53 protein-coding genes and 5 pseudogenes (2 of these 58 running past the window's edge) are annotated in these 56,118 nt (G+C 73.9%); 38 read left to right on the top strand and 20 right to left on the bottom strand.

Annotation, left to right across the window (positions count from 1 at the left end; translation table 11 throughout):
- The 9 genes and pseudogenes from ACIG0D_RS06900 to ACIG0D_RS06860 all read left to right on the top strand — a co-directional run.
- Positions 1-480 carry the 3' portion of an LD-carboxypeptidase gene (locus tag ACIG0D_RS06900; protein ID WP_399796776.1) on the top strand. 444 nt of this gene lie to the left of the window's left edge, so the window shows 480 of its 924 coding nt (coding positions 445-924); its start codon lies off the left edge, out of view; its stop codon occupies positions 478-480.
- 119 nt (positions 481-599) lie between these two features.
- Positions 600-776, top strand: a pseudogene (locus tag ACIG0D_RS06895) (peptidase S15); the annotation flags it as partial.
- An 82-nt stretch (positions 777-858) separates the two neighbouring features.
- Positions 859-1,422: a GNAT family protein gene (locus ACIG0D_RS06890; protein ID WP_365766697.1), complete on the top strand. Its 564-nt coding sequence runs from the start codon at positions 859-861 to the stop codon at positions 1,420-1,422.
- A gap of 96 nt (positions 1,423-1,518) precedes the next feature.
- A pseudogene (locus ACIG0D_RS06885) lies at positions 1,519-3,500 on the top strand (DUF5107 domain-containing protein).
- Between the two features lie 40 nt (positions 3,501-3,540).
- Positions 3,541-4,062, top strand: coding sequence for a phage holin family protein (locus tag ACIG0D_RS06880; protein WP_399796775.1), 522 nt, complete (start codon positions 3,541-3,543; stop codon positions 4,060-4,062).
- Positions 4,063-4,567: 505 nt separating this feature from the next.
- Positions 4,568-5,191, top strand: a complete 624-nt coding sequence (locus ACIG0D_RS06875; protein WP_399796773.1) for a hypothetical protein — start codon at positions 4,568-4,570, stop codon at positions 5,189-5,191.
- A 255-nt stretch (positions 5,192-5,446) separates the two neighbouring features.
- Positions 5,447-8,155 (top strand): CHAT domain-containing protein, encoded by a 2,709-nt coding sequence (locus ACIG0D_RS06870; protein ID WP_399796772.1) that lies wholly within the window; start codon positions 5,447-5,449, stop codon positions 8,153-8,155.
- A gap of 311 nt (positions 8,156-8,466) precedes the next feature.
- A complete protein-coding gene (locus ACIG0D_RS06865) occupies positions 8,467-9,120 on the top strand; it encodes a DUF6338 family protein (RefSeq protein WP_399796770.1) in 654 nt (217 codons plus the stop codon).
- A gap of 111 nt (positions 9,121-9,231) precedes the next feature.
- Positions 9,232-9,690, top strand: a complete 459-nt coding sequence (locus ACIG0D_RS06860; protein ID WP_399796767.1) for a hypothetical protein — start codon at positions 9,232-9,234, stop codon at positions 9,688-9,690.
- A 169-nt stretch (positions 9,691-9,859) separates the two neighbouring features.
- Here ACIG0D_RS06860 and ACIG0D_RS06855 read toward each other — a convergent pair whose 3' ends face one another.
- Both ACIG0D_RS06855 and ACIG0D_RS06850 read right to left on the bottom strand, forming a co-directional pair.
- Positions 9,860-10,951: an enolase C-terminal domain-like protein gene (locus ACIG0D_RS06855; RefSeq protein ID WP_399796766.1), complete on the bottom strand. Its 1,092-nt coding sequence runs from the start codon at positions 10,949-10,951 to the stop codon at positions 9,860-9,862.
- Positions 10,952-10,958: 7 nt separating this feature from the next.
- Positions 10,959-11,918: an LLM class F420-dependent oxidoreductase gene (locus ACIG0D_RS06850; protein WP_399796764.1), complete on the bottom strand. Its 960-nt coding sequence runs from the start codon at positions 11,916-11,918 to the stop codon at positions 10,959-10,961.
- 225 nt (positions 11,919-12,143) lie between these two features.
- Here ACIG0D_RS06850 and ACIG0D_RS06845 point away from each other — a divergent pair, with 225 nt between their 5' ends.
- The 13 genes from ACIG0D_RS06845 to ACIG0D_RS06785 all read left to right on the top strand — a co-directional run bounded on the left by ACIG0D_RS06845 (position 12,144) and on the right by ACIG0D_RS06785 (position 22,774).
- The gene (locus tag ACIG0D_RS06845; RefSeq protein ID WP_399797081.1) at positions 12,144-14,288 is read left to right on the top strand and encodes an FAD-dependent oxidoreductase; all 2,145 of its coding nucleotides are present in this window, start codon (positions 12,144-12,146) and stop codon (positions 14,286-14,288) included.
- Positions 14,285-16,138 carry a transketolase gene (locus tag ACIG0D_RS06840; protein ID WP_399796763.1) on the top strand — a complete coding sequence of 618 codons (1,854 nt, stop codon included), beginning with the start codon at positions 14,285-14,287 and terminating at the stop codon, positions 16,136-16,138. Before ACIG0D_RS06845 ends, ACIG0D_RS06840 begins: the two co-directional genes overlap by 4 nt.
- Before the next feature lie 20 nt (positions 16,139-16,158).
- Positions 16,159-17,133, top strand: a complete 975-nt coding sequence (ligD, locus tag ACIG0D_RS06835) for a non-homologous end-joining DNA ligase (RefSeq protein ID WP_399796761.1) — start codon at positions 16,159-16,161, stop codon at positions 17,131-17,133.
- A 78-nt stretch (positions 17,134-17,211) separates the two neighbouring features.
- Positions 17,212-17,589 carry a gas vesicle protein gene (locus tag ACIG0D_RS06830; RefSeq protein ID WP_399796759.1) on the top strand — a complete coding sequence of 126 codons (378 nt, stop codon included), beginning with the start codon at positions 17,212-17,214 and terminating at the stop codon, positions 17,587-17,589.
- 52 nt (positions 17,590-17,641) lie between these two features.
- On the top strand, positions 17,642-18,073 hold the full coding sequence (locus ACIG0D_RS06825) for a gas vesicle structural protein GvpA (protein WP_399796757.1): 432 nt from the start codon (positions 17,642-17,644) through the stop codon (positions 18,071-18,073).
- A complete protein-coding gene (locus ACIG0D_RS06820; RefSeq protein ID WP_399796756.1) occupies positions 18,070-18,858 on the top strand; it encodes a GvpL/GvpF family gas vesicle protein in 789 nt (262 codons plus the stop codon). Before ACIG0D_RS06825 ends, ACIG0D_RS06820 begins: the two co-directional genes overlap by 4 nt.
- Before the next feature lie 4 nt (positions 18,859-18,862).
- Positions 18,863-19,090, top strand: a complete 228-nt coding sequence (locus ACIG0D_RS06815) for a gas vesicle protein GvpG (RefSeq protein ID WP_365761210.1) — start codon at positions 18,863-18,865, stop codon at positions 19,088-19,090.
- Entirely contained in the window at positions 19,087-20,385 is a 1,299-nt protein-coding gene (locus ACIG0D_RS06810) for a hypothetical protein (RefSeq protein ID WP_399796753.1), read from the top strand. The genes ACIG0D_RS06815 and ACIG0D_RS06810 overlap by 4 nt, the downstream gene beginning before the upstream one ends.
- Positions 20,382-21,026, top strand: coding sequence for a hypothetical protein (locus ACIG0D_RS06805; protein WP_399796752.1), 645 nt, complete (start codon positions 20,382-20,384; stop codon positions 21,024-21,026). Before ACIG0D_RS06810 ends, ACIG0D_RS06805 begins: the two co-directional genes overlap by 4 nt.
- Positions 21,023-21,382, top strand: a complete 360-nt coding sequence (locus tag ACIG0D_RS06800) for a gas vesicle protein (protein WP_399796750.1) — start codon at positions 21,023-21,025, stop codon at positions 21,380-21,382. The genes ACIG0D_RS06805 and ACIG0D_RS06800 overlap by 4 nt, the downstream gene beginning before the upstream one ends.
- Positions 21,382-22,188, top strand: a complete 807-nt coding sequence (locus ACIG0D_RS06795) for a GvpL/GvpF family gas vesicle protein (protein ID WP_399796748.1) — start codon at positions 21,382-21,384, stop codon at positions 22,186-22,188. The genes ACIG0D_RS06800 and ACIG0D_RS06795 overlap by 1 nt, the downstream gene beginning before the upstream one ends.
- Entirely contained in the window at positions 22,185-22,367 is a 183-nt protein-coding gene (locus ACIG0D_RS06790; protein WP_399796746.1) for a gas vesicle protein, read from the top strand. The genes ACIG0D_RS06795 and ACIG0D_RS06790 overlap by 4 nt, the downstream gene beginning before the upstream one ends.
- 68 nt (positions 22,368-22,435) lie before the next feature.
- Complete coding sequence (locus ACIG0D_RS06785) at positions 22,436-22,774, top strand: gas vesicle protein K (protein ID WP_399797080.1); 339 nt, start codon at positions 22,436-22,438, stop codon at positions 22,772-22,774.
- Between the two features lie 20 nt (positions 22,775-22,794).
- Here ACIG0D_RS06785 and ACIG0D_RS06780 read toward each other — a convergent pair whose 3' ends face one another.
- The 3 genes from ACIG0D_RS06780 to ACIG0D_RS06770 all read right to left on the bottom strand — a co-directional run bounded on the left by ACIG0D_RS06780 (position 22,795) and on the right by ACIG0D_RS06770 (position 25,488).
- Positions 22,795-22,965 carry a hydrophobic protein gene (locus ACIG0D_RS06780; protein ID WP_365761198.1) on the bottom strand — a complete coding sequence of 57 codons (171 nt, stop codon included), beginning with the start codon at positions 22,963-22,965 and terminating at the stop codon, positions 22,795-22,797.
- Positions 22,966-23,007: 42 nt separating this feature from the next.
- On the bottom strand, positions 23,008-23,829 hold the full coding sequence (locus tag ACIG0D_RS06775; protein WP_399796745.1) for a methyltransferase domain-containing protein: 822 nt from the start codon (positions 23,827-23,829) through the stop codon (positions 23,008-23,010).
- 171 nt (positions 23,830-24,000) lie between these two features.
- Positions 24,001-25,488 (bottom strand): bifunctional phosphatase PAP2/diacylglycerol kinase family protein, encoded by a 1,488-nt coding sequence (locus ACIG0D_RS06770; protein WP_399796744.1) that lies wholly within the window; start codon positions 25,486-25,488, stop codon positions 24,001-24,003.
- A gap of 133 nt (positions 25,489-25,621) precedes the next feature.
- Here ACIG0D_RS06770 and ACIG0D_RS06765 point away from each other — a divergent pair.
- A pseudogene (locus tag ACIG0D_RS06765) lies at positions 25,622-25,861 on the top strand (histidine phosphatase family protein); the annotation flags it as partial.
- A gap of 179 nt (positions 25,862-26,040) precedes the next feature.
- Positions 26,041-27,660 carry an ABC-F family ATP-binding cassette domain-containing protein gene (locus ACIG0D_RS06760; RefSeq protein WP_399796743.1) on the top strand — a complete coding sequence of 540 codons (1,620 nt, stop codon included), beginning with the start codon at positions 26,041-26,043 and terminating at the stop codon, positions 27,658-27,660.
- 64 nt (positions 27,661-27,724) lie between these two features.
- Here ACIG0D_RS06760 and ACIG0D_RS06755 read toward each other — a convergent pair whose 3' ends face one another.
- The gene (locus ACIG0D_RS06755; RefSeq protein WP_399797079.1) at positions 27,725-28,843 is read right to left on the bottom strand and encodes a Vms1/Ankzf1 family peptidyl-tRNA hydrolase; all 1,119 of its coding nucleotides are present in this window, start codon (positions 28,841-28,843) and stop codon (positions 27,725-27,727) included.
- A gap of 59 nt (positions 28,844-28,902) precedes the next feature.
- Between ACIG0D_RS06755 and ACIG0D_RS06750 the strand changes: the two genes are divergently transcribed.
- Positions 28,903-29,241, top strand: coding sequence for a DUF6158 family protein (locus ACIG0D_RS06750; RefSeq protein WP_399796741.1), 339 nt, complete (start codon positions 28,903-28,905; stop codon positions 29,239-29,241).
- A 184-nt stretch (positions 29,242-29,425) separates the two neighbouring features.
- On the opposite strand, the gene ACIG0D_RS06745 is transcribed toward ACIG0D_RS06750, so the two are convergent.
- The 3 genes from ACIG0D_RS06745 to ACIG0D_RS06735 form a co-directional block, all read right to left on the bottom strand.
- Entirely contained in the window at positions 29,426-29,968 is a 543-nt protein-coding gene (locus ACIG0D_RS06745) for a type 1 glutamine amidotransferase domain-containing protein (protein WP_365761186.1), read from the bottom strand.
- A 76-nt stretch (positions 29,969-30,044) separates the two neighbouring features.
- Positions 30,045-30,503 (bottom strand): CBS domain-containing protein, encoded by a 459-nt coding sequence (locus ACIG0D_RS06740; protein ID WP_399796739.1) that lies wholly within the window; start codon positions 30,501-30,503, stop codon positions 30,045-30,047.
- Positions 30,503-30,874, bottom strand: a complete 372-nt coding sequence (locus ACIG0D_RS06735) for a DUF2795 domain-containing protein (RefSeq protein ID WP_399796737.1) — start codon at positions 30,872-30,874, stop codon at positions 30,503-30,505. Before ACIG0D_RS06735 ends, ACIG0D_RS06740 begins: the two co-directional genes overlap by 1 nt.
- 132 nt (positions 30,875-31,006) lie before the next feature.
- Between ACIG0D_RS06735 and ACIG0D_RS06730 the strand changes: the two genes are divergently transcribed.
- Complete coding sequence (locus ACIG0D_RS06730; protein WP_399796735.1) at positions 31,007-31,174, top strand: hypothetical protein; 168 nt, start codon at positions 31,007-31,009, stop codon at positions 31,172-31,174.
- A 21-nt stretch (positions 31,175-31,195) separates the two neighbouring features.
- Here the strand turns inward: ACIG0D_RS06730 and ACIG0D_RS06725 are convergent.
- Both ACIG0D_RS06725 and ACIG0D_RS06720 read right to left on the bottom strand, forming a co-directional pair.
- Positions 31,196-31,393, bottom strand: a pseudogene (locus ACIG0D_RS06725) (aldehyde dehydrogenase family protein); the annotation flags it as partial.
- A 59-nt stretch (positions 31,394-31,452) separates the two neighbouring features.
- Positions 31,453-31,635: pseudogene (locus tag ACIG0D_RS06720) on the bottom strand (aldehyde dehydrogenase family protein); the annotation flags it as partial.
- A 231-nt stretch (positions 31,636-31,866) separates the two neighbouring features.
- On the opposite strand from ACIG0D_RS06720, the gene ACIG0D_RS06715 reads away from it, so the two are divergent.
- A complete protein-coding gene (locus tag ACIG0D_RS06715) occupies positions 31,867-33,177 on the top strand; it encodes an MFS transporter (RefSeq protein ID WP_399796734.1) in 1,311 nt (436 codons plus the stop codon).
- 102 nt (positions 33,178-33,279) lie between these two features.
- Here ACIG0D_RS06715 and ACIG0D_RS06710 read toward each other — a convergent pair whose 3' ends face one another.
- Positions 33,280-34,962 (bottom strand): IclR family transcriptional regulator C-terminal domain-containing protein, encoded by a 1,683-nt coding sequence (locus ACIG0D_RS06710; protein ID WP_399796732.1) that lies wholly within the window; start codon positions 34,960-34,962, stop codon positions 33,280-33,282.
- Between the two features lie 188 nt (positions 34,963-35,150).
- On the opposite strand from ACIG0D_RS06710, the gene ACIG0D_RS06705 reads away from it, so the two are divergent.
- The gene (locus tag ACIG0D_RS06705; protein WP_399796730.1) at positions 35,151-36,338 is read left to right on the top strand and encodes a 4-hydroxybenzoate 3-monooxygenase; all 1,188 of its coding nucleotides are present in this window, start codon (positions 35,151-35,153) and stop codon (positions 36,336-36,338) included.
- 42 nt (positions 36,339-36,380) lie between these two features.
- On the opposite strand, the gene ACIG0D_RS06700 is transcribed toward ACIG0D_RS06705, so the two are convergent.
- On the bottom strand, positions 36,381-38,174 hold the full coding sequence (locus tag ACIG0D_RS06700) for a thiamine pyrophosphate-requiring protein (protein WP_399796729.1): 1,794 nt from the start codon (positions 38,172-38,174) through the stop codon (positions 36,381-36,383).
- A gap of 253 nt (positions 38,175-38,427) precedes the next feature.
- Between ACIG0D_RS06700 and ACIG0D_RS06695 the strand changes: the two genes are divergently transcribed.
- From ACIG0D_RS06695 to ACIG0D_RS06685, 3 genes are all read left to right on the top strand, one after another.
- Positions 38,428-39,417 (top strand): hypothetical protein, encoded by a 990-nt coding sequence (locus ACIG0D_RS06695; RefSeq protein WP_399796727.1) that lies wholly within the window; start codon positions 38,428-38,430, stop codon positions 39,415-39,417.
- Positions 39,418-39,665: 248 nt separating this feature from the next.
- Positions 39,666-40,913, top strand: a complete 1,248-nt coding sequence (locus tag ACIG0D_RS06690; RefSeq protein ID WP_399796726.1) for an aminotransferase class I/II-fold pyridoxal phosphate-dependent enzyme — start codon at positions 39,666-39,668, stop codon at positions 40,911-40,913.
- Positions 40,910-41,962 carry an MBL fold metallo-hydrolase gene (locus ACIG0D_RS06685; protein WP_399796724.1) on the top strand — a complete coding sequence of 351 codons (1,053 nt, stop codon included), beginning with the start codon at positions 40,910-40,912 and terminating at the stop codon, positions 41,960-41,962. The genes ACIG0D_RS06690 and ACIG0D_RS06685 overlap by 4 nt, the downstream gene beginning before the upstream one ends.
- A 46-nt stretch (positions 41,963-42,008) precedes the next feature.
- On the opposite strand, the gene ACIG0D_RS06680 is transcribed toward ACIG0D_RS06685, so the two are convergent.
- On the bottom strand, positions 42,009-42,635 hold the full coding sequence (locus ACIG0D_RS06680; protein ID WP_399796722.1) for a DedA family protein: 627 nt from the start codon (positions 42,633-42,635) through the stop codon (positions 42,009-42,011).
- Positions 42,632-43,405, bottom strand: coding sequence for an MBL fold metallo-hydrolase (locus tag ACIG0D_RS06675; protein ID WP_399796720.1), 774 nt, complete (start codon positions 43,403-43,405; stop codon positions 42,632-42,634). The genes ACIG0D_RS06680 and ACIG0D_RS06675 overlap by 4 nt, the downstream gene beginning before the upstream one ends.
- A gap of 83 nt (positions 43,406-43,488) precedes the next feature.
- Here ACIG0D_RS06675 and ACIG0D_RS06670 point away from each other — a divergent pair, with 83 nt between their 5' ends.
- The 6 genes from ACIG0D_RS06670 to ACIG0D_RS06645 all read left to right on the top strand — a co-directional run bounded on the left by ACIG0D_RS06670 (position 43,489) and on the right by ACIG0D_RS06645 (position 50,728).
- Complete coding sequence (locus tag ACIG0D_RS06670; RefSeq protein ID WP_365761162.1) at positions 43,489-43,905, top strand: hypothetical protein; 417 nt, start codon at positions 43,489-43,491, stop codon at positions 43,903-43,905.
- 215 nt (positions 43,906-44,120) lie between these two features.
- Positions 44,121-46,325 carry a phage holin family protein gene (locus ACIG0D_RS06665; RefSeq protein WP_399796719.1) on the top strand — a complete coding sequence of 735 codons (2,205 nt, stop codon included), beginning with the start codon at positions 44,121-44,123 and terminating at the stop codon, positions 46,323-46,325.
- Between the two features lie 136 nt (positions 46,326-46,461).
- Positions 46,462-47,844: an amino acid permease gene (locus tag ACIG0D_RS06660; protein ID WP_399796718.1), complete on the top strand. Its 1,383-nt coding sequence runs from the start codon at positions 46,462-46,464 to the stop codon at positions 47,842-47,844.
- A 108-nt stretch (positions 47,845-47,952) separates the two neighbouring features.
- Positions 47,953-48,381, top strand: coding sequence for an OsmC family protein (locus tag ACIG0D_RS06655; RefSeq protein WP_399796717.1), 429 nt, complete (start codon positions 47,953-47,955; stop codon positions 48,379-48,381).
- Between the two features lie 229 nt (positions 48,382-48,610).
- On the top strand, positions 48,611-49,948 hold the full coding sequence (locus ACIG0D_RS06650) for a hypothetical protein (RefSeq protein WP_399796716.1): 1,338 nt from the start codon (positions 48,611-48,613) through the stop codon (positions 49,946-49,948).
- Positions 49,949-49,954: 6 nt separating this feature from the next.
- Entirely contained in the window at positions 49,955-50,728 is a 774-nt protein-coding gene (locus ACIG0D_RS06645) for a glycerophosphodiester phosphodiesterase family protein (RefSeq protein WP_399796714.1), read from the top strand.
- 64 nt (positions 50,729-50,792) lie between these two features.
- On the opposite strand, the gene helR is transcribed toward ACIG0D_RS06645, so the two are convergent.
- The 4 genes from helR to ACIG0D_RS06625 form a co-directional block, all read right to left on the bottom strand.
- Entirely contained in the window at positions 50,793-52,970 is a 2,178-nt protein-coding gene (gene helR, locus ACIG0D_RS06640; RefSeq protein WP_399796713.1) for an RNA polymerase recycling motor ATPase HelR, read from the bottom strand.
- Between the two features lie 138 nt (positions 52,971-53,108).
- Positions 53,109-53,600, bottom strand: coding sequence for a nitrate reductase molybdenum cofactor assembly chaperone (gene narJ, locus ACIG0D_RS06635; protein WP_399796711.1), 492 nt, complete (start codon positions 53,598-53,600; stop codon positions 53,109-53,111).
- Between the two features lie 146 nt (positions 53,601-53,746).
- Positions 53,747-54,562 carry an SAM-dependent methyltransferase gene (locus ACIG0D_RS06630; RefSeq protein WP_399797077.1) on the bottom strand — a complete coding sequence of 272 codons (816 nt, stop codon included), beginning with the start codon at positions 54,560-54,562 and terminating at the stop codon, positions 53,747-53,749.
- Positions 54,555-55,418, bottom strand: a complete 864-nt coding sequence (locus ACIG0D_RS06625; RefSeq protein WP_399796710.1) for a helix-turn-helix domain-containing protein — start codon at positions 55,416-55,418, stop codon at positions 54,555-54,557. Before ACIG0D_RS06625 ends, ACIG0D_RS06630 begins: the two co-directional genes overlap by 8 nt.
- 252 nt (positions 55,419-55,670) lie before the next feature.
- On the opposite strand from ACIG0D_RS06625, the gene ACIG0D_RS06620 reads away from it, so the two are divergent.
- Positions 55,671-56,096 carry a hypothetical protein gene (locus tag ACIG0D_RS06620; protein WP_399796708.1) on the top strand — a complete coding sequence of 142 codons (426 nt, stop codon included), beginning with the start codon at positions 55,671-55,673 and terminating at the stop codon, positions 56,094-56,096.
- On the opposite strand, the gene ACIG0D_RS06615 is transcribed toward ACIG0D_RS06620, so the two are convergent.
- Positions 56,078-56,118, bottom strand: partial view of a helix-turn-helix domain-containing protein gene (locus tag ACIG0D_RS06615; RefSeq protein ID WP_399796706.1) — the 3' end only. It continues 790 nt past the right edge of the window; the window shows 41 of its 831 coding nt (coding positions 791-831); its start codon lies off the right edge, out of view; it ends in the stop codon at positions 56,078-56,080. The genes ACIG0D_RS06620 and ACIG0D_RS06615 overlap by 19 nt on opposite strands.

The following is a 56,118-nucleotide window of genomic DNA, read 5'->3' as shown; positions in this document are numbered from 1 at the left end:
CGCGCCCAGGAGCACCTGAAAGCCACCCTGTTCGCGCCGGAGACGGTCCGCACCATCGCCTCCCCGGGACGCGCCCTGGTGCCGGGCCGGGCCCGCGGGACCCTGTTCGGCGGCTGTCTGAGTCTGCTGGCCGCCGAACTCGGCACCCCGCACGCCCGGACCTCCGCGCGTGGCGGGCTGCTCTGCCTGGAGGACGTGGGGGAGGAGACGTACCGCCTGGACCGCTGCCTCACCCAGCTTCTGCGGTCCGGCCGGCTCGACGGGGTGCGCGGGGTGCTGCTCGGCTCGTGGGAGGAGTGCGGGCCGTACGACCACGTGCGCGCCCTGTTCGCCGAACGGCTCGTGCCGCTCGGGGTGCCGGTGGTGGAGGAGTTCGGGTTCGGGCACTGCGCGGGGGCGTTGACGATTCCCTTCGGTGTGGCCGCCGAACTCGACGCGGACGCGGGTACGTTGACGCTGGACGAGCCCGCACTGCGCTGAGCGCCCTCAACCCCGGCCGCTACCCGGCCGACCGGACCGCCGAACTGCTCGCCTACGCCCGCAGCGTCTCCCCGGTCTCCTACCTGCACCGGGTCCGGACCCCCATCCTGCTGTGCCCCCCGTTCACCGTGACCCTGCCCGGCATCGTGCACCGGTACGAGCCGGGACACCGGCTGCGGTTCGTGATCGCGGCGAGCGACGGCGCCTACTTCGGCAACCGGGGCGTCAAGCCGGTCACCGTGGTCAGCGCACCCGACGGCACCGGCGTGCTGCGGCTGCCGGTGACCGGCGGCTGAGGCGGACGGCAGGTGAGGCGGGCGGACGGCAGGTGAGGGTGGCTCTTCTGAAGCGTCGCCCTTCCCGTCGTACGCTGGTGCGGTGCCGCACACCACGTCCCGCTACCTCGCCGAAGGCCCCCGAGTGGGCATACGCCACTTCACCCACCGTGACGGTGCCGAGTTCACCGCGCGGGTCCGGGAGAGCAAGGACCTGCACCACCCCTGGCTGTTCCCGCCGGACACCCTCGAGGCGTACGCCGCCTACGCGGGCCGGCTGATCGACGACCCGGCGAAGGCGGGCTTCCTGGTCTGCGAGAAGGACGGCCCGGCCGGGCCGGGGGCCATCGCCGGGTTCATCAACATCAACAACATCGTCGGCGGCGGCTTCCAGTGCGGCGCCCTCGGCTACGGCGCCTTCGCGCACGCCGCCGGGCGCGGGCTGATGAGGGAAGGCCTGGAGCTGGTCGTGCGGCACGCGTTCGGGCCGATGCGGCTGCACCGCCTGGAGATCAACGTCCAGCCCGGCAACACCGCCTCCATCAACCTGGCGAAGGCCCTCGGCTTCCGGCGCGAGGGCTTCTCGCCGAACATGCTCTTCATCGACGGCGCCTGGCGCGACCACGAGCGCTGGGCGCTCACCGTCGAGATGCGGGAGTCCACGTGACCTCTCGTCGGACCGGCTGACGTACGGCGCCGTGGCCGCCTTTTGCCCAATCCTGACCCGTAGGTCCCCTGGGCAGGGTGCCGGGCGCCGGGTTCCATGGAGATCGTGACCACGATCCGACGTGCCGTAGTGACGCTGCCCGCCGCCGAGTTGGGTCCCGACAACCCGCTGCCCGCGCTGCGCCCCCTCGACGACGTCCACCGCGTCGACGAGCGCGACCGCCGCGACCTGCCACCGGACATGGCCCGCCAGATCGGCTACGAGCCGCTGCGCAGCCTGCTCCCCGTCCCGCTCCGCGACGGCTACGACCGCCACCGCGCACCCCGCGACCTCGACGCGCTGGTCCTCGAGAACGACCGGCTGCGGGCCACCGTCCTCCCCGGCCTCGGCGGACGGCTCGTCTCACTGGAACACCGGGGACGCGAACTGCTCTACCGCAATCCCGTCCTCCAGCCCGCCAACTTCGCAATCAACGGCGCCTGGTTCTCCGGTGGCGTCGAATGGAACATCGGCGCCACCGGGCACACCACCCTCTCCTGCGCACCCCTGCACGCCGCCCGCGTCCCCGCCCCCGACGGCGGGGAGATGCTGCGGCTGTGGGAGTGGGAACGCCTGCGCGACCTGCCGTTCCAGTTGGACCTGTGGCTGCCCGACGGCTCCGACTTCCTCCACGTCGGCGTCCGGATCCGCAACCCGCACGAGCGGCCCGTGCCGACGTACTGGTGGTCCAACATCGCCGTCCCCGAGGAGTGCAGGGTCCTCGCACCGGCGGAGGAGGCCTGGCTGCCCCACTGCCTTGACGGCGTGGGTGGTACCCCGATCGGCTATGAGCGGAGACTGCGGCGGGTGCCGGTCCCGACGTACGACGGGGTCGACCGCACGTACCCGCTCAACAGCGTCTACGCCGCGGACTGGTTCTACGAAGTGCCCGACGGGCGGCGCCGCTGGATCGCCGCCGTCGACGCCGCCGGGCACGGCCTCGTGCAGACCTCCACCGACGTGCTGCGCGGGCGCAAGCTGTTCGTGTGGGGCACCGGCAGCGGCGGGCGGCGCTGGCAGGACTGGCTCACCGAGCCCGGCACCGGCGGCTACTGCGAGATCCAGGCCGGACTCGCCCGCACCCAGCTGGAACACGTCCGGCTGGAGGCCGGGAGCGAGGTGTCCTGGCTGGAGGTCTACGGTCCGATCGACACCCCGCCCGAAGGGGAGTGGGCGGACGTGCTGCGCACCGCCGAGGACCGGCTGGAGGCGGTACTGCCGCGCCGTGCCGTCGAGGAGGCGTACGCCGCCTGGACGCCGTACGCCGACACCGAACCCGGTGAGATCCTCGCCCGCGGCTCGGGCTGGGGCGCGCTCGAAGGGGTGCGCGGCGGCTGGAAGCTGCCCGGCACGCCCTTTCCCGAGCACACCCTCGGCGACGCCCAGGCGCCCTGGCTGCACCTGCTGCGCGCCGGTGCGCTGCCCGAGCCGCGCCGCAGCGGTCCGCCCGGCCCCACCCTGGTCGCCCCGCACTGGCGGGACATGCTCGAGACCGCGCCCGCCACACCCCTCACCGAGTACCACCTGGGGATCGCCCAGTGGCACGCCGGGGACCGGGCACAGGCCGTGCGCAGCTGGGAACGGTGCCTCGCCCTCACCCCCGGCGACTGGCCCGCCCTGCGCTGCCTCGCCGTCGCCGACCGCGCGGACGGCCACGACGAGCGGGCCGCCGACCGGTACGCACAGGCCTTCGACCGGCTGTGCCGGGAGGATCCCGAGGGGCCGCCGGCCGAGTCGCCGCCGCGCTCGGCCGCGAGGCCGTCGAGACGCTGCTCGCGGTCGGCCGCACCGCCGAGGCGCGGGCCGTGTGGGACGGCCTCGGTCCCGCCACCCGGGCGCGCGGCCGGTTCCGGCTGCTGGAGGCGGAACTGCTGCTCGCCGAGGGACGCCCCGACGCCGCACGCGCCGTGTTCGACGCCGGGTTCGAGGTCGCCGACCTGCGGGAGGGCGCCGAGGCGATCGGCCTGCTGTGGGCCCGGCTGTCCGACGCGCCGCTGCCCGCGCGCCACGACTTCCGGATGCGCCCGCCCACGCCGTGACCAAGCGTTACGCGCCACCCGCGCCGGGTACCCGGCGGCCATGGACCGCTTGGATCATCTGGAGCATCTGGACAAACACCTCGCCGACGAGCTGGCGCAGGTGGCACGCGAGACGATCCGCGACGAACTGCGGCAGCAGACCCGCAAGCAGCGCCGCACGGCGATGCTGTACGCCGCGTCCGGCACCGTCGCCCTCTACGCGGGCGCGGCCCTCGCGCTCGCCGTCGGGCTCGCCCTGGCGCTGGTGCTGCCGGACTGGGCCGCCGCGCTGATCACCGCGGCGATCCTCGGCGCCGTCGCCTACGCGCTGCGCGGCGCCGCCCGGCCCAAGCACACCTCGGAGTACGACGCCGGGCGGGAGCGCACCGCCGGCGCCACCCCGCCCGCCGGGGCGCCCGGCGGGCGCGGCCCGGCCTACCCGCCGATGCCGCCGGTCGCCCCCGGCGGGGCCGGCGCCGCCACGGGCGCGCCCGGCGCGGGCACCCCGGCCCCCGGCGGGATCGGCGCCCCGGCGCCGCGGCCGGACGACATCGACCCCGAGCAGCCGCACCACCGGGCGTGATCGTGCGGCACGGGCCGGGGACGCCGTCGCGGCGCGGCAGAACCGTGGTCGTCACCGGGGCGAGCGGAGGCGTGGGCCGGGCGACGGCCCGCGCCTCCGCCGCGCGCGGTCAACACCCCGCAGTTCGACTGGCTGCTGAGCCGGATGCCGGGGCGGCTCCACCTGGCCACCCCGCTCGTCGACGCCGTGGCACCCGGGCTGCTGGGCCGCTACCTCGAGCGCACCGGGGACGGCAGCCGGCAGGAGCGGACCGGACCCGGACGGGTCCCCGGCGGCGGCAGCGGCGCGGCCGGGTGGGCGCCGTGCTCACCGTCGGCGCGGGAGTGCCGGCCGCGAGGCGGCTGGCCCGGCGCTGACCGGTCGGTCGCTGCCGGGGTGGGGGACCGGACCGGCCACGGGCCCGTTCCCCTTAGAGGACGCGGGCGTGCGAGGTTCCGGCGTCGGTATCCGACCGACCGGGCCGGACGAAAGCGGTCACGGCCGGTCCGCGCGCAGGGGAGAGCACATGCGGGGCAGCACGATCAGGGCCGGACGGGCGGCTGCTCTCGTCGTGGGGGCGATCCTCGCCACCGCATGCGGTGAGGGCGCCGGCCCTCCCGCCGGTTCTGCCGCCGCCTCTCCCACGCCCTCACCCCCGTCGGCGAAGTCCTTCGGGCGGCACGGCGTACTGAAGGACCTGCGCGCGGCCGTCGCGGCCGCCGGGTCGGCGGAGGGCAAGGTGGAGTTGGGGTTCGGCGTGTCCCCTCAGCGCCTCGACCGTGCCGGCCCCGAGAAGGAACGCAAGGTGGCCGCGCTCATGACGCGACTGGCCCCCTGCACGGTGGGCTGGACCCCCGCCGAGACCCGGTACGGCTCTCCAGGCGCCGTCGATCCGGCCACCACACGGCGGCAGCTCGACGCCGTCCTGTCCGGCCTCGCGGCGCGGGGCTGGAAGGCGACCGCGTCGCCGAGGGAGACGCCGCTCGGGAACGACGGCACCTACTTCATGGCTTCGTACGAGAAGCACGGCTGGTTCCTGCACGCCCGGCACGCCCAAGCGCCCGCCCTCGACCACATGACCGTGATGGCCACGGAGGAGGCCTGCTACGCCCGGCTCACCGACGAGGAGCGGGCCCTGATCGAGGACTAGGCGGTGCTCGCTCACCGGGTGCCCCGCTGTGCGGAGCGCACGGAGCCGGGAGGGAGCGCGCGCCGCAGCACAGTGGGCTCCGGCGGCTCCCTGTGGCAGTTCCCCTCACGGTCCCTTCGGTCGTACGGTGGTCGCCGAGTCGGCCGGAGAACCGGGGCCGCGGGATCCACCGGACCACGTCGTGACGCACCCGGGGGCTCCGGAGGCACAGGCGGTACGCGGCGGCGGGCGGCATCGGGGATCGGGGGGCACGGGGTGGAACTCCACAACCTGGCCACGCGCTTCTTCGAGGTGCGGACGCAGTACTGGACGGCGGCTGACGCGGGGCAGCCCACCGCACAGCTCTTCGAGCAGCTGACCACGCTCGGACGACGGGTCCTGGCGCTGGCGCAGCGGCCCGGTGACGACACACCGGCACAGGTGAAGGCGTCCGACATTGCGGGCATCCTGCTGGACGCCTACGGCCGGGAGCTGACCACCCACCAGGCAGGGGTGCGTACGCACCGGCAGGTCAAGGAGCACTGGGCGCAGGCAGAGGAGTTCACGCCCCACGCGACCGCGGACCAGCTCCGCAGCTTCCTGGCGAGCCAGGCCCAGTACGAGCTGCAGGAGGGCCGGGCCAGCGAGGCTCTCGCGCTCGTGGACCGGGCCACGCGGCAGCCGGAGAGTCCGTCCCGGGCCACGCACGGCACAGCGCCCGCCCCCTACGGCGACCTCCGCGTCCTGCGGGCCGAGGCGCTGCACCGGCTGTACGACGCCGAAACCGCGCTGGAGGTGCTGGCACCGCTGGAGGAAGAACTCGCCGCGATGCTCCCCGACGGGCCGATCGACCAGACCGACCCCGACGCGATGCGCCCCCTCGCGGCGCTCCTCGCGCGGGGCGGTGACGGTCCGGCGACGGCCGCCCGGCTGCTTCAGGCCTCCACCGTCTACTCACGGCTGCTGGACGTGAAGGCGGGCGCACTGCGCGACTCGGGCGCGCCGGTGGAGGCGGAGCGGGCATACCTGATGGGCATGGCGCAGTACGCGGCGTCGGGGCTGCCGGAAGCGGGGCTGCTGCAACTGGCCCGCTGCGCACTCGACCGTGGCGCGGTGGCCGAGGCAGGCCGACACCTGGACGCCGCCGCCCCGCTCTTCGAGGGCGCCCGCGCCGAGGACCGGACCTCGATGCGGGCACATCTGCGGCTGGTGCGGGGTGCCGTCTACTGCCGCATGCGGGCCGAGGCGGCCCGGCTGTCGGAGGCGAAGGGGTGGCCGGAGCAGGCCCTGCGCTGGTGCCGGCGCGGGGTGCGTCAGTTGGCCGACCGTCCCGACGACTCCGTCGCGGCCGGCCTGCACGCCGAGCGCGCCCGGGCCCACCGCGGCCGTGCGGACCGGGCCGGTGCGGCGGGCTCCTATCTCGACATGGCACTCGCCCTCGACCGGGTACTGCGCGTCCCGCTGGGCCATCGCTTCGACACACTGCATCTGCGCTTTCGCCGGCCGTTGTTCGAGGAAGCACTGGCTTTCGCGGAGGAGACCCGCGACGCCCGACTGTGCGCCGTCGTCACCGATCTGCTCAAGGCCCGCGCCTTCTCGGCTCGGCTCTCTCTGGCGCGCTCGGACGCGCGGCGCGCGGCGGACGGCTCCGCCGCGCCCACCGGACGGGACCCGTGGCGTGGACCGGACCACGGCAGGTTCGCCGAACTGACCGCGCGCATCATGGCCGCCGAGCGACGCGGCTCCCCGGAGGAAGCCGCCCGGCTGGGCGCCGAACGAGCCGAGCTGCTCACCAAGATCCGCGCCGTGGACCCGCGCTGGCACCTCATCAGGGACGACCCGCCCTTCGACCCGGACCGCCTCACCCGCTTCCTGGCCGCCTACGGCACCGCTGCCCCGGGCGGCAACCCCGGCCCCTGCGTGGCCCTGAGCCTGTACGAACGCCCCGGTGGCATCCTCGCCCTGCTGGCGACACCGGACGGCAGGCTGCGTACGAGCGTCCGGCGGCTGGAAGACCGCACGCTCGACGCGCTGGCGGCCCACCAGCGCGAACTCCTGCGATACGGAGTCCGACGCCTGGAGTTCTGGGGGCACCACGGCATCGGTCTCGCCGATCTGATCCCCGAAGCCTTCGCCGAGGAGATCGCGCACAGCGGCACCTGCCTGCTCTCCCCGCACGGCAGGCTGCACAACCTGCCGTGGACGGTCGTCCGCCACCGGGGTCGTCACGTGATCCGCGGCACGGCCATCGGCGTCGTCCCCAACCTGTCGTGTGTGCCGCTCCTTTGCGACCGGTCCGACGAGAAGCCGGTCCGGGCGACACTCCTGGGCGTGGACCGGCCGCACCGCGGCGAGCCGCTCCCCGGAGTGCTGGCGGCGGTCTGCCGCGCAGCCGAAGAGCTGGGACCCGAGCGGCTGCGCGGGGAACCGATCACCGGCCGCGGCGCCACTGTCGGCGTGCTGCACGACCTGCTGAACTCCGGGCCGCCGGGCGACCGCACGGAAGTGCTCCAGATCATCACCCATGGCGTGATCGCACCCGGCGAACCTTTCGGCGCGGGCGTGTGGATGGCCGACGGCACACTCGAAACGGGCCAGGTGCTCATGAGCCGGACGGCCTTCGAGGAGGTGCTGCTCACCATGTGCAGCACCGGCCTGCGCGCCACGAGCGACCACAGCGGCGGGCCCGGGGCGCTCGCCAGGACGACGCCCGGGAGGCCGCGCGACCTCGAACTCGCCGGTGACGCCGCCAACGCGCTGGTCCACGCCTTCCACGAGGCGGGGGCGGCCTTCGTGCTCGCCAGCCCCCTTCCGGTCTCCTCCGGGCCCGCGACCCGGCACGCCCGCCACTGGTTCGACGCCCGCTGCCGGGGCAGCGCTCCGCTGGAAGCCGCCCGCCGGGCCGCGGTGGCGTTGCTGGACCAGGACGACGCACCGGAACGGATCGACAGGTGGGCCGGTATCACGGCCTACGGAGCAAGGTGACCACCGTCCCGGGAGGACGGGGACGAGTACCGAATGCGGACTGCCGACAGGCGGGAGGAACGACGATGACGGACGAGACGGAGCCGCGGCCGGTCACCCCCGGGCCCTTCGAGGAGGAGGCCGTCGAGGCGGGGGCGGACGGTGCCGACCAGGATGCGGAACCGGAGGGGGACCATTGGCTGGGCGTCCTCGTCAGCAGGTACCGGGCCGGCGACCGTCATACGCACCCGCCCGTCCCGCAACCGCCGCCGACCCCGCCGACCGACCCGGCTTCACCGGTTCCACCGTCTCCGCCCGCCGAGTGACCCTCCATGCCCTCCGACCTCGCCGGCCTCGCGGCCCTGCTGTACGCGGCCGTGCCCGGTTACCTCTATCTCGTCCGGTACGAACGCCACCGCCTGCGTGAACGGCCGAGCGCCGCACGGGAGATCGCCGAACTCTTCTCTGTCGGCGCCTTCGCGACGCTGGCCGCGGCGGCGAGTGTTCTCACCCTCGCCGAGTACGTACCGGGCCTGGCCACACTGGACGGCACCCTGTCCGGCGCGGCGTACGCCCGCTCACACGCCGGTCACCTCATCCGCTCCGGCCTCCTCGTCCTCGTCCTCAGCACACTCGCCTGCGTCGCGCTGGGGGAGCTGCGCGGCCGTCGTGACGGTGCCGGCAGCTGGTCGACGGCTCCCGGCACCGTGTGGACCGAACTCCTCAGGCCCCAGCGTGGAGAGGCCGATCCCCGGGTGTGCGTGCTGATGGACGACGACACACAGGTGCACGGCAGCGGACACATGGTCTCCGACGAGCGCGACACCTACTACCGGGACGTCGCCCTGCACCACCCCATCTCGATCCGCCGCCCCGGCGAGGCCCACCCGCAGCCCTCGGACGCGGACTTCATCATCATCCCCGGCGCACACATCCGACTCATCGAAATCACCGTGGTCCCCGTGCACCGGTCCGCCCGGAACTGACGGCGAGAGACCGGGTGCACCGGCAATTCCATCGACGGAAAAACCTTTCTGCGTTCCCGTCATTCCATTGATTTCTCCCGGAGGGTCCATTCCTCTTTCTGGCGGCGTCTCGTGCTGGCATTCTGGGTGCCTCGCGGCAAACAGCTCACGGGTGGGGGTGCGGTGGCGAACGGACAACGCGGCGCGCTGGGGCAGCTGACCAGAATTCTGAGCCTGGTGGCGCTCGTAGCGGTCTACATCGGCAGCCTTTGGGCCACGTACCGGCAACTGGATGCCGAACCGGCCTTCGAGGGAGCACTCGGAGTTCCCAGCTGGGTTCACGCCACGCTGGTCATGGGACTCGTGGTGGGCGGCGGACTGGGTGTCACCGCGGCGATCATCGACGGCCGTTCCGAATCGTCCGCCTGGGTGCTCACCCTGGCAGGCGTGGCAGCCGCACTCGCCTGGAGCCTATGGGCCTCCGTCCGCACGGAAAACGATACGGTGGGCATGCTCTTCGTCGCCATTTCGCCTTTGATCAGCCTGCTGGCTCTGGTCGAGCTGACGCGCCGATTGCGTACACGCGCATAGGTGAAGCCACGAACGGCCGTGAAGTGCTGCGGGATTCCCTGCCGGACTCGGTTTCCGGACAGCACCAGGAACATCCACGGGACCGCCTGGAGCGTTTCTCACCGATCACCGGATTGTTGGTCCGGCCGTTGTGTGATCGCATCTCCGCGGGTGATCTGCGAGAGAGCTCCTAGGCCACCCGGAAGTCCTCCACCTCGTCCGTGCGCAGCGTCAGGCCGTGGCCCACGCCCGCCGTGGGGCGGACGGTGCCGCCCGTGGGGTCCAGGACGCCGTCGAAGAACATCGCCTCGACGCGCACATGGTCGTGGAACCACTCCAGGTGGCGGAGGTTGGGCAGTGAGGCCGCCGCGGCGGCGTGCGCGTGCGGGGCGCCGTGCGCGGAGATCTCCAGGCCGTGGGCCTGAGCGAGGGCCGCCGCCCGCAGGAACTCCGTGATGCCGCCGCAGCGCGTGGCGTCCACCTGGAGACAGTCGACCGCGCCGGCCGCGATCAGCCGGGCGAAGGACGGCAGGTCGTAGCCGTGCTCCCCGGCCGTCACATCGCAGACCACACTGTCGCGGATCAGCCGCAGCCCGGCGAGGTCGTCCGACGCCACCGGCTCCTCGAACCAGCTCACCCCGTGCTCGGCCAGGGCCTGTCCCACGCGGACCGCCTGCTTGCGGGTGTAGGCGCCGCCCGCGTCCACGTACAGCTCGGCGGCCTCCCCGACGACCCGGCGGGCCGCGCGCACCCGGCCCAGATCGCGGGCCACCGCCCGGCCCTCGCTCTCGCCGATCTTCATCTTCACGCGCGGGATGTGCTGCCCGTGCACCCAGCCGTTCAGCTGCGCGGCCAGATGCTTGTCGTGGTACGTGGTGAAGCCGCCGCTGCCGTACACCGGCACCCGCTCGCGGGCCACGCCCAGCAGCCGGGCCAGGGGCAGCTCCAGCAGGCGGGCCTTCAGGTCCCACAGGGCGATGTCCAGCGCGGAGATCGCGCAGGCCGCGATACCCGGACGGCCCGCGTCGCGCACCGCCCGGACCAGGACGTCGTGCACGGCCGGCACGTCCAGCGAGGAGCGGCCCACGACGAGCGGGGCGAGATGGTCGCGCAGGAAGTCGCCGACCGCGGGCGGGCCGTACGTCCAGCCGGTGCCGGTCGCGTCGCCCGCCGACACCTCGGCGAAGACGACCGTGGTGGTGTCCCAGGCGAAGGTGCCGTCCGCCTCCGGCGCGTCCGTCGGCACCGTGTACACCGACACGGCGGGTAAGCGCAGCAGCATCGCCCCGTCAGCTCCCCGGGAGCCGCGGCAGCACCTTGGTCCGGTAGAAGTCGAAGAAGCCGCGCTGGTCGGGGCCGATCTGGTTGACGTAGATCGTGTCGAACCCGGCGTCGGCGAACGCGGTCAGCGCCGCCACGTGCTCGTCCACGTCGTCCCCGCAGACGCCCTGCTCGGCGATCATCTCCTCGGTGACCAGCGGCTGGAGCTGCTCGAAGTGGCGCGGCGAGGGCAGGACCTGGCCCATCTCGCCGGGCAGGTACTCGTTGAACCACATCCGGTGCACCGTACGGACCGCCTCGTCGCGGTCGGTGCCGTAGCAGACCTTGGTGCCGCCGATGACCGGCTTGCTGCCCCCGCCGCCCTCGCGGAACCGCCACACCATGTCCGCCTCGGGCATCATCGTGATGTAGCCGTCTCCCACCCGGGACGCCAGTTCGGTCGCCTTCGGGCCGAAAGCGGAGACGTCGATCGGGACGGGCTCGTCCGGGAGCGTGTAGAGGCGGGCGTTCTCCACCGTGTAGTGGGTGCCGTGGTGGGTGACCTCCTCGCCCGTGAACAGGCGGCGCATCACGTGGATCGCCTCCTCCAGCATCTCCAGCCGGACGTCGGCGGGCGGCCAGGTGTGACCGAGGATGTGCTCGTTCAGGGCCTCGCCCGTGCCCACGCCGAGCCGGAACCGGCCGTTCGTCATCACCGCGCTCGTCGCCGCGGCCTGCGCCACCACCGCCGGATGGATCCGCACCGTCGGGCAGGTCACCGCCGTCTCGATCGGCAGCGACACCGCCTGCGAGAGCGCGCCGATCACCGACCACACGAACGGGCTCTCGCCCTGGGCGTCGTTCCACGGGTGGTAGTGATCCGAGATCCACAGCGACCGGAAGCCGGCCTGCTCGGCCATCCTGGCCTGTTCCACGAGGTCCGCGGGGCCGTGTTCCTCGCAGGAGAGGAAGTAGCCGTACTCGGGCATGGGGGGTACCTCCGCGACGGGCGGACGGGTGGGGGGTCCCGGGCCGAGTACCCGGCGCCCGGCGGGGAAACCGGGGACGTTTGGGTGCCCCGGGCACGGGGACGCGGATAGCTCGTACGCGCGTACTCGCCGGACGGGAGCACGCGTACGTCCTCGTACCCGCCCGTGAACCTGCCCGCGAACGGGCGAGACCGCCGGAGGCGCACTGTGAGTCGACCCCGCATCGTGATCGTCGGCGCCGGCTTCGCCGGCTACCGGACGGCCCGCACGCTGTCCCGGATGGCCCGGGACAAGGCCGAGATCACCCTGCTCAACCCGACGGACTACTTCCTCTACCTGCCGCTGCTGCCGCAGGTCGCCGCGGGTGTCCTCGAACCGCGCCGGGTCACCGTCTCGCTGTCCGGCACCCTGCCCCGGGTGCGGCTGGTGCTCGGCGAGGCCGGCCGCGTCGACCTCGACGCGCGCACCGTGCACTACACCGACCCCGAGGGCGGCGCCGGAACCCTGGAGTACGACCGGCTCGTCCTCGCCGCCGGCAGCGTCAACAAGCTGCTGCCCATCCCCGGCGTCGCCGAGCACGCGCACGGCTTCCGCGGCCTGCCGGAAGCCCTGTACCTGCGCGACCACGTCACCCGGCAGGTGGAGCTCGCCGCCTCCGACGACGACCCGAAGAGCTGCGCCGCGCGCTGTACGTTCGTCGTGGTCGGCGCCGGATACACCGGCACCGAGGTCGCCGCGCAGGGGCAGCTCTTCACCGACGCGCAGGTCCGCAAGCACCCGCTGCGGCAGGGCATGCGGCCCCGTTGGCTGCTGCTCGACGTCGCGCCGCGCGTCCTGCCCGAGCTCGACGAACGGCTCTCCCGCACCGCCGACCGGGTGCTGCGGGAGCGGGGCGTGGACGTGCGGATGGGCACGTCCGTGAAGGAGGCCACACACGGCGGGGTGCTGCTCACCGACGGCGAGTACGTCGAGACCCGCACCCTCGTGTGGTGCGTCGGGGTGCGGCCCGATCCGCTGGTCGCCTCGCTGGAGCTGCCGATGGAACGCGGCCGGCTGCTCGTCGACCCGCACCTCCAGGTGCCGGGCCGGCCCGAGGTGTTCGCCTGCGGTGACGCGGCTGCCGTGCCCGACCTGGAGAAGCCGGGCGAGTACACGCCGATGACCGCGCAGCACGCCTGGCGCCAGGGCAAGGTGTGCGCCCGCAACGTCGCCGCCTCGCTGGGCGCGGGGGAGCGGGTGGCCTACCGCCACCGCGATCTGGGGTTCGTCGTCGACCTCGGCGGCGCGAAGGCCGCGGCGAATCCGCTCGGCGTGCCGCTGTCCGGGCCCCTCGCCGGGGCCGTCACCCGCGGCTACCACCTCGCCGCGATGCCCGGCAACCGGGTGCGGGTGGCCGCGGACTGGCTCCTCGACGCGGTACTGCCCCGGCAGGCGGTGCAGCTCGGGCTCGTCCGCTCGTGGTCGGTCCCGCTGGACACGTCGTCGCCGGAGCTGGCCCGGGTGCCGGGGGACGAGGGCAGGAACAGGGGTGTGGTGCCGGGGGACGGGGGCGGTAGTGGCGGGACGTCGGGGGACGGGGGCGGCAGTGGCGGGGCGTCGGGGGACGGGGGAGAGGGGGACGACCGTACGGAGGCCGGGAGGCGGGCCGTGTCAGAGAATGCGAAGAATCGACCGGGTCCTGAACCCACGGCGGACGAGCCGGCGAAGAACCAGCCGGGTGGGGAGCCTGCCAAGAACCAGCCGGGTGGGGAGCCCGCCAAGAACCAACCTGGCGGGGAACCGGCCAGGAATCAGCCGGGCGGCGAGCCCGCCGAGAACCAACCCGGCCAAGCCGGTGGCGTCCGGCCCGGTGGCGGCCAACCCGGTGAAGCCCACCCCGGTGCGAGCCGGAACCGTCCGCTGGGGGCCGTCGTCGAGAGTGACGCCGAGTGGTCCGGGGTCGCCGGGCCGTTCCTGGACGCGGAGACGCCCGGTCCGGTCGGGTCCGCAGACATCGAACCGTCCGGGCCCGCCGAGACCGTGACCGGCGAAGAGGGGTCGAGCCCCGCCGAGCCGCACTCCGGCCCGGCGCGCGGCCCCGGACCGGCCGAGCCCCGCGCCGACCGCGAGCCGCCGGGACCGGCCGGGTCCGGCCCCGGGGCCGACGCCGAGTCCGGCGCCGAGCCGCCGGGACCGGTGCGCCGTCCCGAGACGGGCGCCGCCCCGCGGGCCGACCGCGAGCCGCCCGGAGCGGCCGGCGCCGACGCCGAGCCGCCGGGTGGCGGGGCCGGGCACCGGACGGGCCCCGAGCCTCCCGGGCCGGTCAGGAGTTCCGACCTGTCGAGGGACGACACCGAACCATCCGAACCCTCCGCCGAAGGAGAGCGATGAACACCGACGAACTCGTGGAGCTGGGACAGCAGTTGCGTGTCGACAGTGTGCGGGCGGCAGCCGCCGCCGGCTCCGGGCACCCGACGTCCTCCATGTCGGCCGCCGACCTGATGGCCGTCCTGCTGGCCAACCATCTGCGCTACGACTTCGACCGCCCCGACCACCCCGCCAACGACCGCTTCATCCTCTCCAAGGGACACGCGTCCCCCCTGCTGTACTCGGCGTTCAAGGCGGCCGGCGCCCTCGACGACGAGGAACTGCTGACGTTCCGCAAGAGGGGCAGCCGGCTGGAGGGACACCCCACGCCGCAGCGGCTGCCGTGGGTCGAGACCGCCACCGGATCGCTCGGCCAGGGCCTGCCGGTCGGGGTGGGAGTGGCGCTGTCCGGCAAGCGGCTGGAGCGCTCCGACTACCGCGTGTGGGTGCTGTGCGGCGACAGCGAGCTGGCCGAGGGCTCCGTGTGGGAGGCCGCCGAGCACGCGGGCCACGAGCACCTGGACAACCTCATCGTGATCGTCGACGTCAACCGGCTCGGCCAGCGCGGCCCGACCCGGCACGGCCACGACCTCGACGCCTACGCCCGCCGCTTCCGCGCCTTCGACTGGCACACCGTGGAGATCGACGGCCACGACGTCGACGCGATCGACCGCGCCTACGGAGAGGCGATCTCCACCAAGGGCCAGCCGACCGCGATCCTCGCCCGCACCCTCAAGGGCAAGGGCGTCGAGGGCGTCCAGGACCGGGAGGGCCTGCACGGCAAGCCGCTCCCGGACGCCGACGAGGCCATCGCCGAGCTGGGCGGGCCGCGGGATCTGCGGGTGCGGGTGCACGAGCCGCCCGCCGACCGGGTCCTGCGTGCCGTCCGCACCGGGTCGGCCGTCGACCTCCCCGAGTGGGAGCGCGGCGGCGACAAGGTGGCCACCCGCGACGCGTACGGCAAGGCCCTCGCCGCCCTCGGCGGCGTCCGTGACGACGTCGTCGCCCTCGACGGCGAGGTGAGCGACTCCACCCGGGCCGAGTACTTCGCCAAGGAACACCCCGACCGCTTCTTCGAGTGCTACATCGCCGAACAGCAGCTGGTCGCCGCCGCGGTGGGTCTCGCCGCCCGCGGCTGGGTCCCGTACGCCTCCTCCTTCGCGGCCTTCCTCACCCGCGCCTACGACTTCGTGCGGATGGCGTCGGTCAGCGGCGCCGGGATCAACCTGGTCGGCTCGCACGCGGGGGTGGCGATCGGGCAGGACGGGCCGTCGCAGATGGGCCTGGAGGACCTGGCCATGTTCCGGGCGGTGCACGGCTCGACCGTGCTGTACCCCTGCGACGCCAACCAGACGGCCCGGCTGGTCGCCGAGATGGCCGGCCTCGACGGCATCCGCTATCTGCGCACCTCGCGCGGCAAGACCCCGGTGCTGTACGGCCCCGACGAGGAGTTCCCCGTCGGCGGCAGCAAGGTGCTGCGCTCCTCCGACCGGGACCGGCTCACCCTCGTCGCGGCCGGTGTGACCGTCCCGGAGGCGCTGGCCGCCGCCGACGCCCTCGACCGGGAGGGCATCCAGGTGCGGGTCGTCGACCTGTACTCGGTCAAGCCCGTCGACCGGCTCACCCTCCGGCAGGCCGCCGAGGAGACCGGCTGCCTGCTGACGGTGGAGGACCACCACCCCGAGGGCGGCCTCGGCGACGCCGTCCTCGACGCCTTCCTCGACGGACGGCCCATGCCGCGCCTGGTGCGCCTCGCGGTCCGTACGATGCCGGGCTCCGCCTCGCCCGAGGAGCAGCTGCACGCCGCCGGCATCGACGCCGAGTCGATCGCCGCGTCCGTACGCCTGCTGGTGGAGCAGGCGGTGGTGCCGTGAGCGGTGCCGGAGACGGCGCCGTGAGGGGCGCCGGAAGCGGTGCCGGAGCACGCACGGTGCGGGCGGGCCGCCGTACGGTCGAGGTACGGCGGCCCGCCAAGGTGCTCTTCCCGGGCGGCGACGGCCACCCGGAGTACACCAAGGGTGACCTCGTCGACTACTACCGGGCGGTCGCGCCCTTCCTGCTGCCCCAGCTGCGCGGCAGGCCGCTGATGCTGGAGATGCACCCCGACGGCATCGACGGGCCCCGCTTCATGCAGAAGAACACCCCGGAGAGCTACCCGGACTGGATCACCCGGGTCGAGGTGCCCAAGGAGGGCGGCACGGTGTGCCACACCGTGTGCGACGACTCCGCGACCCTCGTCCACCTCGCCGGCCAGGCGTGCGTCACGCTGCACCGCTGGCTGTCGCGCACCGGCCTCCCCCAGTCTCGGCTGCGCTCGAGCGGGGGGACCCCCATCGACCACCCCGACCGGATGGTCTTCGACCTCGACCCGGCGGGCGACGACTTCGCGCCCGTGCGGGAGGCGGCCGGGCTGCTCGGCGAACTCCTGGACGCGCTGCGGCTGCCGTCGGCCCTGATGACGACCGGTTCGCGCGGTCTGCACGTGATCGTGCCGCTGACGGGCCGTCACCACTTCGACGAGGTACGGCGGTTCGCGCGGGACGTCGCCGACACCCTCGCCGCCGCGCACCCGGACCGGCTCACCACCGCGGCCCGCAAGAAGGACCGCGGCGACCGCCTCTACCTGGACGTCCAGCGCAACGGCTACGCCCAGACCGCCGTCGCCCCCTACACCGTCCGCGCCCGCCCCGGCGCGCCCGTCGCGGTGCCCGTCGCCTGGGACCAGCTCGACGAACCGGACTTCGGCCCGCGCCGCTGGACCATCGCCGACGCCGTCGACCAGGCTCGCACCAACCCCTGGGCGGGCGTGATGAGCCGGGGCCGAGCCCTCGGACCGGCGCGGCGCAGGCTCGACGCGTTGCGCGGCTGATGACACGCAGACCCACCCGCTCTGGCCTGCCACAGGTTTGGCCAGCGGATGTGCGGCCACCCGACCCAAGAGGTGGCCATGTCGAACACAGATCGCACATCACATTCGCAGAGTTCACAGAAAAAACGAACCGACAGCACGGATAACACCGAAAACTCCCATACGACCACGACGGCGGACGACCGGCCGAGCCCGATGGAGGTGCTGCGCCAGGCGCGCGCCCAGCTCGCCGAACTCACCGGCATGACCGCCGAGTCCGTGTCGTCCTTCGAACAGACGGAGGACGGCTGGTCCCTTGAGGTCGAGGTGCTCGAACTCGAGCGCGTGCCCGACACGATGAGCCTGATGGCGAGCTATCAGGTCGAACTCGACCCCCAGGGCCAACTCACGGGCTACCGGCGCATCCGCCGCTACGAACGCGGGCGGGCCGACGCACAACGGTCCGGCGGCCGCTAGGCCGTCCACCCGCCCGCCCCACACACGAGCAGAGAAGGAGGGATCGGTCGGCATGACCGTTGTCCCGGCACAGCAGACCGGATCGGGAGGCGGCTCCAGCGGCCTCTACGACGTCCTGGAGCTCGTCCTCGACCGAGGGCTCGTCATCGACGCCTTCGTGCGGGTCTCCCTGGTCGGCATCGAGATTCTGAAGATCGACGTACGGGTCGTCGTCGCCAGCGTCGACACCTACCTGCGCTTCGCCGAGGCCTGTAACCGCCTCGACCTGGAGTCCGGGCCGCGCAAGAGCCCGGGCCTGCCCGACGTCGTCGGCCAGATCACCGAGTCCGGTGCGCGCGGCAAGTCCAAGGGCGCGCTGTCCGGCGCCGCGCAGACCATCTCGGACGCCTTCAAGCAGGCCCGCGACGAGGGCGCCGAACCCGAGTCCAAGTCGTCACGCACCCGCCAGAGCAGCAGCAGCCGCCGGAAGGAGGAGCAGGAGTGAGCACCTACGTCTACGGCATCGCCGCGCGCTCCCACCCCGGGCTCCCGGACGGCATGGACGGCGTCGGCGACCCCGCCCGCCCCGTGCGGATCCTGAAGGAGGGCGAGCTGGCGGCCATCGTCAGCGACGCGCCCGAGGGGCTGCGCCCCAAGCGACGGGACCTGGTCGCCCACCAGAACGTGCTCTCCGAGGCCGGCGCCGCCGGCTGTGTGCTGCCCATGCGGTTCGGCAGCCTGGCCCCGGACGACGCGGCGGTCACCGGCGTCCTCGCCGAACGCGCCGAGCACTACCAGGAGCGGCTGCGGGCCCTCGACGGCAAGGTCGAGTACAACATCAAGGCCACGCACATCGAAGAGGCCGTACTGCACCACGTGATGGCCGAGGACCCCGAGATCCGCTCCCTCGCCGAGGCCAACCGGCAAGCGGGCGGCGGGAGTTACGAGCAGAAGCTGCGGCTCGGCGAGATGGTCGCCGCCGCGGTGAAGGCAAAGGAGGCCGAGGACGGCGCCGCGGTCCAGCGGCTGCTGGAACAGGCCGCCGAGGCGATCAGCGTCGGACCCGAGTCCACCGGCTGGCTGCTCAACATCTCGTTCCTGGTGGACCGGGACGAGCCCGGCCCCTTCCTCACCGCCGTCGACCAGGCCCGCGAGAGCCTGCCTCACCTGGAGCTGCGCGTGAACGGGCCGCTGCCGCCGTACAGCTTCGTCGACCCCGGCCCCGCCGAGCACGCGGGCAGCGCGGCGGGCGGCGTCGGAGCGGCCGGCGGAGTCGGCGCGGAGGGGTGAGCCCGTGGGACTGATCGGAGAAGTGCTCATGCTGCCGCTCGCCCCGGTGCGCGGCAGCGCCTGGGCCGTCAGACAGGTCCTGCGCGAGGCGGAGCGGATCTACTACGACCCCGCCACCGTCCGCGCGGAACTCGCCCGGCTGGAGGAGCAGTTGACGGCCGGGGAGATCACCGAGGAGGAGTTCGACCGCCGCGAGGACGAACTCCTCGACCGGCTGGAGCATTCGCCGTGACACGGCGGCTGGTTGTCCTGGCCGCGCTCTTCCTGATCCGTCGGCGGCTGCGCGCGCTGTCCCGGCAGCTCCGGGAGCACCCGCAGTTCCGGGAGATCGAGGAACAGCTCCGCGAGGACCTGCGGGGTGTGCCGGCCGCCGCGGCGGACACCCTGGCCCGCTGGGCCGAACGCCGCCTCGACGCCCTCGCCGACCGGCTGCACGAGCGTACGCGGGAGATCCACGCGAGTCTCGGCGCCGGGACCGGCGGGAGCGCCGGGGCGGCGGGCGACGCGGAGCCTGAGTGGCCGGACGAGGACGACGAGGACGACGTGGCGCCGCAGGCTGCGGCCGGGCTGTTGGCCGACCACCCGCAGGTGCTGGAGGGCGTGGTCGACCTGCTGGGCGACGACCCCGAAGTGCTGGAGGGGGTGGCCGAGGCGCTGGCCTCGGACCCCGAGGCGATGGAGGCCGCGATCGAGCTGCTGGGCGCGCCCCGTGAAGCCGAGCCGGTGGAGGGGGACGTCGAGCCGACGGCGGACGAGGCGGACGATGTCGTGTCGGGGGACGGTGACGCAGACCCCCCGGGTGGTGACGCCGACGCCGACGCCGATGCCCGGGCCCATGCCCGTGTCCGTGACGATGACGCCGACTCCCAGGGGAGCGGCGTCGTCGCGCGGGAAGTGTCGGAGGAGCGGCCCGCGTCCGAGCCGGAGCCGGCGTCGGGGCCGGCCGCGGAGTCGAAGTCCGCGTCGCAGGAGACGAAGTCGGCCCGGGACCCGAAGAGCGGGACGCGGGCCGCGGGCACGACGAGCCGGGCCGGGAGCGCGGGGACGAGTGCCGCGCGCACGGCCGAGAAGGCCACCGCCAGGAAGGCGAGGAGGACTTCTGCCGCGCAGTCGGGGAGTAGGCAGTCCTCGGCCGGGAAGGCGCCGGGCAGGAAGCCGCCGACGACGACGTCGGCGGTGGAACGGACCGCCGCCCGCCGGACGGCGTCCGAGAAGGCGGCAGAACCTGCCAGGGAGGGCGCCGCGCGTGCCCCGAGGGCGGCCGACCCGCCCGCCAAGGGGGTCGCGAGCGCCGCCAGGGGCACGGCGAAAACCGCGAAGACAACGTCGCGTGGCGCGAAGGGCACGTCGCGTGGTGCGAAAGGCACGCCAAGTGCAAGGAAGGGCACCGCGAGTGCCGGCAAGGGCACGGCGCGTGCCGGGGAGACGTCAGCGCGTGCCGGGAAGGCGTCCGCGCGTGCCGGAAAGGCGTCCGCGCGTGCCGCGAAGACGTCCGCGCGTGCCGTGGAAGGAGGAGAGGACCGATGACCGGGGTTCGTGCACCGGCGGTGTCCGGCCGTCGCGGCCTGCTCGGGGAAGTGGCCCGGAGCGAGGCCGCCGAGCGGCTGAGGGCGGAGGCCAGGGAGTATCTGGCCGCCCAGGTGCGGCGGCTGCTCACCGAGGCCGGCCGCCGGCTCGGCGCGGCCACGGTCCGGCTCACCGACATCGCCGAGGGCCGCGACCCCGGCTTCGCCCGGCTGGCCCGGGACACGGGCCGCAAGCTCGTCGAGGGCAAGAACCCGGCGCGGGCCGCGCTGGAGATCGCCGCCGCCCGGGCGGCGGCCCGCCCGTTCACGGTCGTCGAGCAGATCGACGTCGGTGTACCCGCGCGTACGGCGTTCGAGGTATGGGCGCTCCACCCGGACGCCCGGCCCGCCCCCGGCGACCGGCTCGTGTGGACCGCGCGCGGTCTGCGCGGCGTGGTCTCCTTCCACCCGCTCGGCGACGACCTCACCCGGGTGCTGCTGGTCGCCGAGGGGACCGGCAGCCCACTGGGGCTGCCGCGCCGCCGGGCCCGGCGCGACCTGGAGGACTTCGCCCGGCACGTCACGTTGCGCGGGGTACCCGAAGGGGACAGCCCGGACGCCCTGCCAGAGAACACCAGGCCGACCTCAGGGAGCCGCCGATGACCACCGCCAGCAGGCTCCCTGAGCCGTACGGCCGCGACGGGGGCGCCAACCTCGCCGACATCCTGGAGCGGGTGCTCGACAAGGGCGTCGTCATCGCGGGCGACATCCGGATCAACCTCCTCGACATCGAGCTGCTCACCATCAAGCTGCGGCTCATCGTCGCCTCCGTCGACAAGGCGAAGGAGATGGGCATCGACTGGTGGGAGGAGGACCCGGCCCTGTCCTCCCGCGCCCGCCGCGAGGAGCTCGCCCGCCGGGACGACACCGCCCGGCACGAGGAACTCGCCCGCGAGAACGCCGAGTTGCGGGCGCGACTGGCGGCCCTGGAGGCCGGCCGTACCCGGGAGGAATCCTGATGACCACCGGACTTCGCTACGTCTACGCCGTCTGCCGCCCCTTCGGCACGCCGCTGCAGTCCCAGCTGACGGGCGTCGGCGGCGCCCCGCCCCGGCTGCTGCACCACCACGGCCTGGTCGCCGTCGTCAGTACGGTGCCCGAGCGGCACTTCGCCGAGGAGCCGCTGCGCGCCCACCTGGAGGACCTGGACTGGCTCACCGAGACCGCCCGCGCCCACCAGCAGGTGATCGACGCGCTCACCACGGTGACCACTCCGCTGCCGCTCAGACTGGCCACCGTCTTCCGGGACGACAGCGCGGTACGGACGATGATGGAGGCCCGCGAAGAGTTCTTCCGGCGGACCCTCGACCGGCTGGACGGGCGGGTGGAATGGGGCGTGAAGATCTACGCGGAAACAGAGCCCGAAGAATCCGGTGAGCCGGAACCGAGTTCCGGGAATGCCGCCTCGGGCCGGGATTATCTCCGGCGGCGCAGCGCCCGTGTCCGCACCCGAGAAGAGCGCTGGGAGAAAGCGGAGAATTTCGCCACACGCCTGCACGAAACGCTTTCCGAGTACGCCGAGGATTCCCAACTGCATGCCCCGCAGAATCCGGCGCTTTCGGGCCAGTCCGGACGGAATGTGCTCAACGCCGCCTATCTCGTCCCGCGGAACCGTTCCGAGGAATTCGTGGAACTGGTGGACCGTACGAAGGACGACCCTTCCGGAATGCGTGTGGAACTCACCGGCCCGTGGGCGGCCTACTCCTTCGTCGGCGACGTCGCCCTGGAGGACGAAGAGGAGAACGGGGAGGGCGACCTGCCGTGACCGTCGTGGAACGCCGTGAGATCGCCCTGGTGGACCTGCTCGACCGGCTGCTGGCCGGCGGGGTCGTCATCACCGGTGACATCACCCTGCGCATCGCGGACGTCGATCTCGTCCGTATCGATCTGAACGCGCTGATCAGCTCGGTGAACGCGCAGGTGCCCTCGCCGTGGGAATCGTGAGGCGCCGCGTGGGAATCGTGAATCGTCGATCGTGGGAGGGATGAGCCGTGACCGTGAGCGGGGAGGACATGACGCGGGCGGACGTGCCGCAGGAGCACGCGGCGCCGGAGGGCGGGACGCGGGCGCCGAGCAGGCGGCGCCGGCTGGAGCTGGAGCCCGACACCGTCGAGCGTGACCTGGTGAAGCTGGTGCTCACCGTCGTGGAACTGCTGCGCCAGCTCATGGAGCGGCAGGCGGTGCGCCGGTTCGACGCCGGTGATCTGACCGAGGAGCAGGAGGAGCGGATCGGGCTCACGCTGATGCTGCTCGACGACCGGATGACCGAGCTGCGCGAGCGCTACGGACTGCGGCCCGAGGACCTGAATCTGGACCTCGGGCCGCTGGGACCTTTGCTGCCCCGGGACTGAGACTCACGCCCCGGGATTCCTCACCACCGATACCACCGTCCCCGGGACCCGGCCGCCGTCGTACCGCGCAGCAGGAATCCGAGCAGCCAGACGACGAGAACGGCCACGGCGATCCACCACAGGACTTCCACGGCGAATCCGGCACCGAAAAGTATCAGCGCCAAAAGCAATACGAGCAGGATGGGAACCATATTTAGAACCTCCTGCCCTACGGGTTTCCCGAAATTCGCCGATCAGGCTTCTTTGCGGCACAGAATTTCGCCGTGCAGAACGGTGAACCAGGCGTCCTCGCGCCGCCCCCACTCCCGCCAGGCGTCCGACACCGCCCGCAGTTCCTCCTCGGTGGCGTGGCCGCCGCCGACGGCGACGTCCGCGTACGCGGAGGCCAGGGTGCGGTCCGCCCACAGTCCGCTCCACCAGGCCCGCTCCTGCGGGGTGGAGAACGTCCAGGTGGAGGAGGTCGCCGTGATGTCGGTGAGTCCCGCCCGCAGCGCCCACGACTTCAGCCGGCGCCCGGCGTCCGGCTCGCCGCCGTTGGCGCGGGCCACCCGTCGGTACAGCGCCAGCCAGGCGTCCATCCCGGGCGAGGCCGGATACCAGGTCATCGCGGCGTAGTCGGAGTCCCGTACCGCGATGTAGCCGCCCGGCCGCACCACCCGCCGCATCTCGCGCAGTGCCCGCACCGGGTCGCCGACGTGCTGGAGCACCTGGTGGGCGTGGACCACGCAGAACGTGTCGTCCGGGTGGTCCAGAGCGTGCACGTCCGCCACCGCGAAGTCGATGTTGCGCAGGCCCCGCTCCTCGGCCGTCGCCCGCGCCTGCTCCAGCACGCCGGCGGCCCGGTCGACGCCCGTGACATGTCCGTCGGGGACCAGCGCCGCCAGGTCGGCGGTGATGGTGCCGGGCCCGCAGCCGATGTCCAGGACCCTCATGCGGGGCTCCAGGACGCCGAGCAGATAGGCGGCGGAGTTGGCGGCCGTCCGCCAGGTGTGCGACCGCAGCACCGACTCGTGGTGGCCGTGCGTGTAGACGGCGGTCTCTCGCGCTCTCGGCATGGCTGTGCCCCTTTTTCTCGCCTTCCCGGCATGACGGGCCCCCGCGCGGCCGAGACCCCGCGGGCGCACCGTCACCCTAGAGCGCATGCCGAATGGTGAGACAGTCCGTATCGGATAGTGGTCTGATGCTCAGTCAGGAAGCGTGGCTCGTCGCTGCACCGCCCGGGCGCCTCACGTCACCGGGCGGTACACCGCCAGCGCCTCCGGATCCTTCTCCAGCGTCACCTCGCCCTCCACCTCGGTGACTTCACCGTCGTAGGCGAGCAGCGTGCCCGGCGCCACGTCCGACAGGCGCAGCCGGGGGACCCGGACCGCCGCGTGGGCGGGCGAGCGGGTCAGCGGGCCGGCGAAGGCGGCGGCGAGCAGGCGCAGCGCGGGGCGGCGCCCACCGTGCACCACGCGGACGTCCAGCAGCCCGTCCGCCAGGTCCCGGCGGCGGCCGGGGGCGAGGCCCATGCGGTGGTAGGTGCCGTTCCCGGCGAACAGCAGCCACAGCGGACGGGGCCGGCCGCCCACTTCGGCCTCCAGCGGATGCCGGTCGGCGCGCAGCACCCGTACCGCCGCGAGCACCCCGGCCGGCCAGCCGCCGATCCGGTGCGACCAGCGGTCCCGCTCGCGCACCAGCTCCGGATAGACGCCCAGCGAGCAGGTGTTGAGGAAGATGCCGCGCCGCGCACCGCAGGAGTACCGGCCGACGTCCACCCGCACGCCCTCGCCCCGCCGGACGGCACGGACGAACGAGCGCACGTCCTCCACGCCCAGATCGAGGGCGAAGTGGTTGAGGGTGCCGCCCGGCAGCACCGCGAGCGGCAGTCCGTGCCGCAGGGCGACCTCGGCGGCGGCGTTCACCGTGCCGTCGCCGCCGCACACCCCGAGCACCCGGGCCCGCTCGGCGGCCTTGCACAGCTCGGCGGCCACGTCCTCGGGGGCGCATTCCACGATCTCCGCGCGGGGCAGCGCCTCCCGCAGGCCGCGCACCCGGTCGGCGGTGCCCGCGCCGGTGTTGACGACCATGATCAGCCCCTCGCCCTCGGGCAGCGCGGGCAGTTCGGCGCGCGGCCGGGCGGGCGTCGCGTACCGGTCCCGGGTCGGCACCATGCCCCGTACGGCGAACGCGGCGCCCACCCCGAGGGCGGCACCGGCGGCGACGTCGCTCGGGAAGTGGACGCCGGTGTAGACGCGGGACATGGCCACCGAGAACGCCACCGGCGCGATCGCCGCGCCCCACGCGGGCGACTCCATCGCCACCCCCGCCGCGAAGGCCGCCGCCGACGCCGCGTGCCCGGACGGGAACGACGTGGTGATCGGCTGGCGCTTCAGATGCCGCACCGCCGGCACCGGGTCGAGTACCGGCCGGGGGCGGCGCACCGAGCGCTTGCCCACGGTGTTGATGGTGAGTGAGGCCAGGGTCAGCGAGGCGAGTCCGCGCGCGGCGGCACGGCGGCCCCGGGGCGTACGGCTCGCCGCCATCGCCGCGGCCGTCGCGAACCACAGCACCCCGTGGTTGGCGCTGCGGCTGAGGCGTGGCAGGACGGGCTCGGCGGCCGGCCAGTGCTGTGCGGCGGCGAACTCGAACAGGCGGCAGTCGAGGGCGAGCAGGCGGTTCCGGAGCGGATGGCGGCCGGGGCGCGGGGCGGTCAGATCGACATCTGGGCTCATACGGCAGCGGGTACCCGGAACCGCCCGTCCCCTGTCCTGGCGGCGGGACCGGCACCCGGAGGACCCACGCGGCTGCTCCTCGTCCGTCACGGCCGGACCCCGTCCGACGTGGACTTCCTGCTCGACACGCGAGGAGGCCGCCCGTACCGGCGCCGGCACGGTCGCCCTGGTCGGTCACGGCGCAGCGATCCGGATGTGGACCGCGGCCCGCGCCCACAACGTCGACGTGCCCTTCGCCGCCGCGCACCCCCTCGACAAAACCGGCGTCGTCGCCCTGGAGGGCTCGCCCGCCGACGGCTGGAAGGCACTGACCTGGGCGGGCGCCACGGTCGCGCCGCGCGGCGAGGGCGGCCCGGCCGGCCGCCCCGTCGACGCTCGCCCCGGCGCGGGACGACCGACGACCGGACGACGGAGGACTGCGCCCGGAGGACTGGACGACCGGACAACTGGACGATCGGAGGACCGGACGACCGGACGACCGAGGCCGGGACCACTGGACAACCGGTTAAAGCGTTTGCCGCCCGGACGACCCCGCCCGGAGAATGCGGCCCCATGGGACATCTGGAAGCCGCACACCTCGAGTACCACCTACCCGACGGCAGGACGCTGCTCGGTGATGTCTCCTTCCGGGTGGGCGAGGGCGCGGTCGCCGCCCTCGTCGGTCCCAACGGCGCCGGCAAGACGACCCTGCTGCGGCTGATCTCCGGGGAACTCATCCCCCACGGCGGCACGGTCACCGTGAGCGGCGGACTCGGCGTGATGCGGCAGTTCGTGGGGTCCGTACGGGACGAGACGACCGTACGCGACCTGCTGGTGTCCGTCGCGCCGCCCCGTATCCGCGAGGCCGCGCGCACCGTGGACAAGGCCGAGCACGCCATCATGACCGTCGACGACGAAGCCGCCCAGCTCGCCTACGCGCAGGCCCTCGCCGACTGGGCGGAGGCGCGCGGCTACGAGGCGGAGACGCTGTGGGACATGTGCACCACGGCCGCGCTCGGCGTGCCGTACGAGAAGGCACAGTGGCGGCAGGTGCGCACCCTCTCCGGCGGTGAGCAGAAACGCCTCGTGCTGGAGGCGCTGCTGCGCGGCACCGACGAGGTGCTGCTCCTCGACGAGCCGGACAACTACCTGGACGTGCCGGGCAAGCGCTGGCTGGAGGAGCGCCTGAAGGAGACCCGCAAGACGGTGCTCTTCGTCTCCCACGACCGGGAACTCCTCGCCCGCGCCGCCGAAAAGATCATCTCGGTGGAGCCGGGCCCGGCCGGCGCCGACGCCTGGGTGCACGGCGGCGGCTTCGCCACCTACCACGAGGCCCGCCGCGAGCGCTTCGCCCGCTTCGAGGAGCTGCGCCGCCGCTGGGACGAGAAGCACGCCCAGCTGAAGAAGCTGGTGGTGAACCTGCGGCAGGCCGCGTCCGTCAGCCACGAGATGGCCTCCCGCTACGCCGCCGCCCAGACGCGGCTGCGCAAGTTCGAGGAGGCCGGACCGCCGCCGGAGCCGCCGCGCGAGCAGGACATCCGCATGCGGCTCAAGGGCGGCCGCACCGGCGTGCGGGCCGTCACCTGCCAGGGCCTGGAGCTGACCGGCCTGATGAAACCGTTCGACCTGGAGATCTTCTACGGCGAACGGGTCGCCGTCCTCGGCTCCAACGGCTCGGGCAAGTCCCACTTCCTGCGGCTGCTCGCCGGTGAGGACGTGGCGCACACGGGGCAGTGGAAGCTGGGCGCGCGGGTCGTGCCCGGGCACTTCGCGCAGACCCACGCCCACCCGGAGCTGATGGGCCGCACCCTCCTTGACATCCTGTGGCGGGAGCACTCCCAGGACCGGGGCGCCGCCATGTCCCGCCTGCGCCGCTACGAGCTCACGGGGCAGGCCGAGCAGACCTTCGACCGGCTCTCCGGCGGCCAGCAGGCCCGCTTCCAGATCCTCCTGCTGGAACTGGCCGGCGCGACCGCCCTGCTCCTGGACGAGCCCACCGACAACCTCGACCTGGAGTCCGCCGAGGCGCTGCAAGAGGGCCTGGAAGCCTTCGACGGCACCGTCCTCGCCGTCACCCACGACCGCTGGTTCGCCCGCTCCTTCGACCGCTACCTGGTCTTCGGCAGCGACGGCCGCGTCCGCGAGACGCCGGAACCGGTCTGGGACGAACGCAGTGTGGAACGGGCGCGCTAGGGCCGCCGACGGGCCGGTGGAGCCAGGGCGCCGACCGGCCGACGATGGCCGGTCGGCCGGGTTGTCAGCTCCAGCGGAGCAGGGCGCCCAGGCCGCCCACGGGGACGTCCTCGCGTCGGGCCTCGGAGGCTGTGGCCACCGAGATCGCCGGGGCCGCGGTGGCGACCGCCGAGCGGATCAGGGCGTCGTCGGCGCGGGCCGGCCAGGAGTTCTGCTCGCCGAGGATCTTCAGATCCGTACGCCGCACCGCCAGCTGGTCCGGGTCCTCGCCGATCCACACCTCGCGGTGGTTGTCGGGGCCGTCGGGGCGGATCAGCAGCTCGTCGATACGGTGCTCGCGGGCCGCCTCGACCAGCGCGGGCACGCCCTCCGCCGCCATCACGCGGCCCTCGGAGTCCGGGGCGCGGCTCGCCAGGAACCGCTCCAGCTCCGCGTCGGCGCGGGCCCGCTCGTGCTCGGCGCGGGCCTTCTCCACCTCCGCGTCCAGAAGCCTGCTGCCCGCCCCGTGCGAGGCCTCGACCACCCGGTCGTGCAGCCGCTGCGGCAGCCGGTCGCGCACCGCGTGCCGCTCCCGCTCCTCGCCGACGAGGATCAGCAGATCGGCCCGGGTCTCCTCCTGGCAGACGGCGAGCGCGTCGGCGATCTCCGCCGCGTTGTGCTCCCAGGTGTTCTCCACCCGCAGCTGGAAGTGGCGCTCCGACCAGTCGACCGAGCTGGTCCGGTGCACCGGCCACTGCCGGCCGGCGACCGACCCGGCGTCCTCGCGGGTCACCGCGGAGCGCAGCTCGAAGTCGGCGCCCTTGCGGTCGATGTAGGCCACCACGCACAGGGCGTCCTCGCCCTCCAGGTCGAGCAGCGGCGCGGTGCGCGGCAGCGGCGCCCAGGCGGCCCAGCTGCCGCCCTGCGGGGGCCGGGCCAGGGACGGGTCGAGGACGACGTCACCCGCCCGGGCGAACAAGGCCCGCCCGTAGGGCTCGGAGGAATGCCGCAACTCCTCGATCGCGTCCCGTACGGCGTCGCAGGTGGCCTCGTCGGCGCCCTGGTCCCGTAGGTCCCGGGCCATCGCCTCGGCCGTGAGATGCCGCTGGTGGGGGGTGTCCTCCGCGTGCGCGGAGAGGTCGACGTACACGGAGGCCCACGGCCCCGGATGTTCGTACAGTGGATTCAGGAACGCGAGGTCCATGGCTCCCTCCCGGATGCCGTCGGGGGTAGTGCTCATCACCGCGCGGGTACCCGGACCGCATGAACGAACACGACGAGCGGGGCACCACGATGACCGGAGTCGACCCGGGCCGGCTGGACGACCAGCAGCTCATGAAGGAGCTGGAGACGATCCACCGCACGCGCCACGACACGCTGCTCTATGGCTCGAACGACGCGCTGCGGGCGCACAACGACCGCATGGCCCAGCTGGAGGGCGAGTACCTGCGCCGCAACCCGCGCCGCTTCGTCGCCGCGGGCCGCACCCGTGACGGCGCGCGCGAACGCGCGGCCACGGACAACGGGGCGCAGGGCGCGTCCCGGGAGGAGCGCACGCCGGTCGGGAAGTGGGGGCCGGGCGACAGCGGAGCGCCGCGCTAGCGGGAGCCGTGGCGGCGGCACACAGTCGCGCGCACGCGCACAGCCCACAGACATGGCCACACTCAGAGACACCCACGGATACGCACAGACACCCACAGAGACGGACACGAGGACGCCGCCGGGGCCCGCAGGCTCCCGGCGGCGTCTGTCCCTCAAGCGGTCGCGTCCCCACTCGGGCTGCCGGTCAGGCGGTCTCCCGCGCGAAGACGTCGAGGAACGCCTCGCAGAACGCCTTGAGGTCGTCCGGCTTGCGGCTGGTGACCAGCTTGTTCGAGCCCCGCTCGCAGACCACGACCTGCTCGTCGACCCAGGTGCCGCCCGCGTTGCGGATGTCGGTCCGCAGGCTCGGCCAGGAGGTCAGCTCACGGCCCCGGACGACGTCCGCCTCGACGAGCGTCCACGGCGCGTGGCAGATCGCCGCCACCGGCCGCCCCCGGGTGAAGAAGTCCCGTACGAACGCGACGGCCTTCTCGTCCATGCGCAGGAAGTCGGGGTTGGCCACCCCGCCCGGCAGCACGAGCGCGTCGAAGGAGTCGGCGCTCGTCTCGCCGACGACCTCGTCCACCCGGAACGTGTCCGCTTTGTCGAGGTGGTTGAACGCCTGGATCTCGCCGGGCTTCGTGGACACGAGCACCGGCTGGTGTCCGGCGTCCTCGGCCGCCTGCCAGGGGTCGGTCAGCTCGACCTGCTCGACGCCCTCGGGTGCGGTCAGGAATGCGATACGCATGATGAATCGACGTCCCTTCGTCAACGTCCTGGTGACTTGGGGCGCGCCTTGCGGCGGGCCCCGTGGCGGGCTCCCCTCACACGGGGCCTCGGACGTCGGGCCCCGCGTGGTGGCCGGCGTCGTCCGGCGCGGCCCGCGAGATGTCCGCCAGGGCGCTGTCCGGGTCCTGCGCCACGGCGAGGTCACCGAGGCTGACCATGCCGACCGGCAGCCCGTGCTCCACCACCGGCAGCCGGCGCACCGCCTTCTCGCGCATCAGCGCCACGGCGGTCGACACCGGGTCGTCCGGCGTCACGACCGCCGGATGCGGGGTGCACACCTGCCCGGCGCTCACCGTGAGCGGATCGCGGCCCTCGGCGACGGCCCGCACCGTGATGTCCCGGTCGGTGAGCATGCCCACGACGTCCTGTCCGTCCGCCACCACCACGTCGCCTATGTTCTGGCTGCGCATCAGCCGCGCGGCCTCGACGAGCGAGGCGTCCGGGCGGACGGCCACCACACCCGGGGTCATCACCTCCCTCACGTAGTCGGCCATCACGGGGCCTCCTCCCGACGGGTCAGCGCCTCGGCCAGTTCCTGGACGTTGGCGTAGCGGGCCCCGCGCGGCAACCGGGTCAGCGGCTCGATCAGCGCGTCCGGCGCGTTGTGCCGGCGCAGCTCGCCGATCAGCTCGCCCGGTCCGGCCGGGAAGGGCCTGCGGCCGAGCACCCGCCCCAGCTCCAGCCGGGTCTCCTCCAGGGAGCCCAGTCCCGGTCCGCCCGCCACGCGCGGATCGTCGTCGGCGGAGGGCTCGGGATCGTGCCACTCCTCGGTACGGGTGGAATGGCCCGACCGCAGCATGCCCTGCAGTTGGTGTTTCATCTCGTCGTCCCGGTGCACGCTCAGTCGGTCACTGCCTCGCTGCATGTCTCCCTCCAGATCTCCGGGGGTGGGCACCGCGTACCCGAGGGACGCAAGCCGACACGGGGTTTGCCCACCCGATCGGGGGAGACCCGACCCTGGCCCCCCGCGCCTCCCCCTCTGGCGGAAGGACAGGCCATGGCGGTCCTCGCTGTGCTCCTCCCGTTCGTGCTGCTCGGCATGGTGCTGGCGCTCGGGCGTTACGAAGAGAAGATCCTGCCGGCGGACCGGGATCCGGACCCGGCCCCCGCCGCCCGGCCCGCCGCCCGCCATCGCAGGCCGCGCCGGGCGCCGCTGAGCAGCTGAGGGGGCAGGCGCCGCGGCGGCTCAGAACGGGTAGCGGGCGTGCCGGGTGGCCAGGGTGACCCAGCGGGTGTTGGAGAACGCCTCGATGCCCCACCGGCCGCCGAACCGGCCGTAGCCGGACGCCTTGGCGCCGCCGAACGGGGCCTGCGGCTCGTCACCGACGGACTGGTCGTTGATGTGCACGATCCCGGTCTGTATCCGGCGCGCGACCCGGAGCCCGCCCGGGCGTCGAGCACGTCGGCCGCGCAGAGGAAGACCGCGCGGCGGTCGAAGGGACTGAGCGCTGCCCAGGTGCCGAACGCGGCGTCGGCGGCGGCCACGGCCCGCTCGACGTCCTCCGGACCGGCGGCGGCCACGGTGGCGTAGGTCTCGCCCGTGAACGGGCTGATGTCCGGGGTGGTCCGGCCGGAGGCGGCCGGGGTTTCCTTGCCACCGATCAGCAGGTCACGGGTGACGGTCATGAGGGGTGCCTCCGCGCATGTTCGTGTAGTGAAAAAGTATTCACTCATTACGTGCGGGCGAGTCTGCAGCCGGTGAGAAGTGCCTGTCAATGCGTGCGCGAGGCATTGACGCGGGCCCCGCGGGCGGCCAAACTCACCCAGCCCAGGAAGTGAAGCAAGTTTCACCACGCGAACACACGTGGACAACGGCCTGGGTGCGACCCCTTCGCCTCCCGTACCCCAGGGACAGAGATGACCTCATTCCGCTCCGTCTTCCCCGTCCTCGCGCTGTGCTGGCTCGCCGTCTTCTTCGACGGCATGGACGTCAACATCTACGGCGCCGTGATGCCGTACATGCTCGACGACCCGGGCCTCGGCCTGACCGCCGCCGACGCGGGCACCATCGGCAGCTGGACCACCTTCGGCATGCTCATCGGCGCGCTGCTCGCCGGAAACGTCACCGACTGGCTGGGCCGCCGCCCCATGCTCGTCGCCAGCGTCGTCCTCTTCTCCCTCGGCTCCGGCCTGTGCGCCGCCGCGGGCAGTCCCGGCATGTTCGGCGCCGGCCGGTTCGTCGCCGGGCTCGGGCTCGGCGGGCTCATGCCGCTGTGCCTGGCGATGGTGCTGGAGTTCGCCCCGCCGCGCCGGGCCGCGCTCACCACCGGGCTGCTGATGACCTCGTACCATGCGGGCGGCATGGCGGCGACCGGCCTCGGCCTGACCCTCGCGCCCGCCGCCGGCTGGCGCTGGGTGTTCTGGGCGGGTGCGCTGCCGGCCGTCATCGCCGTCCCGCTCCTGCTGAAGCTGCTGCCCGAGTCGCCGGGCGTCCTGCTGGCCCGGGGCCGCCGCGAGGCGGCGTACGCCGTCGCCGACCGCTACGGCCTGCCCCGCCCCGCCCCGGTCGCCGCGCCCGGCGCCGGCGCGAAGGGGCGGCTTGCCGCGATCCGCGAGCTGTTCCGCCCGGAGTCGCGCTGGGCCACCCCGCTGCTCTGGCTGGCGTCCTTCTGCGGACTGCTGCTGGTGTACGGCGTCTCCACCTGGCTGCCGCAGATGATGCGTTCCTCCGGCTACGGCGTGGACTCCTCGGTGTCCTTCCTGATGGTCATCAACGCGGGCGGCATCGTGGGCATGCTCATCGCGGGCCGCACCGCCGACCGCTTCGGCGCCGTCCGGGTCTCGGCGATCTGGTTCGTGCTCACCGCCGCCGGCGCCCTGCTGCTGCGCAACGAGCTGCCGCTCGGCGTCACCTACCTGGTCGTGGCCGTCACCGGCGTCTGGCTGTTCAGCGCGCAGGTCATGGTCTACGCCGCCACCGGCACCGTCTACCGCGACAGCGAGCGCGCGGCCGGGCTGGGCTGGGTCACCGGCGTCGGCCGCACCGGCGCGATCGTGGGCCCCTGGCTGATCGGCGTCCTCGCCCAGAACGGAAACGAGACCTGGGGCTTCACCGCGTTCGCCCTGACCGGCACGGTCGGCGCCGTGGCCATCGCCCTGGTCCCCCTGGCCCGCCGCCTCGGCGGCCCCCGCGCGAAGACCCCGGCTCCGGCGACGGCACAGGCCTGACGCGACGGTGCCGCGGCCCCGGCCTGCGGCCCGGTCCGGCCGGTACGCCGGTGAACTCCGGCCGCCGGTACGCCAGTGAACGCTGCCGGTACGCCAGTGAACTCAGACCACCGGCACGTCGGTGAACCGCCCCGCGATGTGCAGGTCGGCCTCGATGCGGGCCACCTCGGTCCGCAGCTCCGGCAGTACCCGCTCCACGCACTCCTCGACGGTGCGGTGGCTGGCGTGCATGGCCACGTTGACGGCCGCGACGACGGTTCCGGCGCGGTCGTGCACCGGGACCGCGATGGACCGCAGGCCCACCTCCAGTTCCTCGTCGACGAGGGCGTACCCCTCCAGCCGTGCGCGTTCGAGCAGGACGGCGAGGTCGCCCGGGTCGGTGACCGTGTGCGGGGTGAGCGGGGTGAGCCGGGTGCGGGCGAGCCGGTCCGCGCGTTCGGCGGGCGGCAGTCCGGCCAGCAGGACGCGGCCCATCGAGGTGGCGTGGGCCGGGAAGCGGGTGCCGACGGTGATGTCGGCGGTCATGATCCGCCGGGCCGCCGCGCGGGCCGTGTACCGCACGTCGTCGCCGTCGAGCACCGCCAGCGACGAGGAGTCGTGCAGCCGCTCGGTGAGGGCTTCCAGGTGCGGTGCGGCGATCCTCGGCAGCGTGGTCCGGGACAGCGGCGGGAAGCCCAGCCCCAGCACGCGCGGGGTGAGCCGGAAGGCGCGGCCCTCCTGCGCGACGTAGCCGAGGTGTTCGAAGGTGATCAGGGCGCGGCGGGCGGTCGCCCGGGCGAGTCCGGTCGCCTCGGCGACGGCGGTCAGGGTGAGCGCGCCGCGGCCCTCCCCGAAGGCCGTCAGCACGGTCAGCCCGCGCGCCAGCGACTCGTTGAAGGTCCGGCCGAGCTCCTGCTTGGACGCGCCGGTCCAGGCGGCGAGGCCCGACGGGCCGGGCGTCCGCTCCCCGCCCACCGCGGGGACGGCCAGGTCCCGCTCCATGGCCTCGACGGTGGCCCGCAGCCGGGGCAGCAGCCGCTCGCGCAGCGATCCGGTGCTGTGCCGGCTGGTGTGGCTCACCACGCTCACGGCGCACACCGGCGTCCCGTCCGGGGCGTGCACGGGCACCGCCAGGGCGATGAGTCCGGGCTCGATCAGCTGGTCGTCGAGCGCGAAGCCCCGCTCGGCGGCGAGCCGCACCGCCGTATGGAACTCCGTGTCCGTCGGACGCCCGGCCGACCGGTGCGGCGGCAGCGCCGGAAAGCCCTCCTCCGCGGGGTCGGCGGCGCGCCGGGCCCGCCAGCGCGCCCAGTCCTCCTCGCCCCACCGGGCGGCGAACAGCGCGCCCGGCGCGGTGCGCTCCGCGGGCAGCAGATCGCCGATGCGGAAGCTGACGGACATGGTGCGGCGCCGGGTGGTCTGGTGGATGAACCGGATGCCGTCGCCGTCGGGCACCGCGAGGGACACCGACTCGTCCAGCTCGTCGGCGAGCGCGTGCGCGGCCGGACCGAGCAGCGCGGGCAGCCGCAGCGCGGCCAGATAGGCGTTGCCCAGCTCCATCAGGCGCGGCGCGAGCAGCACCGTCCGCCCGTCCAGGCGGACGTACCCCATGCGGGCCAGGGTGCCGACCACCCGGTCGAGGGTGGAGCGGGCCAGGCCGGTCGCCCGCTCCAGGTCGGCGAGGGTGAGCTCCCCGTCGGCGTCGGTGAGCCGGCGCAGCACCGCCAGCCCGCGCATCAGCGGCGCGACGGCCTCCGCGGGAACCGCCTCGGAGGGCTCCGCCGTGCGGGTCTCGTTCGGGGGCATGGGCGCTCCGTGCTCGTGGCGTCGGGATGGGCTGAACGCTGGGGCGTGGCCGGACCCGCGCGCGTGCGGGGCAGGGTGTTGACACCCGGCGCACGGCCGAAGAGACTGCGGCCAGCGATGGTGAAGAATACTTCACTATACGAACACGCGCAAACGTAACCCGGTTACCCAGTGAAAGGGGCTGCGCCATGGCGTACCCGAGCCGCACCCGAGTGGGCATCGTCGGCGCCGGACCCGCGGGGCTGCTGCTCGCCCGCCGGCTGTACCGGCAGGGCATCGACTGCGTCGTCCTCGAGAGCAGGGACCGCGCCTACGTCGAACAGCGCCAGCGCGCCGGGATCCTGGAACAGGGGACCGTGGACGCCCTGCGCGAGGCGGGCGCCGCGGACCGCCTCGACCGCGAGGGCCTGCCGCACGACGGCATCGAACTGCGCTTCGCCGGCCGCGCCCACCGCGTCGACTTCCCGTCACTGACCGGCGGTCGCCGGGTGTGGGTCTACGCCCAGACCGAGGTCGTCAAGGACCTCATCGCCCTCCAGCTCAAGGAGGGCCCGCCGCTGCTCTTCGAGGCGCGGGCGCACGCCGTCGAGGGCGCCGACACCGACAGCCCCGTCATCCGCTACACCCACGCGGGCCGCGAACACACCCTGACCTGCGACTGGGTCGTCGGCTGCGACGGCTATCACGGGGTGACCCGGCGTGCCGCCCCCGAGGGCGCCCTCACCACGTACGAGCGCACCTACCCGTACTCCTGGTTCGGCATCCTCGCCGACGCCCCGCCCGCCTACGACGAGCTGATCTACGCCCACTCCGACCGCGGCTTCGCCCTCGCCAGCATGCGCTCTCCGCAGGTCAGCCGCCTCTACCTCCAGGTGCCCAACGGCACCGACCCCGCCGACTGGTCCGACGAGCGGATCTGGGACGAACTCGACGAGCGCCTGGCCGCCGCCGGCACCCGCACCCTGAACCGCGGCCCCATCACCGCCCGCTCGGTTCTCCCCATGCGCAGCTCGGTCACCGAGCCCATGCGCTACGGCCGTGTCCTGCTCGCCGGCGACGCCGCCCACATCGTGCCGCCCACCGGCGCGAAGGGACTCAACCTCGCGGCGGCCGACGTGGTCGTCCTGGCCCGCGCCTTCGGCCACCTGCACACCACCGGCTCGACCGCGCTCCTCGACGCCTACTCCGACACCTGTCTGCGCCGGGTCTGGCGCGCGGAGCACTTCTCGTGGTTCATGACCACCACGCTCCACACCGACCCGGCGCAGTCCGCCTTCGACACCCGCCTCCAGCTCTCCCAGCTGGACCGGATCACCACGTCCCCGCACGCGGCGGCGGAACTCGCCGCCAACTACGCGGGCCTGCCCCTGGGATGAACCCACGGGGCGCGGCGGTTCCCGCCCGCCGGGACGGGACGGTCACTTCTTGGTGCGCCCCGGCAGGAACTCCTGCATCTTCGCCTTGAACCCCTGCTTCACCACCGACCCGCGGTCCGCGTCGCCCTTCAGGATCGACGCGGCCGTGGCCTCCATCTGCTCCCAGGTGGCGTGCGGCGGGATCGGCGGTACGGCGGGATCGGTCAGGAACTCCACCACCGCCGGCCCGTCCGCCTCCAGCGCGGCCCGCCAGCCCGCCTCCACGTCCTCCGGCTTCTCCACCCGGATCCCGGTCAGGCCGAGCGAGCGGGCGAACGCGGCGTACTGCACGTCCGGCAGCTCCTGCGAGGGAAGGAAGGACGGCGCCCCGCCCATCGCCCGCAGCTCCCAGGTGACCTGGTTCAGGTCGTGGTTGTTCCACACGCCGATCACCAGCCGGGGGTCCTCCCACCGGTCGCGGTACTTCGCCGCCGTGATCAGCTCCGCCATGCCGTTCATCTGCATCGCCCCGTCCCCGACCAGCGCGATGGCGGGCCGGTCCGGATGCGCGAACTTGGCACCGATCACATACGGCACCCCGCAGCCCATGGTCGCGAGCGTCCCGGACAGCGAGCCGCGCATCCCCGGCCGCATGGTCAGGTGCCGCGCGTACCAGTTCGCCGTCGACCCCGAGTCCGAGGTGACGATCGCGTTGTCCGGCAGCAGCGGGTCCAGGGCGCGGGCCACGTACTCCGGGTTGATCGGGTCGGCGCTCAGCGCCGCGCGCCGCTCCATCACCTCGCGCCAGCGGCGGACGTTGTCGCACACCGTGTCGAACCACTCGCGTCCCCGCCCGGACTCGATCAGCGGGATCAGCCGCTCCAGCGTCGCCTTCGCGTCTCCGACCAGGTTCACCTCGTACGGGTAGCGCATCCCGACCATGTGCGGATCGATGTCGATCTGCACGCCCCGCGCCTTGCCGAACTCCGGCAGGAACTGCGAGTAGGGGAACGAGGAGCCGATGGTCAGCAGCGTGTCGCAGTCCCGCATCAGTTCGTACGACGGACGGGTGCCCAGCAGCCCGATCGAGCCGGTGACATACGGCAGTTCGTCGCTCAGCACGTCCTTGCCGAGGAGCGCCTTGGCGACGCCCGCGCCCAGTAGCTCGGCGATCGTCTCCACCTCGGCCCGCGCCCCCGCCGCGCCCTGGCCGACCAGGATCGCCACCTTGTCACCGGAGTTCAGGATCTCCGCGGCCCGTCGCACCGCGTCGTCCGACGGCACCGCGGTCCACGCGCTGCGGTCCAGGCTGGACGGCACCATCTTGAAGTCGTGCGTCGGCGGCGTGTACTCGAGCTCCTGCACATCCCCCGGGACGATGACCGCCGTGGGGCAGCGGCGCGCGTACGCGGTGCGGATCGCCCGGTCCAGCACGTTCGGCAGCTGCTCCGGCACGGTCACCGTCTCCACGAACTCCGAGGCGACGTCCTTGAACAGCGTGTGCAGGTCCACTTCCTGCTGGTACGAGCCGCCCATCGCGGTCCGGTGGGTCTGGCCGACGATCGCCAGCACCGGCACATGGTCGAGTTTCGCGTCGTACAACCCGTTGAGCAGGTGGATCGCCCCCGGCCCCGACGTGGCCACGCATACGCCGAGACGGCCGCTGAACTTGGCGTAGCCGACCGCCTGGAACGCGGACATCTCCTCGTGCCGGGACTGGATGAAACGGGGCCGGTTCTCCGCGCGGCCCCAGGCGGCGAGCAGACCGTTGATGCCGTCGCCGGGGTAGCCGAAGACGTGCTCCACGTCCCACTCGCGCAGCCGTTCGAGGATGTGGTCGGAGACGAGGGTGCTCATCGAGTGACCTCCCGGGTGACGTGGCCGTTGGGTGCCGAGTCACCTCACGGGCGGGGGGAAAACTTCCCGGGCAGCGGTGCCCCGGGGTCGCCGTGTCGGGAGTCCTGTGTGGTGGGCGTCTTCACCCCGATGGCCGCGCGGTTCCCGCGAATGGGGGTCGGCCGCGCGCGGCACCAGTGCCCAGCGGATGTGATGGCTGCGTGTCTGTCGTCGCCGTGGTGGGAGTCGAGTCGTGCGTCGTGCCGCTCGTGTCGTGTCCGTAGTCGTCCTGGCCGGATCCGCGGTCGGCGGAGGTGCCGCCGGCGCCCTCGCGGAACCGGCCGCCGAGGTCAGCCCCAGCCAGGCCGCACCCGGCGCCACCGTCACCGTCTCGGTGACCTGCGACCCGCTCGGCGGCGCCGCGCCCGACACCATCGAGGCCACCTCCATGGCCTTCGAGGACGGGCTCGCCGAGCTGCGGCTGGTCTCCGGAAAGGACGACAAGACCAGCCCTGCCGTCTACCGGGGCACCGCGCGGATCGCCCTCCCGGAGGACTTCGAGGACGGTGAGTCCGTCGGCGGCGAGCCGGTCGGGGACGAGCCTGTCGGGGACGAGTCCGTGACGGGTGAGGAGGCCGGGGACGTGCCCCCACCGGGGGAGGACAGCGCGAGCGAGCCCGCAGCCGGGGAACCGGAGGCCGAGGAGCCGGTAGTCGAGGAGCCGGTGGCCGAGGAGCCGGTGGTCGACGAGCCCGCGTCCGGTGAGCCCGCGTCCGGTGAGGACCCCGCAAACGGACCCGCCACGGACGAGGACGCCACGGACGCGGACGCCACGGACGCGGACGCCACGCTCGCGGACACCGCGGGGGAAGACGGCGCGGTCGAGGACACCACGGCCGGGCACGCCACGGCCAAGGACTCCGCGTGGACCGTCGACGGCACCTGCCCGGCCGCGTCCGGCGCGGAGGGCAAGCCCTGGAGTGCCACCTTCACCGTGCCCGCGAGCGGCAGCGGCGGTCGCGAGGGCGGCAGCGACGGCAGCGGAGGCGGCAGCAGTGGCGCGGTGCACAGCGCCACGCCCTGTCCCGACCCCAAGGACCCCGGCTGCGGCACGGCGGTCGTGCAGCGCGGGGTACGCGCCGGGGCGGGCGGTGCCTTCGGCGTGTCCGTGCCCGCCCTGGTCGTGGGCGGACTGCTGATCGCGGGCGCACTCGGCGCCGCCGCGCACCGGCTGTACGGCAAGGCTTCCGGAACCGACGGCTGACCCGGTGGTGCGCTGGGTACGCAGTAGCCCGGGAACACGGCAACGACGACCCGCACCACCCACGGACCGGGGAGCGAACCACGACGGAACACGACGGAACGGCGAACGGAACGAGTAACGGGACGGCGCACGGAACGAGTGACGGAACGGCGAACGGAACCGCGAACGCAGCGACGAACGGGACGACCGACGGAACGACGAACGGGACGGCGATACGACACGACGCCCACGGCAGCGCGGAGGACCCCATGCGGCGGACGGCCCCGGAAGACCACGGCCCCGTCCGCTACGGGCCGCCCGCGCCCGACGACGGGCTGCCCGTGCTGCCCGAACTGGGCGCCGTGCTCGCCGCGGCGGCGGACCGCGGCGGCGCGGAACCGGTCGGCGGCGGCCCGACCCTGCTGGAGGCCGGCTGCGGCTACTGGGCGCGCCGGGGACTCGCCACCACGCCCGAGCACACGGTGGCCGCGCCGGGCGCGCCCGCCGTCCTGCTCGCGCTGACCGCCGCGCTCGGCGGTGACGTACTGGTGCCACGGCCCTGCGCGGCCTGGTGGGCGCCGTATGCTCGCCTGCTCGGCCGACCCGTCTTCCATGTGGCGACCCCCGCCGAGTGCGGCGGCGTACCCGATTCGTACGCCCTGCTGGAGACCGTGCGCCGGGTGCGCGCCGAGGGCGGCGACCCCCGGCTGCTGGTGCTGTCGGTCGCCGACGACCCGACGGCCACGGTGGCGCCGCCGGAGGTGATGCACGAGGCCATCGAGGCCGCCGAGGGGGAGGGGCTGCACCTGGTCAGCGACGAGACCTGGCGCGACACCCTGCACGACCCGCACGACACCGTGCTGTTCAGCCCCGCCGAGATGCTGCCCGAGCGGGTCACCGTCGTCACCGACCTGGCCGGCGCGCTGCTGCCGCCCGGCTGGCCGGCCGCGCTCGCCCGGTTCCCCGCCGGAGCTGTCGGGGACGACCTCCGCGCGCGCGTGCTCGACGTCCTCACCGCGCTCGGCGCCCGCGTCGCCGGGCCGGTCGCCGCCGCGGCGGCCTACGCCCTCGCCGAACCCGAACCGGTCACCGCGCGGACCACGGCCGCCGTACGCCTCCACGCGCGCGTGGCCGACGCCATGCACCGCGCGGTCGCCGCCGCGGGCGCGCTATCCCTGCCGCCGCGCGCCGGCCGCCATCTGTACGCCGATCTCGGGCCGTTGAAGGCCGGTCTCGCCGCGCACGGCGTGACCGACGCCCAGGAACTGGAGGACTTCCTCTCCGCCCGGCTCGGCATGCCCGCGCCCGGCGGCCACCGCTTCGGCGACGACCTGGGCGCCCTGCGGGTCCGGCTGTCCACCGGCGCCCTGCTGGGCGGCTCGGACGCCGACCGCGCGGAATGCCTCCGTTCCCCCACGCCGTTGGAACTGCCACACGTGCAACGGTCGTTGATCACCCTGAGGTCGGTCTTCGACGGCCTCCGTGACGACGCTCAGCGATGGGAGCCTCCTCGATGACGCAGCAGTCCGAGTCGACCACGAGCCCGACGGTTCCGGAGAGCGCCGACCCGGCCGCCGCACCCCTCGCCCCACCCTTCCCACCGCTCGCCGAACCGCGCCCGCTCGGGGAGCGCAGAGTCTGGCCGCGCGCCTTCCACGACCGGCTGACCGCGCCCCTGCCCGGCATCAAGGCGCTCGCCCGCTTCGCCCGCGAGGGCGCCGTACGGCCCGGCAAGGAGGGCCTGGCGGACATTCCCCGGCTGCCGTACGAGCCCGGACCGCTGCCCCGCGTGGACGCCCGCACCGTCGCCGTCACCTGGGCCGGGCACGCCAGCTGGGTGGTGCGGATCGGCGGGCTCACCGTGCTCACCGACCCGGTCTGGTCCCGCCGCATCATCGGCACCCCCGAGCGGATCACCCCCGTCGGCGTGGACTGGGAGGCGCTGCCCCGCGTGGACGCCGTCGTCATCAGCCACAACCACTACGACCACCTGGACGCCCCGACGCTGCGCCGACTCCCGCGCGAGACCCCGGTGTTCGTCCCGGCCGGCCTCGGCCTCTGGTTCCGCCGCCGGAAGTTCACCACCGTCACCGAGCTGGACTGGTGGGAGGCGTCCGAACTGGGCGGTGTGCGCTTCGACTTCGTCCCCGCCCACCACTGGTCCAAGCGGACCCTGACCGACACCTGCCGCTCCCTGTGGGGCGGCTGGGTGCTCACCGCGCCCGACGGCAAGCGGGTCTACTTCGCGGGCGACACCGGCTACGGCCACTGGTTCTCCCGCATCGGCCGCCGCTACCCCGGCATCGACCTCGCCCTCCTTCCCATCGGCGCCTACGACCCCCGCTGGTGGCTCAGCGACGTCCACTGCGACCCCGAGGAGGCCGTCCGCGCCGCCCAGGACCTGGGCGCCGCCCGCATGGCCCCCATGCACTGGGCGACCTTCGTGCTGTCCGCCGAACCCGTCCTGGAACCCCTGACCCGCGTCCGCGCGGCCTGGGAGAAGGCGGGCCTGGACCGGGCGGACCTGTGGGACCTGCCGGTAGGGGCGTCGAGGGTCCTGGAGTAGCCCCCACACACAACGGCCCCCGCGGAAGCCGCTCAGCCGGATCCGCTCACGCCGCCCCCGCCCCCCGCACCCGCCGCCACACGCCCGGCACCGCGCTGATCAGCAGGGTCAGCGCGACCGCCGCCACCACGCCCTCCCAGGGCTCGGGGAAGAGGGAGCCGCCGAGGATGCCGATGAGCTGGTACGTCACCGCCCAGGCGAGACACGCCGGGAGGTTGCCCCGGACGAAGCGGCGCAGCGGCCACTCGGCGACCAGGCAGGCCAGCATCACCGGCAGCCGCCCGGCCGGCACCAGCCGGGACAGCACGAGCACGGCCACACCGTGCGCGGCCAGTTTCTCCTGCGCCCGCGCCAGCCGGTCCTCCGGCGCGCGCGTCCGGATCGCCCCGAGCCACCGCGAGCCGTTCTTCGACTTCATCCCGCGGCGCCCCAGCCAGTACAGCGCGATGTCCCCGCAGAAAGCGGCCGTCGCCGCCGTCACGAACACCAGCGCCAGCGAGAACGGCGCGGTCTGATGGAACGCCACCACCGCCGCGCCGCTGACCAGCGCCCCCGTCGGCACCACCGGCACCAGAGCCCCGACCAGTACCAGCAGGAACAGCGTCGGATAACCGATCGCCTGCTGGGTGGTCTCGGGCGCCACCGTCGTCGACGCGGCCCCCAGCCAGCTCACCGGGCGACCTCCGGACGGACGCTCTCCCCGTGCCGCAGCCGGTGCACCACCACACCGGGCGCCCGCCGGGCGGCCAGCCGGACGAACTCGTCGCCGGGCGCGTGGAACTCGTGCGGGCGCACCGCGTCCATGCCGATCGGCCAGTACGTGCCGTAGTGCACCGGCACCGCGCTGCGCGGCGCCAGCCGGGCCAGCGCCTGCGCCGCCCGCCCCGCGTCCAGATGCCCCTCGCCGAGGTACGGCCCCCAGCCGCCGACCGGCAGCAGCGCCACGTCGACCGGCCCGACCTCCTCGGCCATCGAGTTGAACAGCCCCGTGTCCCCGGCGAAGTAGGTGCGCGCCTCGCCCTCGACGACGTACCCCAGCGCGGGGGAGCGGTGCCGGCCGAACGGCAGCCGCCGTCCGTCGTGCAGCGCCGGGACGGCCCGTATCAGGAGGTCACCCACCGTCACCCGGTCGCCGGGCGCCACTTCCGTCACGCGCAACCGCGTGAGCCGGCGCAGACCCGGCACCGCACGGAGTGCGCCCCGGGGCACGAGCAGGCGCGTGCCCGGCGCGAGCCGCGCAAGCGACGGCACGTGCAGATGGTCGGCGTGCAGATGCGACACCACGGCGACGTCCGCGCGCCACGCGCCCGGCGGCGGCAGCGCCCCGCACCGGCGCCGCAGGTGCGCGAGCCGGCGTGCGAACAAAGGATCGGTGAGCACGCGTACGTCCGAATCCTCGACCGTGCAGGTGGCGTGACCCCACCAGGTGATCTCCACCGGCACCTCTTTGCCTCCTTCACGCGACTCCCCGAAGCCTACGGGCAGGAGTAGGGTCGGCGGCGAAACCCTGAGGTGAGGGGGACGCCATGGGAGAAGCAGGCCCCGGGCCGGTCCGCGTCACGGCGATCGCCAGCCTGACGCCGCTGCAGGAGCTGGAGATCGACCCCTTCCTGGTGGACTCCCGCGGCCAGCACGCGATGTGCGCCCGCTGGGCCGCCGAGCACGGCTATGTCGTCACCCGCGAACTCCTGGTGCGCAAACTCCGCGCGGACCACTGCCTGCTGTGGGACGGGGTGCGCCCCGGCTGCGACGTCTTCGTCGCCCCGAGCCGCCGCGTCCTCGAGTCCGCCCTCGCCGACGTCGAGGAGTTCACCGCCGAGTGCGCCCGGCGCGGCGTGCGCGTCGAGACCGTGGGCCGCGCGGAGCCCTTCTACGACGCCCAGATGAAGGCCCGGGTCCACCGCAGACTGTCCATGCCGACGGCAGGCTACGACGGGCGGTAGCGATCGGGTCGGCCGAGCGCACGCACGCGCCGGGATCCGGACGCGCCGGCCTCCGCGCGGGAGAGACGACCCCGCCCGGCTCCGCGCGGGAGAGACGACACCGCCGGGCTGCGGGGGGCGGGGGGACATGACACCGCCGGGCTCCGCGCGGGCGGTATGACACGCTGGGGGCGGGCCCGTGCCGACGGCGGGCCGGGACGTGAGGTGTACGGGGAGTGCGTGCGGGGCGTTGGCGGCGGGTGGCGAGTCAAGTCGGGCGGAGCGTCGCCGTATGGGCGGTCAGTACGGTCACCATGCTGGTGCTCGCCGGCATCCTGCCGGACTTCCGGCTGCGGTCGGAGGACGGGGACAGCGCCACCGACATCGCGGTGACCGCCGCGTTCGGCGCGGGCGCCTTCGGTCTGCTCTCGGCGCTGGTGTGGCCGCTGCTCGTCCGCCTGCTGCTGCTGGTGCCCGCGCTGGTCCTCGGGCTGCTGGTGTTCGCCCTCAACGGGGCGCTGCTGCTGCTCGCGCTGCGGCTGAACCCGGGGGAGCGGGGCGCCGCCGCGCCGGAGACGGCGGTCGTGGTGGCCGCCGTGATGTCCGCGGTCGCCTCCGCCACCGGCGCCGCGCTCGCGGTGCGCGACGACGACGCCTACCGGCGCCGGCTGTACCGCCTCGCCGACCGCCGCCGCAGAAGGCTGCCGCCCGGCCCCGCCACCCCCGGCACCCTCTTCCTGCAACTCGACGGCGTCGGCCACGACGTGCTCCTCGACGCCGTCGGCAAGGGCCTGATGCCGACGGTCGCCCGCTGGCTCGGCACCGGGACCCCCGGCACCCCCGGCACCGGCACCGGCGAGGGACCCCGCCCCGCCCGCCCCACCCACCGTCTCACCCCCTGGCGCACCGACTGGTCCAGCCAGACCGGCGCCAGCCAGCTCGGCATCCTGCACGGCAGCACCTTCGACGTGCCCGCCTTCCGCTGGTACGAGAAGGACACCCAGGAGGTGATGGTCAGCAACCGCCCCACCAGCGCCGCCGAACTCCAGCGCCGCGCCGTCCGGCGCACCGGCGACGGCGGGCTGCTCACCGTGGACGGCGCCAGCCGCGGCAACCTCTTCGGCGGCGGCGCCGACGAACAGGCCCTGGTGCTGTCCATCGCCACCCGGCGGCGCAGCCGCGAGAACCGCTCCCGCGCCGGCTACTTCGCCTACTTCTCCGACCCGGCCAACGCCGTGCGCACCGCCCTGTCCTTCGTCGCCGAGGCCGGCCGCGAGATCGGCCAGTCCACCCGCTCCCGGCTCCGCAAGGAGCGCCCGCGCGTCTCCCGCGGCGGCCTCTACCCGTTCATCCGGGCCTTCGCCACCGTCGTCGAACGGGACGTCGTCGTCGCCGCCGTCGTGGGCGACATGCTCGCCGGGCGCACCGCGATCTACGCCGACCTGGTCGCCTACGACGAGGTCGCCCACCACTCCGGGCCGTTCAGCCGGGACGCCGAGCAGGTGCTCCAACGCCTCGACCGGGCGCTCGCGCTGATCGAGAAGGTCGCCGAGCACGCCCCCCGCCCGTACCGGATCGTCGTCCTCTCCGACCACGGGCAGAGCCCCGGCGAGACCTTCCGCGCCCGCTACGGCCTCACCCTCGGCGACCTGGTGCGGGCCGGCTGCGGCCTGCCCGTGCCGCGCCGGGCGCAGCGCACGCACAGTGGCGCCGAGGCGCGCGCCGCGGTCCGGGCCGCGCTGCGCATCCCGGTCGAGGAGGGCGCCGAGGAGCGCCGCCCCGCCCGCCGCTTCGAGCCCGTCGTGCTGGCCTCCGGCAACCTCGGCCTGGTCTCCTTCCCGGACGTGCCGCACCGGATGAGCAAGGAGGAGATCGACGCCCGCCACCCGGCGCTGCTGCCCACCCTTGCCAACCACCCCGGCATCGGCTTCCTGCTGGTGCGCAGCGAGGAACACGGCGGCGTGGTGCTCGGCGCGCACGGCGTCGAGATCCCGGTGGACGAGCTGGACGACGACCACCCCGGCCCCCTCGCCGCGTTCGGCCCGGGCGCCGCCGCGGTGGTGCGCCGCACCCACACCTTCCCGCACGCCCCCGACATCATGATCAACTCCGCCTACGACCCGGCCGACGGGGAGGTCCTCGCCTTCGAGGAGCAGATCGGCTCGCACGGCGGCCTCGGCGGCGCCCAGAGCAAGCCGTTCCTGCTGTCCCCGCTCGCCCTGTCCGCGCCCGCCCCGGACGGCACCGAGATCGCCGGCGCCGAGCACGTCCACCGGGTGCTGCGCCGCTGGCTGAGGGAGGCGGACGGCCCTCAGGTGCCGGTGGACCGGATGCCGGCGGAGCAGGTGGACCGGGTACCGATGGACGATTCCCGGTCCGAGGCCCTCGACGACGCACCTTTTGCGGTCCCGGACCCCGCCGTGCAGGACAAAACCGCGTGATTTGGAACCGCTCGAACCGGTGACCGACCATGGGCGGTCGTCCGGCGATCCCGGACAGCCGATCACCCCGGACATCCGGTCATCCCGGACGGCCCGGTGACCCGGACACCAGCACGACGAGAGGCGCACCACCCCCATGCACGACACCGGGACCGTCCAGGCTCCGGCCCCGCAGGCGACCGCACCCATGGCCGCCGCGGCCCCCGAGAAGCACACCCGGCGCTTCGGGCTCCCCGTCGCCACCGCCCTGGTCATGGGCAACATCATCGGCGGCGGCATCTTCCTGCTCCCGGCCGCCGTCGCCCCCTTCGGCACCGTCAGCCTGGTCGCGTTCGCCGTCCTGACCGCCGGCGCGATCGCCCTGGCCCTGGTCTTCGGCCGGCTCGCCCGCCGCGACCCGCGCACCGGCGGCCCGTACGTCTACGCCCGCGAGGCCTTCGGCGACTTCGCCGGCTTCCTCGCCGCCTGGGCGTACTGGATCACCACCTGGGTCTCCAACGCGGCGCTCGCCGTCGCCGCCGTCGGCTACCTCGACGTGCTGATCCCGGTGAACGACCACGCGTGGACCGCCTGCCTCGCCGCCCTCGTCATCCAGTGGCTGCCCGCCCTGTCCAACTTCGCCGGCTCCCGGTACGTGGGCGCCGTCCAGCTCGTCTCCACCGTGCTGAAGTTCGCGCCGCTGCTGCTCGTCGCGGTCGGCGGGCTGTTCTTCTTCGACGCCCGCAACCTCGGCCCGTTCAACGCGAGCGGCGACGGCACCCTCGGCGCGCTCTCCGCGTCCGCCGCGATCCTGCTCTTCTCCTACCTGGGCGTCGAGTCGGCCGCGGTCAGCGCCGGCGAGGTCCGCGACCCGCGCCGCAACGTGGGCCGCGCCACCGTCATCGGCACCCTCGGCGCCGCCCTCGTCTACCTGCTCGGCACCTTCTCCGTCTTCGGCACCGTCGCCCACGACGAGCTGGTCGACTCCACGGCCCCCTTCTCGGACGCCGTCAACGCCATGTTCGGCGGCTCCTGGGGCGGCTGGGCCGTCGCGCTCGCCGCACTGGTGTCGATGACCGGCTGCCTCAACGGCTGGACCCTGCTCAGCGCCCAGACGCCGTACGCCGCCGCGCGCGACGGCCTGTTCCCCGCCACGTTCACCCGCAAGCGGCGCGGCGTGCCCACGGTCGGCGTCGGCGTCACCGTCGTCCTGGCCTCCCTGCTGACCGTCTACAACTACACGGCAGGCTCCGCGCGGGTCTTCGAGATCCTGGTCCTGGTCACCACCTTCACCGCGACCGTGCCGTACCTGCTGGCGACCGCCGCGCAGATCTTCCACCTGGTCCGCGGCGAGCACGAGAAGGTGAACCGGGCCCGGCTGCTGCGCGACGCGGTCCTCGCCGCCGTCGCCTTCGGCTTCTCCCTGTGGCTGGTCGCGGGCGCCGGATACGCGGCCGTCTACCAGGGCGTGCTGTTCCTGTTCGCGGGCGTGCCCGTCTACGCCTGGCTGGCCGCCCGCCGGCAGCGCGCCGCCGCCTGAGCGCGGAGTCGCCGGCCCGATCTTCCTCGTGCGGTGCGCCGGAGTGTGATCGGATGGTGTCCGTCAACCCGGATCCGTCCGAACCGGGACCGTACGAAAGGAATGAACGTGGCCACCACGCGCTCCGCACACACTGTCTGGGAAGGCAACCTGCTCGAGGGCAACGGGGTCGTCACCTTCGACTCCTCCGGCGCGATCAACGAGCAGCCGGTGACCTGGGCCGCCCGCACCCAGGAGCCGGGCGGCAAGACCAGCCCGGAGGAGCTGATCGCCGCCGCCCACTCCAGCTGCTTCTCGATGGCGTTCTCGCACGCCCTCGCCCAGGCCGGCACCCCGCCGACCAGGCTGGTCACCTCCGCCGACGTCACCTTCCAGCCGGGTGAGGGCATCACCGGCATCCACATCACCGTCGAGGGCACGGTGCCGGGCCTCGACAACGACGCCTTCGTCGCCGAGGCCGAGAAGGCCAAGGTCAACTGCCCGGTGAGCCAGGCCCTGAAGGCGGTGCCGATCACGCTCACGGCGAAGCTCGCCTGACGGCTCGCCCGTCTCACGGCATGCTGACGCGGGCCGCCCCTCCCCGGCGGGGGGCGGCCCGCGCGGTTCACAGTGACAGGGCAGGGGGTATCAACGCCCTGCGCCGAGTGGGGAGGGGATCTTTTCGATGGCGGCGGCGACATCCGGCGGTGCGGGGGCATCCGGCGGTGCGGGAACATCCGGCAGCGCGGGAACATCCGGCGGTGCGGGAACATCCGGCAGTACGGCGGTGCTCGACTCCGCCACCCGGGAACGCACCCGCATCCTGATGCTGTTCAGCCTGGCCGGCCGCATCCGCCCGCGCGACGAGGAGCTGGGCCCCCTCGTCGACCGCTACGACTTCGGCCGCTTCACCCCGCACCTGGTCTCCGGCGCCGCGTTACTGCCCGTACCGGTGCTCACCGAGCGGCTGGAACCGGGCGAGCTGGGCCTGCCGGCCGGTGACCACGGTCTCGCCCTGGACACCGCCGGGATCCTGGTCGTCACCACCCCGCGCGGCGACGCCACCCTGCTCCTGGACTGCGAGTTCGCCGGGCACACCTCGCCCGGGGCCATCGCCGCCTGGCTCGCCGACACCTGCTTCGACCGCGACCGGATCACTCTCCGCGGCCGTCCGCTGCTCGACGTGCTCACCGAGCGGCTGGGCCTGGACATCCCCCTCGTCTTCGGGCAGAACGTCCACCAACTCGTCTTCCCAGGCGGCCGGTTGCTCACCGACCTGCTCACCGCCGCCGCCGAGGGCGGCCCCGACCTGTTCGGCCCGCTCAACGAGATCGTCTACCGCGGCAAGATGGCGAACGGCCTGAGCGTGCCGCCGAATCTGAGGAACCAGGGCGCGATGGTCTCCGCGCACGGCCGCGGCGTCTCCGTCCAGGCCGGCTGGGCCCCGCACGTGGAGAACGGCCTCGCCCTGGTCGCCACCGGCATGATCTCCGCGCTGGCCGTGCTGCAACGCACCCGGCTGGCCGCGTTCGCGATGATGCGCGCCAACGAACAGGCCGCCGCCGACTCCCCGCAGAACATCCGCTCCCTGATCTCCCGGCTGTCGGCAGGCGTCAACGAACTCCAGCTCGACCTGGCCTTCGGCGTGGAGGCCTACGTCGACAGCCTGCTGATCCCGGAGATGCTGATGGAGGGCTTCCAGTCCTCCCTGCGGGACGCGCTCGGCATCCGCGACAGCCTGGACAACTCGGCCCGCATGGTGGAGCGTCTCACCTCCGTCATCAACGCCCGCTCCGCCGCCCTCGACGCCGCCCTCGCCGAACGCGACGAGGCCCGCGACCGCACCATCTCCGGCCTGGTCGCCGTCGCCACCCTGATCGCCCTGCCGCCGACGCTGCTGCTCGCGTTCTTCGGCGTGAACGGCACCAACGTCGACGAGGACCGCTCCATCCTCGACCTCGGCAGGTACGGCGTGGCCTATCTGCTGGCCTGGCTGCCCTTCATCATCCTGGTGGTGATCGGCTACCTGCTGCTCAGACGGGCCGGCCGCTCGGGAGAGCTGCTCTCCCAGCCCGACGACGGACCCCTGCCCGTCCCCGCACCACGCACGACCTCCGGGAGCTGACCGCCCATGACCCGACGCCCCGCCGTCTCCGCCCACCGCGGCGGATCCGAGACCTTCGGCCCCGCCACCCGGCAGGCGTACGAGGACGCGCTGCGCACCGGTGCCGAGTACGCCGAGTTCGACATCCGCCGCACCGCCGACGGCGTCCTCGTCGTCTACCACGACCCCCGGGTCCGGCACACCGGCCCGCTGCTCAGCGAGCTGACCCACGCCGAGCTGTGCGAACGCGCCGGCTACCCGGTGCCCGTCGTGGACGAGGTGATGGAGCTGATCGCCGGGAAGCTGATCGGGCACCTGGACCTGAAGGAGACCGGCTACGAGGGCGACGTCATCGACCGGGCGATCGACCTGCTCGGCGAGGACGGCTTCGTCGCCACCACCCTGGAGGACCGTTCCGTCGCCGCGATCACCCGCGCCTACCCCCGGGTGAAGACCGCGCTGTCCCTCGGCCGGGACCGCAAGGAGATCGGCGCGGCCCGGTTCACCGCGACCCGGCTCAGCGAACTGTTCCCGATGCGCCGGGTCCGCGCGTGCGGCGCGCACGGGGTCGCCGTGCACCAGCGGCTCGCCCGCGCCAACGTGCTGCGGGAGGCCGCCCGCAACGGCCTGTTCACCATGGTGTGGACCGTCAACGACGACACCGCGATGCGCGGCTTCCTCGCCGACCCGCGCGTGGACGTGCTGATCACCGACCGGCCCCGCCGCGCCCTCGAACTGCGCGGCGAACCCCCGGAGGCAGACGGGCGCGACACCCCCGCCGCCGAGTCCTCCCGCCCCTGACGGCCCGGTGCCCCGCGCCCCGCCGCCGGCCGAGGCGCGGCGGGACGCGGGGCGCGTGGCGCGCTCACGGGCGCGTGAGCACGACCAGCTGCCGGGTCGCCCGCGTCATCGCGACATAGCGGTCGACCGCTCCGGCGACACCCGTGCCGAAGTCCTCCGGCTCGACCAGGACCACCAGGTCGAACTCCAGCCCCTTCGCCAGCTCCGGCGTCAGCGACCGCACCCGGGGCCGCTTCCGGAACGTGGGGTCGCCGATGACACAGGCGGTCCCCTCCGCGTGCTCCGCCAGCCACGCGCCGACCACCGACTCCAGGTCCGCGACGGACCCGTGGACGACCGGGACACCGCTGCCGCGCACCGACACCGGCACGTTCGCGTCCGGGAGCGCGGCCCGGATCACCTGCTCGGCCTCCGCCATGACCTCGCGGGGCGTGCGGTAGTTGATGCTCAGCGAGGCCGTCTCGATCCGGTCGAACCCGACCCGTTCGAGCCGCTGACGCCACGACTCGGTGAACCCGTGCCGGGCCTGGGCGCGGTCCCCGACGACGGTGAAGCTCCGGGACGGGCAGCGCGCCAGCAGCATCTGCCACTCCGCGTCGGTCAGTTCCTGCGCCTCGTCCACGACGACGTGCGCGAACGGCCCGGCGAGCGGGTCGGCCGCGGCGGTGGGCAGTTCCGACTCGTCGACCAGGCTGACCCGGGCGTCCTCGCCCCGCAGCATGGTCACCAGACCCTCGCCGTCGTCACCGTCGGCACCGGAGGCGGACGCGGCCTCGATCAGGTTGTCGACGACCTGCGTCATCCGCTCGCGCTGGGCGGCGAGGGCGGCCTCCTGCCGGCGCTTGTGCCGGGCCGCCTCCGGGTCGCCGAGCCGCTGCCGCGCCGCGTCCAGCAGCGGCAGGTCGGACACCGTCCAGGCCCGGGGCTCGGCGCGTTGCAGCCTGCGCACCTCCTCGCGGCCGAGCCAGGGCGCGCACAGCCGCAGATAGGCGGGCACCGACCACAGGTCCCCGACCAGGTCGGCCGCCTCGATCAGCGGCCACGCCCCGTGCAGGGCGGCGACCAGCTCCCGGTCGCGCCGCAGCGCCGCGCGGAACACGCCGGGCTCCACGTCGGCGCCGAGCCTGTCCAGCAGGATCGCGGCCAGCTCGTCCCAGATCTGCTCGCGCGCCTCGTTGTGCGGGGTGCCGGGCGCGGGCGCGTCGAACGCGTCGGCCCAGTCGTCCGCGGTCACCTCCACGTCGCCCCAGTCGGTGGTGACCGTCATCGCCTCGCCGGGCGGCTCCTCGTAGAACCGGACGGCCTTCTCGATCGCCCGCACCATGTCCGCGGACGACTTCAGCCGGGCCACCTCCGGATCGCTCTCGACCCCGGCCGTGGCGCCCTCGGGGACGAGGTCCCGCACGGTGCAGGTCCGCACGCCCTCCTCGCCGAGGCTGGGCAGGACGTCGGCGACGTACGCCAGATAGGGCTGGTGCGGGCCGACGAACAGCACGCCTCCCCGGCGGTGCCCGAGGCGGGGGTCGGAGTACAGCAGATAGGCGGAGCGGTGCAGCGCGACGACGGTCTTGCCGGTGCCGGGGCCGCCGTCGACGACCAGAGCGCCACGGGACCCGGCCCGGATGACGGCGTCCTGGTCGGCCTGGATGGTGGCGAGCACGTCCCGCATCCGGGCCGAGCGGCTGCCGCCGAGACTCGCGATGAACGCGGACTGGTCGTCGAGCGCGGCGTGCCCTTCGAACCCGTCGGCGGCGAACACCTCGTCCCAGTAGTCGCTGACCCGGCCGTCGGTCCAGCGGTATCTGCGGCGGCTGACCAAGCCCATCGGGTCGGCGTGGGTCGCCGCGAAGAACGGCTCGGCGGCGGGGGAGCGCCAGTCGACCAGCAGCCGCCGCCCGGCGGGGTCGGTGAGGCCGAGCCGTCCGATGTAGAGGGGCTCGGGGTCGTCGGCACGGACGATGTGCCCGAGGCACAGGTCCAGCCCGAACCGGCGCAGGGCCCGCAGGCGGCCCGTCAGCCGGTGGATCTCCACGTCCCGGTCCAGGGCCTGCCGGCCCAGCCCGCCGGGCGACCGGCGGACCTCGTCGAGACGGTCGGACAGTTCGGCGATCGCCTGCTCCAGGGCCGCCGCGATGGCCGCGAAATGCCGCTCGTCGCGGGCGATCAGCGCCGGGTCGGCCTTCGCGGCCAGACGATCGGGAAGGTCGAACGCGCTGTTGGACGTCGACAAGAAGGTGCGCACTTCGTGAAACTCCCATTCCCGCAGGTTCCGGCTGAGGCCAGCGATTCTGCGGGACGCAGGGGGCCTTGCGGCAAGCCCCCCGGTGCGCTATAGGTTGAGAGTGGCAAGGGGTGGGGGTCGTCGTTTGCCTCGCCCGGGTCAACCCTCCCCGGTGGACACCCCCGGCAGCGTGGCGCACACCGCGTCGAGGACGCACGCGTACGGGGTGCCGAACTCGGTGAGCCCCGAACGGAGTTGTTCCAGCGCCTCGCGGTGCTCCGTCAGCAGAGCGATGTCCCCGGTGCGGGCCGTGAACTCCAGCACCGCCGGCAGGAAGTCCGGCAGCTCCTCACCACTAAACTCCAACCCATGCGCGCGGTAGACGTCCCCGAAACGCACCGGCGACCTCCCGCGCCGCCCGGTGTCCCCGTCCCGCCACCGGCTCAGATGCAGGCTGTGCCGGCTCCCGGAGTCGAAGACCCGCACATAGTGCGCGGCCAGCTCGTCCGCCGGGGTGAGGACCGCATGGTCGGTGAACTCCCGCAGCTGCGGCGCCGCTTCACGCAGCAGCGGCAGCCGGGCACGGAAGTCGTGGTCGGGATAGGTCAGGCAGAGCGCCGCCGCCTGGTACAGCACCGCGTCCGAGGGCATCACACCTCCCGCGCGTCGTCGCGGGTCTGCCGACGGCGGGATGTCGTCCGTGTCTCCGTCACCTGCGCTCCCTTGCTCACCAGGTCCCTTCGAACCTAGGGGCGGGCAGGGCAGCGCGCCCGCCCGCGGGGGCCGTACCGGTGACGTCAGGGCTTGCGTGCCACCCCCGCGTACACCGGCACGATGCCCTCCGCCTGCGCCGCCACGTCCTCCGCCTCCGGACGCCAGCCGTGCACCGGGATCAGGCCCGGCCCCAGCAGCTCCAGACCGTCGAAGAAGCGCGCGAACTCGGCCAGCGAGCGGGGGAAGAACGGCGTACCCGTGCGGCGGAAGTTCTCCGCGGCCTGCGCGATCGCCTCCGGGTTCAGGTCCGGGGTGACCTGGGACAGGATCAGGTAACTGCCCGGGGCCAGCGCGTCGACGTACCGCGCGAGCAGCCCGTACACGTCGTCACCGTCCGGGTCGGCGTCCAGGTAGTGGGTGAGCGCCACCAGCGACAGCGCCACCGGCCGGGTGAGGTCCAGAGTCTCGGCGGCCCGCTCCAGCAGCGCGTCCGCGTCCCGCACGTCGGCGTGCACATACGCGGTACGGCCCTCCGGAGACCCGTACAGCAGCGCCTCCGCGTGCCGCAGCACGATCGGGTCGTTGTCCGCGTACACCACCCGGCTCTCCGGCGCGGTCTCCTGCGCCACCTGGTGCAGATTCGGCTCGGTGGGGATGCCGGTGCCGATGTCCAGGAACTGGCGGATCCCCGCCTCGGCGACCGTGCGCACCGCGCGGTGCATGAACCGGCGGTTCGCACGCGCCCCGCGCACCACCGTGCCGTCCACGGCGAGGATCCGGCGGGCCAGCTCCTCGTCCACCGGGTAGTTGTCCTTGCCGCCCAGCCACCAGTCGTACACCCGCGCCGGATGCGGCCGGCCGGTGTCGATACGGGCGCTCTGCTCGTCCTGCTCAGTAATCCCCACGGCACTCCTGAAGGATCTTCTTCGTACGCCGCGCCGACGCGGCGTGCGCGGTCATGTGGTCCAGCACCTCCAGGTGCGCCGAGACCTCCGCACGGGAGTCCAGATACAGCGCGCCCGTCAGATACTCGGTGAACACCATGTCCGGCAGCTCCGGCTCGGCGAACCGGAACAGCGCGAACGGTGCGTACGTCCCCGGATGCGGGCCGGCGGCGAACTCCGCGACCTGGAGGGTGATCCGGTCGCTCTCGACGGCCTCCAGCAGCCGGTCCAACTGCCCGCGCATCACCTCGGGGCGGGTGGACACCGGGCGCCGCAGCACCGTCTCGTCCATGATCACCCACAGGTGCGGCGGGTTCGGGCGGCGCAGCAGCTCCTGCCGGGCCATCCGCAGCGACACATGCCGCTCCAGCGACGGCCGGTCCGTCTGCCCGATCGTCCCGGCCTCCAGCACGGCCCGCGCGTACTCCTCGGTCTGGAGCAGACCGGGCACGAAGTGCGGCTCGTAGGATCGGATCAGCCGGGCCGCGCCCTCCAGGGACACGAACAGGCTGAACCAGTCCGGCAGCACATCGTGGAACCGCTGCCACCAGCCCGGCTGGTTCGCCTCCTCGGCCAGCGTGACGAACGCGGCGGCGTCGTCCTCCGGCACCCCGTACGCGTCGAGCAGCAGCTGCACGTACGGGATCTTCAGCGCGACCTCGGCCATCTCCATCCGGCGTACCGTCGCCGGGGCGACCCGCAGCACCCGCGCGGCGTCCTCGCGGCTCAGCCCGGCCGCCTCCCGCAGTTCCTGCAACCGTTTGCCCAGCACCACCTGGCCCACGGTGGGCGCCGGCCGCCGCTCACTCACGCCACGCCTCCCCTACGCGCCGGAAGTCCGCGAGCAGTCTGTCATGTTCCCCGCGCACTCTCACGGGTTCGACGTGCGGTGCCCGGCATCCGAGACGGGCGGCCCCGGCCTCCCACCGCCCGCCCTTACCTCCGGGGTAATCGACCCGGCCCCCGCACCGGCGCGATCGTTGGCGTACCGGGTTCCGGGGCGGCGCACTCCGCCCCGGGACCCGGGTCCCGCACCGACGACCTCGCCGGAGGATGATCCGCCATGTCCGCCACCCAGCTCGCCGCGCTCGCCCGCACCTCCGACCCGCGCACCATGCTCCGCCGCTTCCTGGCCCTCGACGCGGTCGTCACCGGCGCCAACGCCGCCGCCTACCTCGCCGTCTCGGGCCCGCTCGGCGACCTGTTCGACGTCGACGCGCACCTGCTGCTGATCCTCGGCGCGTTCCTCGCCGTGTACGCCGCCGGGGTCGGCCTGCTCGCCTCCCGGCCGCACCCAGCGATCCTGCCCGTGCGCCTGGTCGTGGAGGGCAACCTCGCCTGGGCGGTGCTCAGTCTCCTGGCCCTCGCGCTGTGGCTGACCCCGAGCACCGCCGGCGCGGTGTGGACGGTGCTCCAGGCGCTCACCGTCGCCGGGTTCGCCGCCCTCCAGCACATGGCGCTGAAAGCGCGTCAGGACACCAGCTCCTGAAGGTGCTTGACCGTCGCCGGGT

Source organism: Streptomyces sp. NPDC052773, from assembly GCF_044547145.1.
Taxonomy (GTDB): Bacteria; Actinomycetota; Actinomycetes; order Streptomycetales; family Streptomycetaceae; genus Streptomyces.
Note: the sequence above shows the minus strand (reverse complement) of the source record. Positions and strands in the feature narration are given on the sequence as shown.

Bases quoted from the DNA above. Each gene is read 5' to 3' on its own strand.
- ACIG0D_RS06880 (WP_399796775.1), top strand. From the start codon at position 3,541: ATGGACCGCTTGGATCATCTGGAGCATCTGGACAAACACCTCGCCGAC.
- ACIG0D_RS06875 (WP_399796773.1), top strand. From the start codon at position 4,568: ATGCGGGGCAGCACGATCAGGGCCGGACGGGCGGCTGCTCTCGTCGTG.
- ACIG0D_RS06865 (WP_399796770.1), top strand. From the start codon at position 8,467: ATGCCCTCCGACCTCGCCGGCCTCGCGGCCCTGCTGTACGCGGCCGTG.
- ACIG0D_RS06855 (WP_399796766.1), bottom strand. From the start codon at position 10,951: ATGCTGCTGCGCTTACCCGCCGTGTCGGTGTACACGGTGCCGACGGAC.
- ACIG0D_RS06850 (WP_399796764.1), bottom strand. From the start codon at position 11,918: ATGCCCGAGTACGGCTACTTCCTCTCCTGCGAGGAACACGGCCCCGCG.
- ACIG0D_RS06840 (WP_399796763.1), top strand. From the start codon at position 14,285: ATGAACACCGACGAACTCGTGGAGCTGGGACAGCAGTTGCGTGTCGAC.
- ACIG0D_RS06830 (WP_399796759.1), top strand. From the start codon at position 17,212: ATGTCGAACACAGATCGCACATCACATTCGCAGAGTTCACAGAAAAAA.
- ACIG0D_RS06825 (WP_399796757.1), top strand. From the start codon at position 17,642: ATGACCGTTGTCCCGGCACAGCAGACCGGATCGGGAGGCGGCTCCAGC.
- ACIG0D_RS06805 (WP_399796752.1), top strand. From the start codon at position 20,382: ATGACCGGGGTTCGTGCACCGGCGGTGTCCGGCCGTCGCGGCCTGCTC.
- ACIG0D_RS06800 (WP_399796750.1), top strand. From the start codon at position 21,023: ATGACCACCGCCAGCAGGCTCCCTGAGCCGTACGGCCGCGACGGGGGC.
- ACIG0D_RS06795 (WP_399796748.1), top strand. From the start codon at position 21,382: ATGACCACCGGACTTCGCTACGTCTACGCCGTCTGCCGCCCCTTCGGC.
- ACIG0D_RS06785 (WP_399797080.1), top strand. From the start codon at position 22,436: ATGACGCGGGCGGACGTGCCGCAGGAGCACGCGGCGCCGGAGGGCGGG.
- ACIG0D_RS06780 (WP_365761198.1), bottom strand. From the start codon at position 22,965: ATGGTTCCCATCCTGCTCGTATTGCTTTTGGCGCTGATACTTTTCGGT.
- ACIG0D_RS06775 (WP_399796745.1), bottom strand. From the start codon at position 23,829: ATGCCGAGAGCGCGAGAGACCGCCGTCTACACGCACGGCCACCACGAG.
- ACIG0D_RS06770 (WP_399796744.1), bottom strand. From the start codon at position 25,488: ATGAGCCCAGATGTCGATCTGACCGCCCCGCGCCCCGGCCGCCATCCG.
- ACIG0D_RS06760 (WP_399796743.1), top strand. From the start codon at position 26,041: ATGGGACATCTGGAAGCCGCACACCTCGAGTACCACCTACCCGACGGC.
- ACIG0D_RS06755 (WP_399797079.1), bottom strand. From the start codon at position 28,843: ATGGACCTCGCGTTCCTGAATCCACTGTACGAACATCCGGGGCCGTGG.
- ACIG0D_RS06750 (WP_399796741.1), top strand. From the start codon at position 28,903: ATGAACGAACACGACGAGCGGGGCACCACGATGACCGGAGTCGACCCG.
- ACIG0D_RS06745 (WP_365761186.1), bottom strand. From the start codon at position 29,968: ATGCGTATCGCATTCCTGACCGCACCCGAGGGCGTCGAGCAGGTCGAG.
- ACIG0D_RS06740 (WP_399796739.1), bottom strand. From the start codon at position 30,503: ATGGCCGACTACGTGAGGGAGGTGATGACCCCGGGTGTGGTGGCCGTC.
- ACIG0D_RS06735 (WP_399796737.1), bottom strand. From the start codon at position 30,874: ATGCAGCGAGGCAGTGACCGACTGAGCGTGCACCGGGACGACGAGATG.
- ACIG0D_RS06730 (WP_399796735.1), top strand. From the start codon at position 31,007: ATGGCGGTCCTCGCTGTGCTCCTCCCGTTCGTGCTGCTCGGCATGGTG.
- ACIG0D_RS06715 (WP_399796734.1), top strand. From the start codon at position 31,867: ATGACCTCATTCCGCTCCGTCTTCCCCGTCCTCGCGCTGTGCTGGCTC.
- ACIG0D_RS06710 (WP_399796732.1), bottom strand. From the start codon at position 34,962: ATGCCCCCGAACGAGACCCGCACGGCGGAGCCCTCCGAGGCGGTTCCC.
- ACIG0D_RS06705 (WP_399796730.1), top strand. From the start codon at position 35,151: ATGGCGTACCCGAGCCGCACCCGAGTGGGCATCGTCGGCGCCGGACCC.
- ACIG0D_RS06700 (WP_399796729.1), bottom strand. From the start codon at position 38,174: ATGAGCACCCTCGTCTCCGACCACATCCTCGAACGGCTGCGCGAGTGG.
- ACIG0D_RS06690 (WP_399796726.1), top strand. From the start codon at position 39,666: ATGCGGCGGACGGCCCCGGAAGACCACGGCCCCGTCCGCTACGGGCCG.
- ACIG0D_RS06685 (WP_399796724.1), top strand. From the start codon at position 40,910: ATGACGCAGCAGTCCGAGTCGACCACGAGCCCGACGGTTCCGGAGAGC.
- ACIG0D_RS06670 (WP_365761162.1), top strand. From the start codon at position 43,489: ATGGGAGAAGCAGGCCCCGGGCCGGTCCGCGTCACGGCGATCGCCAGC.
- ACIG0D_RS06660 (WP_399796718.1), top strand. From the start codon at position 46,462: ATGCACGACACCGGGACCGTCCAGGCTCCGGCCCCGCAGGCGACCGCA.
- ACIG0D_RS06645 (WP_399796714.1), top strand. From the start codon at position 49,955: ATGACCCGACGCCCCGCCGTCTCCGCCCACCGCGGCGGATCCGAGACC.
- narJ (WP_399796711.1), bottom strand. From the start codon at position 53,600: ATGCCCTCGGACGCGGTGCTGTACCAGGCGGCGGCGCTCTGCCTGACC.
- ACIG0D_RS06620 (WP_399796708.1), top strand. From the start codon at position 55,671: ATGTCCGCCACCCAGCTCGCCGCGCTCGCCCGCACCTCCGACCCGCGC.